Source organism: Massilia oculi (genome assembly GCF_017582745.1).
Taxonomy (GTDB): domain Bacteria; phylum Pseudomonadota; class Gammaproteobacteria; order Burkholderiales; family Burkholderiaceae_D; genus Telluria; species Telluria oculi_A.
In genome coordinates this window covers 115,343-170,628 of record NZ_JAFVIM010000011.1, presented here as the reverse complement: position 1 = coordinate 170,628, position 55,286 = coordinate 115,343, and the positions used below count along the sequence as shown (strand labels likewise).

Genomic DNA, 55,286 nt, shown 5'->3' with positions numbered 1-55,286 from the left:
GCTGATGCATGGCGACTGCAAGGTGTCGACCAAGAACCTGGCGCGCGCCATCCCCTGCAAGTCGGTCGAGCCATGCAAACCGGACGTCGCCCAGCGCCACTCAGGGTATCTGGTCGGCGGCACTTCTCCCTTCGGCATCCGCAAGGCGATGCCGGTCTACGTCGAGGAAAGCATCCTGGCGCTGGACAAGATCTACATCAATGGCGGCCGCCGCGGCTACCTGGTCGGCATCGATCCGAAGGTGCTGGTCGACGTGCTGAAGGCGCGCCCGGTGCAGTGCGCCCTGGCCGAGTAACTTTATCCTTCGCGATCCGATGGTGTATATTCACGACCGATTTCCGGTAATGACACCATCCGGAACCCACTGAGAGACCAGATGAACACCCTGATTGCCACCATTGCCGCCTATTTGATCGGCTCGATTTCCTTCGCGGTCGTGATGAGCCGCGTCTTCGGCCTGTCCGACCCGCGCACCTATGGCTCCAAGAATCCCGGCGCCACCAATGTGCTGCGCAGCGGCAGCAAGAAGGCCGCGATCGCCACCCTGGTCGGCGACGCCGCCAAGGGCTGGCTGGCGGTGTGGCTGACGGTGCGGTTCGGCCCCGACTTTGGCCTGGATGACACCGGCATCGCCCTGGTCGCGATCGCCGTCTTCATCGGCCACCTGTGGCCGGTGTTCTTCCGCTTCGTGGGCGGCAAGGGCGTGGCCACCGCGCTGGGCGTCCTGATCGGCATCAATCCATGGCTCGGCCTGGCGACCCTGGCCACCTGGCTGATCGTCGCCTACGCCTTCCGCTATTCCTCGCTGGCGGCCCTGGTCGCCTCGATCTTCGCGCCGTTCTACTACGGCCTGCTGTTCGGCGTCGACGCGATCCTGTTCGCCGTGTTCGTGATGAGCGCGCTGCTGCTGTGGCGTCACAGCAGCAATATCGGCAACCTGATCGCCGGCAAGGAATCGAAGATCGGCAGCAAGTCGGCCGGCGCCAAGAAAGCAAAATAAGGCCGGCGCGCGCCGGATTTTCTTGCAGGCGTTACCATTCGTCTCGAACAGCGGCGCATCCGTGCCGCGCCGGACAGAAAGGTGGTAAGCCGTGAGCAAGCAACTCAGGATCGATTTTGTGTCGGACGTCTCGTGCCCATGGTGCGCGATCGGCCTGAAATCGCTGGAACAGGCCCTGTTGAAGGTCGGCGACGAGGTGCGCGTCGACCTGCATTTCCAGCCCTTCGAACTGAACCCCGACATGGGCCCGGACGGCCAGGACATCGTCGAACACGTGACGCAGAAATATGGCGCCACGGCCGAGCAGCAAGCCGCCACCCGCGAGACGATCCGCGAACGCGGCGCCGCCGTCGGTTTTACCTTCGACATGGAGCGGCGCGGCCGCATCTACAACACCTTCGACGCCCACCGCCTGCTGGCCTGGGCCGAGGACGAGGGCAAGCAGCGCCAGCTCAAGACCGCGCTGCTGGAAGCCTATTTCACCCGCTGCGAAGACCCGAGCAACCACGAGGTGCTGCTGCGCACGGCCGAAAGCGTCGGCCTGGACCGTGAAACGGCGGAGCATATCCTGAAGTCCGACGAGTATGCGAACGACGTGCGCGCGCGCGAACAATTCTTCCAGCGCGCCGGCGTCAAGTCGGTGCCGGCGATCATCATCAACCAGCGCCATCTGATTTCCGGCGGCCAGCCGCCGGAAGTGTTCGAGCGGGCGTTGCGCGAGATTCCGGGGCTCGAACCGGAAGCCAACCCTACGTGAGTTCCAGCACCACCGGCTGATGATCCGACGCCGCCGTCTCCGACTGCACGTCGAGCGAGCTCAAGCGCGAGGCCAGGTCGTCGGTCACGAAGAAATAGTCGTAGCACTCAGGCCGCTCGGGCCACGGGAAACCGTGCAGCCCGGTGGTCGGTGCGCGCGCCATGTCGCCGTGCACCGCGCGCCAGGCGTCCACCAGCGGCAGCGCGCCGGATTCCGGCGCCGCCAGCAGCGCCTGGTAGTCCGGCGCATCCGGCGCGAAATTGAAATCGCCGCAAAGAATCGCCGAACCGGGCCGGAAGCCCAGCTGGAACGGCGCATCGAGGTTCGGATCGGGCTGGAACAGGCGCGAGCGGGCGCAGGCTTCGGCATGCAGCTCGCGGATGCGCGCCACTTGCGCCATGCGTTGCGGCGGCGAATAGTATTCCAGGTGGGTGGTCAAGAGGCGCAGCTTGCCGGTCGGGGCATCGACCACGGTTTCGAGCAGGCCACGCGGCATGCCGGCGGGATGTTCCGGATCGGCCGGCCAGGGCAACAGGTGGCGGTGCACCTGCGAGATACGGTATTTCGAGAGGATCAGGTTGCCGAACAGGCGCGGGACATTGTTCTTGTAGATTTCACTCGGGGCGTGCTCCATCGCGTGGTAGCCGCCGAATGCGCCGCTGAGCTGCTTGAACTGGTTGGCGCTGGCGCTGCCCTCGAGCTCGGGGTGGTTGGCGGCCACCTCCTGCAGGCAGATCACATCGGGGTTCAGCCGGCGCAGCACGTCGATGACCGCATGGATGCGAATTCGACCGTCCTTGCCACAGCCCCAACGAATATTCCAGCTTACTACACGCATTGTTCACCTCCGTAAATCTTGATCGACGGATATTGCCACCGTTTGGCGAGCAACGGTCACACGGTAGGATCGATGTCAGGCTGGCAAGTTCAATGGCGAATTCGAGCGCTTTCCTTGTAATTCATGCAGCTTCCAGCTCGTCCAGCGGCCAGCGCGGGCGCACCGTGAAGGCATAGTCGCGCTGGGCCAGCGCCGGGTTGCGCTCGAGGCGCATGGCGCCGGCGAAGGCGATCATGGCGCCGTTATCGGTGCAGAATTCCAGCTCCGGGTAATAGACCTTGAACTTGCGTTTAGCGGCCGCTGCGTTCAGCGATTCGCGCAATTGCTTGTTGGCGCCGACGCCACCCGCGATCACCAGGCGCTTCAGGCCCGTGTGCTTCATCGCATTGACGCATTTCGCGGTGAGCACGTCGACGATCGCATCGACGAAGCCGCGCGCGATGTTCGCCTTGTCCTGCTCGCAGATATTGGCAACGACCTTTTCTTCGTGGTTCTTGACCACGGTGAGCACCGCCGTCTTCAGGCCCGAGAAGCTGAAGTTGAAATCCTTGCTATGAAGCATAGGGCGCGGCAAGGTATAGGCGCTCGGATCGCCGAATTCCGCCAGGCGGGAAATCGCCGGTCCGCCCGGATAACCCAGGCCCAGCAGCTTGGCCGATTTGTCGAAGGCTTCGCCGGCCGCGTCGTCCAGGGTCTCGCCCAGCAGGGTATAGCTGCCGACGCCGTCGACCCGCATCAGCTGGGTATGCCCGCCCGAGACCAGCAGGGCGAGGAAGGGGAATTCCGGGCGCTCCGATGCGAGCAGCGGCGACAGCAGGTGGCCTTCGAGGTGGTGCACGCCGAGCACGGGTTTATCGAGCGCCAGCGCCAGGCTGCAGGCGACCGAAGAGCCGACCAGCAGCGCGCCGGCCAGGCCCGGGCCTTGCGTGTAGGCAATGGCGTCGATGTTCGATGCCGGCAAGTCGGCGCGCTTCAGGACTTCGTCCAGCAGCGGAATCGCGCGCCGGATGTGGTCGCGCGAAGCGAGTTCCGGCACCACGCCGCCATACTCCTCGTGCATGGCGACCTGCGAGTGCAGGGCGTGGGACAGCAGGCCGCGCTCGGTGTCATACAGAGCAAAGCCGGTTTCATCGCAGGAGGATTCGACGCCGAGAACGATCATGGGAAGAGCAGTGTGAATTAGGCAGAACCGTCGATTTTACCGTACGGTTCGTTCCAATTCACGGACGCTGCAATAACTCCTTGTGCGCCTGGCGCAACATGCTCTCGGTCTCCTCCCAGCCGATGCAGCCATCGGTCACCGAGCAGCCATAGGTCAGCTGCGACAGGTCGGCTGGAATCGCCTGGTTGCCGCTGACGATATTCGACTCGATCATCACGCCCACCAGCGATTTGTTGCCATGACGAATCTGCTGGATCACGTCCGACATGACGAGCGGCTGCAGTTCCGGCTTCTTGTAGCTGTTCGCATGCGAGCAGTCGACCACCAGATTGGCCGGCAGCTTGGCCTTGGTCAGTGCCTGCTCGGCAATGGCCACCGACACCGAATCGTAGTTCGGCCGGCCGCCGCCGCCGCGCAGCACCACGTGGCCGTAGGCATTACCGCTGGTGCGCACGATCGCGACTTTCCCCTCGCCATTGATGCCCAGGAAGGCATGCGGATTGGCCGAGGACAGCACCGCATTGATCGCGATGCTGACGTCGCCGTCGGTGCCGTTCTTGAAGCCCACTGGCGTGGACAGGCCGGACGACATCTCGCGGTGGGTCTGCGATTCGGTGGTGCGCGCGCCGATCGCGGTCCAGGCGATCAGGTCGCCCAGGTATTGCGGGGAAATCGGGTCCAGCGCCTCGGTCGCGGTCGGCAAGCCCAGCTCGCAGACGTCGAGCAGGAAGCGGCGCGCGCGTTCCATGCCGACGTCGACGCGGAACGAGTCGTCCATGAACGGATCGTTGATATAGCCCTTCCAGCCGGTGGTGGTGCGCGGCTTCTCGAAATACACGCGCATCACCAGCACCATGGTGTTGCTGACTTCGTCCTGCAGCGCCTTCAGGCGGCGCGCATAGTCGAGGCCGGCCTCCGGATCGTGGATCGAGCAGGGGCCGACCACGACGAACAGGCGCTTGTCCTTGCGGTCGAGGATGTTGCGCAGCGTCTCGCGACCACCCATGACGGTCGCATAGGCGCGCTCGCTCAGCGGCAGGGTCGCATGGAGCTCGACCGGCGTGGGCATGCGGGTGAACGAGCTGACGTTGGTGTTTTCGATTTGAGGCGTGCTGGTCATGGTGCTGTCTGGTTTTTTTCAGGTGGATCGGCCAGTGTAGACGGAAATTGCTGCACGTGCACAAGCGATATCGCAAAATAATGTTGTGCCGCTCCCTGTGCTGCCGGCCAATCCCGTTCCCGTGTATCCTTTTGCCATGACTACCGACACGAATGACATCGAGCGCTTTGTCGCGGCCCCCTTCATCAAGGAAATCGGCCGTGGCGTCAAAGGCGCGCGCAGCATGACGCGCGAGGATGCGCGCGCGCTCTACGCGGCCATGCTGGAAGGCCGGGTCTCGGACCTGGAACTGGGCGCCATCCTGCTCGCCATGCGCATCAAGGGCGAGTCGGTGGACGAGCTCGGCGGCTTCATGGACGCCGCCGCAGCCTCGTTCGCGCCACTGCCCACGCCGCGCGGCGAATTCGCCCCGGTCCTGATCCCGACCTATAACGGCGCGCGCAAGCTGGCCAACCTGACGCCGCTGCTGGCCCTGCTGCTGGCGCGCGAGGGCGTGCCGACCCTGGTGCACGGCGTGCGCACCGACCCCGGCCGCGTGACCACCGCCGAGATCCTGCACGAACTGGGCATCGCCGAGGCAACCACCACGGCCGAGATGCAGAACGAGTTCGCCCACCTGCGTCCGGCCTTCATGCCGATCGAGCACCTTGCCGCGCGACTGGCGCATATGCTGTCGCTGCGCCGTGTGCTGGGCGTGCGCAATTCGACCCACACCCTGGTCAAGATCCTGCAGCCTTTCGATGGCCCGGCGCTGCGCCTGGTGTCGTACACCCATCCCGAGTACCTGGAAACCCTGGGCGGCTTCTTCGAGGGCGTGGACAGCGAGCAGCAAGGCGACGCCTTCCTGATGCGCGGCACCGAGGGCGAGACCGTGGCCCACCCGCACCGCGCCCAGCGCATCGACTGGTTCCATGCCGGCCAGCGTGCGCTGCTGGTCGAGCGCGATGCGCCGACCGACGAATTGTCCGAGGTGCCCGATGGCCGTGACGCGGCCACCACCGCGGCCTGGATCGGCGCCGCGCTGCGCGGAGAAGTGCCGGTGCCGGCTTCGATCGCGACCCAGGTAGCGTACTGCGTGGAAGTGTCGCGCAAGATTCGCGCGCGCACCCAGCCGCTGGCTTAGTTGCTCACTTAGCTGCTGACCGGGACCCGCCGCTGGCATTACAATGGCGGGTTCGACGGACGGCGGGAAGCGGCAAGCATGGCAAAACAATACGATGTGGCAGTGATCGGCGCGGGCGCGGCCGGGATGATGTGCGCGGCCGTGGCCGCCCAGAACGGCAAGCGCGTGGTGCTGATCGACCATGCCGCCAAACTCGCCGAGAAGATCCGCATCTCCGGCGGCGGCCGCTGCAACTTCACCAATATCAATGCCGGCCCGCAAAACTACCTGTCGCAGAATCCGCACTTCTGCAAGAGTGCGCTGTCGCGCTACACGGCCCAGGATTTCCTGGCGCTGGTGAAGAAATACCGCATCAGCCACCATGAAAAGCACAAAGGTCAATTGTTCTGCAACGATTCGGCCGAGCAGATCATCGCCATGCTGCGCGCCGAGTGCGAGCTGGGTGGCGTGGAATGGCGCATGCCATGCAAGGTGGCCGGCGTGCAGAAGCTGGAGACCGGCTTTTCCATCGACACCGACGGCGGCGAACTGCTGGTCGACAATGTCGTGGTCGCCACCGGCGGCCTGTCGATCCCGAAGATCGGCGCGACCGACCTCGGCTACCGCATCGCCAGACAATTCGACCTGAAACTGGTGGAAACCCGCCCCGGCCTGGTGCCGCTGACCTTCGACGGCCCCAGCTGGGAGCCCTTCGTGCCGCTGGCCGGCATCGCCCTCGAGGTCGAGGTGAGCACGGGCAGCGCAAAAGGGAAGGGGAGCTTGCGCGGTCATTTCCGCGAAGACTTGCTGTTCACGCACCGCGGCCTGTCCGGCCCGGCGATCCTGCAGATTTCGAGCTATTGGCAGCCGGGCACGCCGATCGTGCTCGACCTCCTGCCCGAGATGGACGTGGCGGAGACCCTGATCGGCCTGAAGAAGACCGAGAAAAAGCAGCTGGGCAATGTGCTGGCCCAATGGCTGCCGGCGCGCCTGGCCGACGGCTTGCTGACTGCCAATGGTTTCGATCCAGCCGCGCGCCTGCCCGACATGGCCGACGCGAAATTGCGCAAGCTGGGTGACGCGATCAACCGCTGGTCCATCGTGCCGACCGGCTCGGAAGGGTATCGCAAGGCCGAGGTGACTCTGGGCGGCGTCGATACCAGGGAACTGTCGCAGCAGACGATGATGGCCAATAAAGTGCCGGGTTTGTACTTCATCGGCGAGACGGTCGACGTCACCGGCTGGCTGGGCGGCTACAACTTCCAGTGGGCCTGGGCGTCGGGCGTGGCGGCCGGTCTGGCGCTGGCTGGATGCTGAACTGTCCGATGTGTCAATTGTGGCACACCCTCATTGGTGGTGTGATAAACGCTTCCAATGATTGCAAAACGGTGCTAGAATTTCGTTCTTATCTAAATCCAACGGTTTGATTTTTACATGACCACTATCCGCCTTAAAGAAAACGAGCCGTTCGAAGTCGCAATGCGTCGCTTCAAACGCACCATCGAAAAAACTGGTCTGCTGACCGAACTGCGCGCACGCGAGTTCTACGAAAAGCCAACCGCAGAGCGCAAGCGCAAGCTGGCAGCTGCCGTGAAGCGCCACTACAAGCGCATCCGCAGCCAGCAACTGCCGAAGAAACTGTACTAATTACAGCTCAGCCGGCCAAGACCCGGTGACGGCGATGTCTGTCCCGGCGAGTCGCTGATGTCCGCAAACCCGCTTCGGTTTCGCCGCAGCGGGTTTTGTCGTTTGTGCCACGCCACAGGCGGTCTCGTCAGTGGCCGGACCCAGTCAATACCACCGAATACGGAGATTCCATGAGCTTGAAAGAACAACTGACCGAAGATATGAAAGCCGCGATGCGCGCCAAGGAAAGCGGCCGCCTGGCCGCCGTGCGCCTGATCATCGCCGAAGTCAAGCGCAAGGAACTCGACGAGCAGACCCAGCTGGACGACACCCAGGTGCTGGCCGTGATCGAAAAGATGATCAAGCAGCGCAAGGATTCGATCACCCAGTTCGAAGCCGGCGGCCGCGCTGACCTGGCCGACGTCGAGAAGGCCGAGATGGCCATCCTGTCGACCTATATGCCTGCCGGCCTGTCCGACGAGGAAATCGCCGCCGAAGTCGCCGCCGCCGTGGCCGCCACCGGCGCCAGCGGTCCGCAAGACATGGGCAAGCTGATGGGCGTGCTCAAGCCGAAGCTGGCGGGCCGTGCCGACATGACCGTCGTCTCGGGCCTGGTCAAGAAGGCCCTGGCCGGCGCTTGATTGCTGCATAAGCCACATGATGTCCCGGCACGTTGCCGTGCAGGGACATCATCTTGTTGCATATCAATTTGCAGCAAGCGCTGCGGTATAGTCTGATTTAGACAAACACTGTGTAACGCCAAGTGATTCCGCAAACTTTCATCACCGATTTGCTCAACCGTGTCGACATCGTCGACATCGTCGGCCGCTACGTCCAGCTCAAGAAGGGCGGGGCCAATTTCATGGGCCTGTGCCCATTCCACAACGAAAAATCCCCAAGCTTCACGGTCAGCCCGACCAAGCAGTTCTATCACTGCTTCGGCTGCGGCGCCCACGGCACCGCGATCGGCTTCCTGATCGAGTACTCGGGCATGGGCTTCGTCGATGCCGTCAAGGACCTGGCCCAGAACGTGGGCATGATCGTGCCCGACGCCGACGACCGCATCCCGCCGGCCCAGCGCGCCGCCCAGCAGGCGCAGACGCTGGCCATGACCGATGCGCTGACCCAGGCCTGCAATTTTTATCGCGCCCAGTTGCGCGAAGCGCCCAACGCGATCGCCTACCTCAAGAACCGGGGCCTGACGGGCGAAGTGGCGGCCCGCTTCGGCATGGGCTACGCGCCATCCGGCTGGGACGGCCTGCGCTCGATCTTCCCCGACTACGATGCCCACGTGCTGGTCGAGTCCGGCCTGGTGATCGACAAGGTCGACGAGCAGGGCAACCACCAGCGCCGCTACGACCGCTTCCGCGAGCGCGTGATGTTCCCGATCCGCAATACCAAGGGCCAGGTGATCGGCTTCGGCGGCCGGGTGCTCGACGGCGGCGAACCGAAATACCTGAACTCGCCTGAAACGCCGCTGTTCCAGAAGGGACTGGAACTCTATGGCCTGTTCGAGGCGCGCCAGGCGATCCGCGACGCCGGCTACGTGCTGGTGACCGAGGGCTATATGGACGTCGTCGCGCTGGCCCAGCTCGGCTTCCCGCAAGCGGTCGCCACCCTCGGCACCGCCTGCACCACGACCCACGTGCAAAAACTGTTGCGCCAGACCGACGACGTGATCTTCAGCTTTGACGGCGACAAGGCCGGCCGCCGCGCCGCGCGCCGCGCGCTGGAGGCCTGCCTGCCGCAGGTGAGCGACGACAAGACGATCAAGTTCCTGTTCTTGCCGCAGGAACACGACCCGGACAGCTTCGTGCGCGAACGCGGGGCCGAAGCCTTCGAGCAAGAGATTGCCGACGCGATGCCGCTGTCGCAATTCCTGCTGCGCGAAGTGACGCAGGAACATGACCTCGACACGCCGGAAGGGCGCGCCCATGCCCAGTTCGAGGCCAAGCCGCTGCTGCAGGCGATGACGCCGTCGAGCCTGCGCCTGCAGATCGTGCGCGGCCTGGCCAGCATGACGCAATCGACGCCGGCGGAGATCGAAAGCCTGTTCGAGTTGTCCAAGCCGGTAGCGACCGCGCGCCGCGCGCCGCCGCGCCAGGGGCGGCCCGAGCCGGTGGGGCTCGAGCTCAAGATGCTGCGCATCCTGGTTGCGCACCCGCACCTGGCCCTGCAGCTCGACGAGCAGGCGCTGCAGGCCTTCGATTATTTTGGAGAGGAAAGCTCCGATCGCCTGCGCCACCTGGTCGAGACCGCGCAGGCGCTGGGTGAACACGGCACCTTCGCGGCCCTGTCCCAGCAGCTGAGGGAAGTGACGAACGAATACGATGCGATGATCGCCGAAATCGCCGCGGAACCGGAAAATGAGGTCGATGGAGACCGCATTGTTCTGTTAAGTTCTGTGCGACAGATCAAGGTGGATCGTCTAAAACAGGAGCTTAACCAGTTGTTTTCTTCGGGATTGACCCCAGATCAGGTAAGTGCTCGCTACCGCGAGATTGTTGCTCAGCAGGACCTTCTGGCCCGCGAGGCCGCTGCCGAGATGGCACCCCGATGATCACCTGGCTCCGCCCTGGACGCCCAGGCGCTCGCAACTGGAAAAAGGTGGGGTGCGTGCTATAATAAAACGCTAACTATTGCAACTGTTGAAACCATTTTCGGTTCAATTGGACGCGTGGTGTTTCAGTTAGCGAGGCCCATGGATTTGTGCCTGCAGGATGATGTAAGGTAACAAAACTTTATTTTTAACCATCGTAAAGTTAGTCGTTGTGACATCGAAAGCGCCTGTGCCAACCAAGAAACCCGAAACCAAAGTGGCTGCGAAAACCACGAGAGCGTCTGCCGCCAAGGCGGACAATTCGCAAGACAAGGCCGAGGTTCGTACGGCGAACCCAGCGCCTGTCAGTCAGACGACCGATGCGGCTACCCTGGCCGCGATCGACACGTCGGGCTACGTCCTGCCTTCCGTCAAGGTACCGGGACGCCGTGGCCGCAAGCCGAAGGAATTTACCCCCGAGAACGACGAGATCGCGGCGCTGAACGCGGTCGAGCGCGCTGAGCTGAAGGCGGCGGACAAGGTCAAGGCCAAGGACCGCAAAGCTAAGGAAAAAGCGCTGCTGAAAGATGCGTTCTCGTCCGATACCGAGGCCAGCGAGGAAGAACTCGAGCTGCGCCGCAACAAGCTCAAGGCCCTGATCAAGTCGGGCAAGGAGCGCGGCTTCCTCACGTATTCCGAGATCAACGACCATCTGCCCGAGAATATCGTCGATCCGGAAGCGATCGAAGGCATCATCGGCACCTTCAACGACATGGGCATCGCCGTGTACGAACACGCGCCCGATGCCGAGACGCTGTTGTTGTCCGATAACGTGCCTAACGTCACGAGCGACGACGAAGCCGAGGCTGCCGCCGAGGCCGCGCTGTCGACGGTCGACTCCGACTTCGGCCGCACCACCGACCCGGTCCGCATGTATATGCGCGAGATGGGTTCGGTCGAGCTGCTGACGCGCGAAGGCGAGATCGAGATCGCGAAACGCATCGAGGACGGCCTGAAGGACATGATCCAGGCGATTTCTGCTTGCCCAGTAACCATTGCCGAGATCATCGACGCCGCCAACAAGATCGAGCGCGACGAGATCAAGATCGACGAGATCGTCGACGGCATGGTCGACCCGGAAGAAGGCGAAGACGTTTCGCCGAGCGCGGTCGCCCCGACCTCGACCGATTCCGACGACGACGAGGAAGACGAAGAGGACGCCGAAGAAGAGGAAGAGGAAGAAGAAGCCTCGACCGGCACCGGCGCCGCCGCGGGCTACTCGGCCGAGCAGCTCGAAGCGCTCAAGCAGGCCGCCCTCGGCAAGTTCGACGAGATCGGCCAGCAATTCGACAAGATGCGCAAGGCCTTCGAGAAGGACGGCTACAACTCGAAAGCCTACGTCAAGGCGCAAGAAGCGATCTCGAACGAGCTGCTGGGCATCCGCTTCACGGCCAAGGTCGTCGAGAAGCTGTGCGACACCTTGCGCGGCCAGGTCGACGAAGTGCGCCACATCGAGAAGCAGATCCTCGACGTCGCGGTCAACCGCTGCGGCATGCCGCGCGCCCACTTCATCAAGGTCTTCCCGGGCAATGAAACGAACCTGGAATGGGTCGACGGCGAAGTCAACGCCGGCCACGCCTATAGCGCCATCCTGGGCCGTAATATCCCGACGATCAAGGAACTGCAGCAACGCCTGATCGACCTGCAAGCGCGCGTCGTGCTGCCGCTGCCAGACCTGCGCAACATCAACCGTCAAATGGCGGCCGGTGAAATGAAGGCCCGCAAGGCCAAGCGCGAAATGACCGAGGCCAACTTGCGTCTGGTAATTTCGATCGCCAAGAAGTACACCAACCGCGGCCTGCAATTCCTCGACCTGATCCAGGAGGGAAATATCGGCCTGATGAAGGCGGTGGACAAGTTCGAATACCGTCGCGGCTATAAATTCTCGACGTATGCGACGTGGTGGATTCGCCAGGCGATTACCCGCTCGATCGCGGACCAGGCGCGCACGATCCGTATTCCGGTGCACATGATCGAAACGATCAACAAGATGAACCGGATCTCGCGCCAGATCCTGCAAGAAACCGGCGCCGAACCGGATCCGGCAACGCTCGCGATCAAGATGGAAATGCCGGAAGATAAGATTCGCAAGATCATGAAGATTGCAAAAGAGCCAATCTCCATGGAAACGCCGATCGGTGACGACGACGATTCGCATCTGGGCGATTTTATCGAGGACAACAACACCCTGGCGCCGTCGGATGCGGCCCTGCACGCCTCGATGCGCGGTGTGGTGAAGGACGTGCTCGACTCGCTGACGCCACGCGAAGCCAAGGTGCTGCGCATGCGCTTCGGTATCGAGATGTCGACCGACCACACGCTGGAAGAAGTGGGCAAGCAGTTCGACGTGACCCGCGAGCGGATTCGCCAGATCGAGGCGAAGGCGCTGCGCAAGCTGCGTCACCCATCGCGTTCGGACAAGCTGAAGAGCTTCCTCGAAGGCAGCAGCTGATTGGTCGTGCAGGCTTGACTTACCTGCAGTAAAGGCAATATGCTCTCGCCACTTCGTTCATCCGGTGTCCAGCCGGTGAGCAGGTGGCGAGTTCGCTTTCCACCGTACCAGTTTCTGGGCCTCTAGCTCATGCTTGGTTAGAGCAGCGGACTCATAATCCGTTGGTGCCGTGTTCGACTCACGGGAGGCCTACCAATAAAATCAAGGACTTGTACCTGATTTGCGTGAGAATCCTAGTTCCGCAAATAAGTCCAAGTTCCGCAAAACACTTATTGTCGATGTGTCGGTTAGGAATATTTCTTAGCTAAGTAGATGGCGCAGCGTTAACCTTGGTCATCCTGTGTTGATTCTGTATCTCGTAACAGTTAGGCAACTTTATGGCAAAATCATCATCGTCCCTTGCTGACATTCTTTTCCCTGGCTCATATGAACAGCAAGAATTTGCCGAGGGAATTCTTAGCATTCCGCCAGAGCAACGGAAGTTGCACACGGAGACGTACGATTTTACGGTTGATACGGTAGTTGAGCGGCTCCAAGATCACACAATTTTTATTCCAGAATTTCAGCGTAAGTATGTTTGGAAAGATGCACAGGCATCTCGTTTAATTGAATCACTGATTATCCAGTGCCCGATTCCTGTGATCTACTTAAATCAGGAGCATGACGAGAGACTCGCGGTGATTGATGGTAACCAGCGTCTGACATCAATTTCAAGATATTTGAACAATGAATTCCCGCTGAAAGGGTTGACAGCCTATCCTGAGCTGGAAGGCTTGCGGTTCCATCAATTGGACCTGCGATTTCAGCGACATATCCGAAACAGGACGCTTAGGTGTATTGTTATTCTAAAGGATACTCATCCTCAAGTTAAATTTGATGTTTTTGAAAGGTTAAATACCGGGGCAGTAAAGCTTACGCCGCAGGAATTGAGGCATGGTATCTATTTTGGCGATCTTATAACCCTCGCTACTGAAGTCGCAGAGGAAACGAAGTTCGCGCAAACCCTAGATATTAAAGACGATAAACGGATGAAGGCAGAGGAGTTGATACTCCGTTTTTGGGCGCTATCCAACAAATACGACGTGTACCGCAAGCCATTGGCAGGGTTTATTAATTCCTATGCCGAAGAGAATCGCCATCTTGATGATTCTCAAAAATACAACCTACGCCATTCGTTTGTTTCAACATTGGCGCAGGTTCGATATATCTTTGAAGATCTTGCCTTTAAAATTTATGACGAAAATGGTTTCGTCGATAGTAAGTTTAATTCGGCATTGTTTGATGCTGAAATGTTGGCGGCATATCAAGTCGTTGCTGATTCTAAAGCAAAATTCAGGGATGGTGAGTTTATTGTTCCTGGGCTGGTATCACTGTTAAAGTCTAGTGAAAGCTTCCGTAAATCTATCAGCATCGCAACGAGTGACGAAAACCAGCTAAAAATCCGGGTCAATGCGATGAAAACGCTATTCACCGCGTAGTATGTCATATAGCATTAGTAAACAGCGCATCTCTCTAGAGCAACAGTTGGATTTGATCAAGGCGAATGTAGCCCTTGCTGATGATTCCAGCGTTTCTGTCGTTTTGCGTGACTATGCAATTGCCGCGGCTATATTCTTAGCGCATGCGGAGTTCGAGAATTACTTCGTATATGTTTTGTCTGATTTGGCTGGGACTTACACATCCGCTGCAGGTGACGCAACTAAGCTCCCATCTAGGCTGAGAGCACACCTAATTACAACTAGGCTTAACTTGGAAGGACTTGCTCCAAAGTTAGTTTCCAGGTCCAGAGATCAAGAGGTATTTTCAATAATTGAGCGATGGTTCACTGCAGCTGATAACAAGCTAATAGCCGGGACCGCGCCACTTCCAGTTATAAGTGGGGGCGACATTTTCGGCGATTCTACTTATCCATCAATCAAAAATATTGAAAAGATTTTAAAGCGCCTAGGGGTTGGCGACCCTAAGGGTGAGCTGAATCGCATCGGTGGCGGTAAGGATATTGTAGGATTGTTAGAGTCGATTTCAAGCCTGCGCACAGCACTTGCACATAGCGCTACATTGCCAGGCGTAAATGTTTCGGATGTTCATCAACGTATCGACGGGTTAAAAGAGTTTGTTTTAGCTTTCGACAAAATCGTTTTTAATCAAGTCTTAACGAGTTTGAGCGTTTCTGATTGGCAGGCACATATGTGCTAACTGGACCTGTTGAATTAGAACTTTGTAGGCTTGACTAGCTTTCCTTTTCGATGTCGTACGTACTGCTTCGTCATGGTAGGAGAAGTATGGCCCAGCTGGTTTTGCGCTGCTTCCATGCCGTGCAGCTCTTCTTTATCAGTCCCGGCTTTCGCACGCAAATCACGGAATTGGAAGTTCCATATTTCGGTTCGAAGCTCAGGATTTTTTGCCGCCGCTAATTTACGGGCTTTGTCGAATGCCCCGCGAAACTGATTATAGTTTTTGGGAATCAGCTTAAGGCTTGTTACTTTTTCTGTAGCATTTCGAACTAAAATTCGGTCGATCACTGTCTCAAGCTGCCCTTCGATTGCAACACGTAGCTTTGCGCCTGTCTTGTTCTGCTGCACCCATACTGCGCCCTCTTTAACGTCCGACCGGCTGACCTTCAGCGAATCAGCTGGCCGCTGGCCAACCAAGTACGCGAGGTCGAGCAGATCCTGCAGCCAATCGACTGCCGCTGACCGCACCGCGTTATAGACGTGATCTTCAATGTAGGCATCACGCCCGACCTCCCGGTGCCCTTTGACGCCAGCACAGGGGTTTGGGAGCTTGGTAAGACCCTTCTCGCGGGCATGATTCCATATGTGCGAGAACAGAGCCTTTTCGCGGTTCGCTCGGACATGGCCAGCGTTGGTCGATACGGGCAACGGTTCCTTACCGTCAGCGACCCGCCTGACGTTCTCGGCTTTCTTTCTCTCGATGGTCCATTGAACGCGCCAGTCAAGGAATTGTCGAATATGGATTGGCTCGATATCGTCCAGTGCGGTCGGCGGGTCATCGAAAAACTTGTAGAGCACCTCGAGCTCTTCGAGGTTATCTCTCTGGGTGCGAACCGCCTTAGTTGGAAGGACGTTACGAATGTATCGCTCGGCTGCGCGCTTGAACGTAATGGTCTTTCCTGCGGAAGGGTTGCTGTTCAGCTCTGCCCACTGGCGCACCGCCTCGGTGTAGTCCTGGCCGACCGGCTTCTCGCGGCGCTTGCCGCCCTCAACCACCTCGACGTAGTAGTACGTTCCCGACGGGCGGTGTCGCGCACGCATGCCCGAGGGGAGATTGAAATTTTTGGTCGGCGTCCTGCCCATGTCACGCTGCACTTAGTACTCGAGGAACCCACGGCTTTTTTGGCTCTGCAGCAGCGGGAGCCGGCGTGCGTCCCTCCACCGCGGTACGGGCCACTATAGCCCATCCAGTTGCATTTACAAAAAAAGGAACCCCCATTCGCCGGAGCGCTTCAATTTGCGGGTTTCGCTGTGCGCGACCAGTGAGCAGTCGCACATCGTCTCTGGATAGAAAGGTAGCACTCATTTGTTAAATTCCTTCCACCGAAGAATCGAGTGGTGGTGGTTGCACGTGGACATACGTCTTTATCTGAATTTCCTTGCTGTCGAAGCCTCCAACCTTGCCGGCCAGGTAGACGGTCATCGAGATGCGGCCGCCGTCGCGGTTGGCGGTCAGGCAGCTGATGAACTGGTTCAGGCCTTCATGCACCACGGGACGAGCGCAGTGCATGGACTTAAGCAGCAGCAGGTGATGTCTGTAGGCATTCGGGTCGTTTGGCTCGTCCTGCGTGCCTTGTATGGGGCCGGTCATGCTGCCTCCCGTTTGCTGTCCGAGCCGTCGAGCCAGTACTGGAAAATGACCAGGCCGTCTTCGCTGGAGACGCTTTGGTTTCCGATGGTCTTTGACAGCACCCTCATGCCCGCGGGGCCTGTGGAGTGGTCGGTCACCGGTCGGGCGATCTGATCGAACTTCGCGCGATCGCCGACAATCACATACACCACGTTGCCGCCTGGTGCTGGCCCAACGTAATCGCTTGCAAGCATGCTCACGCTGCCTCCCTGTCGAGGATTGGCGTTTCGGTCGAGGGCGGGGTGTCCTCGTTGAACGCTCCCATGTCGAGGCCGTGCATTAGGTAGTCGCGAAATGCGTCGACGCCGCCGTCGGCGATCTCGTGCACGACAGCCCGATAGAAGGCGCGCTGGCGTGCTGGCGGCACCTCGATGACCATGAACCTGCGGTTGCCGATGTCCGCCGGCAGAAAGTCGGGGCTGCTGGTGACGTAGATGAAGTTGAGCCGGCTCGGGACCACGCTCGGCGCCTGTCCTTCGCGCTCGACCACAAAGGATCCGGCCGTCATTGCTTCCTCTATTCGCGCGATGTGCGGTCGCGCGAACTCCCCGTCGATCAATGCCAGGCTTACGCCGTCGACCCATCCGTCGAACCTGCTGTGCAATCCGCGCGGCCGGATCTTAGCGGCTGCTGTGCCGTACAGCTCGGCCACCACGAAGTTCAGGAACAGGGATTTGCCGGAGCCCTCGCTACCATTGAAAACCAGCGCGGTGGACATCTTGGCGCCTGGATTGCGCAGCGGGTAAGCCAGCCAGCGCAGGACCCAGAGCCGGAGGTCGTGGTCAAGGTCGCACAGGTGCGCCAGGAGGGTCATGATGTTGCCGCAGTGGCCCGGCCGCGCCTCGTTCGCTGCGGCTGGCGGCTGCGCTGCGCCGGTCGCTTTCGGCGACGTGGCGGTGGAGAAGGCCGCGATCGCGCGGAGCATCTTCGTGATCGTCTTCATACAGGTTCCTCGAGTAGGATGTTGAATGGGTAGGTCGGGTGCTGCTTGAGCCACGGCGCCATGCTGTCGGCCAGCTCGGTCAGTGCAGCGGTATTGGCCTGCAGGGCAGTGCGGACCTGTTCGTAGAACGTCGCCTTCCCGGGGCGGCGCCAATGCGCCCCCCCAAAACACCAAGTCATCGACGAGCGCCGTCCGCTCGTGGAGCAGGGCCGCGACGATCGCGCTGATGGATGCTTGGCTCAAGCTCATTACGCCGCCTCGGCCGTCTTGCTCGACGCCGTCTTGCTTGCAGCTGTCTTCTTCGGGGCAGGCTTAGACGCCGTCTTCGTGGCTGCGGCAGTCGGCTTTGCCTTCCCGGTGGCTTTGGCTGGGGTGGCCTTCTTCGGAGCCTTCTTCTCGGGCGCTGCTGGCGAAGGTGCTGCGGACATCGCTTCGAGCAACTGTTCGGCCAGCTGCTCACCATCGGCGTGCTCAGCGGCGGCCGGCTGATCTTGAAGCTGATTGGCGTCGTGGACCAGGTCCGCGGCTGCCGGCGGCGCCTCGTCCTGCGGCTGGTCGCTACCCTCAGCGAAGCCTGCAGTTGTCGGGGTTGCCTTGTCCTGTGCCTGGCCGGTGACGTTGGCCACGTCGACTGCTGCTGGCGTCGTCTCAACCTGATGCTGGCTGACGGCATCGATCTGATCAGCCACTGCCGGCGCCGCCTCGTCCTGTCCAGCTGCGACAGGCGGGTTGGTTTCCAGCTGCTCGAGCCGCTTGCCACTTTCAATCCAATCGCTGACCCACTTCGGCTGGCGGCCGCGGCCAGTCCATGTCTGCGTCGCATCGTTGGGGTTGCGATAGCGAACAGCAGGGGCTGTGATCGGCGAGAAGATCTCGCCACGCGCCGCTTCGATATCGATGCCTTCATGCCGTGCCATCGCGAGGATCGGCCCGAACTCGTTGTCGTCCTCGTCGCCATGCCACCAGGTGGCATCAAGGCGGCTACCAAGCATCAGGTCGAGCAAGAGCAGCTGCAGAGCGTTAGCGTCTGCACGATTAATGAAGTCGTCCAAGTCTGTCCGCACATCGAAGTCGTAGATGTCGTGCGTGGACGAATCCAGGCCGTGCTCGTCATGCACCGCGCGCACATATTCGCGCAACGAAGGCAGGCTCAGACCCGAAGCGCTCGCCCGTCCGCGCAGTTGCTTGTAAAGGGCAATGCGGAATGCGCTTTCCTTTTCAGACTCGGCGCGCCGGGCCTGGTGTTCCGCTTCTTCCTTTTCTCGCTTGATCTGTGCGGCTGTCTTGGGCGGTGCCAGTTCGGGGTTTTCTGCGAGGATGCGCATGCGTTCGGCGTGAGCCTCGACCGTCTCGCAAACACCTGCTGCCTCGAGCGCCTGCTGTACGTCGACGCGTCGATAGAATGGCTTAAGGTCGCCGTTACCAGTCTTTCCATAAGCAGCAACTTGAGGAAGCGTCTCCTCGTTCAAATGGTCGCGGAGATAGCCGGCATTGCCGGTGGTCGGGGCATTTCGCTGGAAGTAGCTCAGGTGGACATCAACGTGCACCAGTTCCGAGTCGCGGCTCCACGCGCTACTGTGCATCGCGTGGTAGTCGGTGGCCTCGTGCACCGGGATACCCCTCTTATTGGCAGTAGTGATCAGCGCGTTGTGGTGTGCCGCCTTCTTCTCGGCGAAGCAGTCGGGGTCCGTACACACGTCTGCACTGACTCCCTCAAATATCTCTGGCTGATTGCCGGCGCGCTTTGGGCACTTCGTACAGGCGCCGGCTGCGGCGAGCAATTTCGCGTCCGTCAGTGAAAATATCGCTGTGCCAAGGTCCAGCATGTAGCGCTGCTGGACCCACGTTGCCGCCTGGCGGTACGACATCGGCTCGCTGCCATATTGTGGATTGAGGACTTCCTTGGCGGCCTTGGCCTGCAGCGCCGAGGTCGGAATGCGTGCGATCAGCAGCGCCGTCGAAGCCGGGAGCTTGTTGTCCAGGAATAGCTCGCGGACCTCGAGGCCTAGAGCGCACAGTTTCAACCGGCCATAGATGTACGACCGGCTTTTCTTCACCTCGTCGACGAGCTGGTCCGCCGTGAAGCCGTGTTGCAGCATAAGCAGCTGGTAGCCCTCGGCTTCTTCCATCGGGTGCGGATCCTCGCGCTGCAGGTTCTCGAGGATACGAATCTTCGCGGCGTCCAGGTCGCTGAGCTGCCGGCACAGGGCTGGAATGGTGGCCTTGCCGGCGATCTTCGACGCACGGAACCGCCGCTCCCCCGCAACGATCTCGAACGGTTCTGGCGACTCTGCAGTCGGGGTGACCGGACGGATCAGGATTGCCTGGGCAACGCCCATGGTCTTGATGCTGGCTGCCAGCTCCTGCAGCGCCTGCTCGTTGAAGCGCTTGCGGTTGTCCGGCGAGGGCCGCAATTTGTTCAGCTCGAATTGGCCGTAATAGCCGTCGGTCAGGGCGTGTTTTGCTTGGGCGTCGGCAGTGGCAAGTTCGTGTGCTGACAGTGGGGGCGGAAGGTTCATGCATGCTCCAGTCTGGAAGGTGGGGTTTTGTTGGCGGTGCCGGCTTTTGTGGCGGCTGGGGTGTAGAAAGCGAGATCGAAACGGACGTGTTTGATCTGGATGCGAACGATCCACGCGACCAGGCCACGTTTCGGCTGGTGTGGGGATCGGGTTGGTTCAGAGACTTGATAGCCGCGCGAGCGCATCAACTGCAGAACGCTGGGCAGGTGCATATGCACCCCGTCCTCGGACACATCAGCCGGAGTGCAGACGTGTGCACTGCAGAAGCGATTCAGCGCGTCTCGATCGTTCGCCTCATGCAAAGCCTGGCTGAGCTCTCCAGTCCCGACAGCCGCGCGTGGTGCAGTAGCGGCGATCATGCGCGCACCACCGAGATCGGACGTGGCTGCTCGAAGCGACTTGCAGCTTCCAACCATGCCTCGTAGCTCGAGGATGAGTTGAAAAAGAAAGTGAGCGGGCCGTTTTCGGTTGTTACGGTGACGCGGAATAGGATCATCTTTTCCTCGGAAATAACGACTCACGGTGGAGCCCATTCCGCGACTTTAGCCTAAAGCTAAATCAACCGCAACAATAATTTTAGCCTAAGGCTAACTGTAGCTTTAGCATAGACGTAAAAAAACCCGCATAAGCGGGCTTTGTTATTAGGAAGGTATGATCAGTCGTCGTCTTGTGGCAGATCTAGACGGACACCGTAGTCACCACGGTCACCGGGACCACGGTCCCATCCACCGCGAATGATGGCGGCGCACTTAAACGTCTCGTGTACGCTAAGCTGCCCATAGCGAACTAGTCGGCGGAAATCACGCGCCGCCTGACGAGGCAAGTGCCCTACGTGGAGCCCGTCGATTTCGACTCGTATAGCTTTGTTATCGTGAGGGTTGTCATCATCCAGGACGAGATGCGCGTCGGCTTGAAGGTCAATGCCTTCTTCGCTCCGTGGGCCGCAGATCTTTACGAGATTCTCGCGGTAGAAACTCTCGCCAGCTACGTTGATCCTGAAGTGTCCTGGGCCAGTAATTCGCGGGATGGTGTCAGTCATTTGTTATTTGAGTTAAGGGCGGCGAAGCTTCTTTCTGTGTTCCGTTACAACACCGATTACAGCCAGTGGCTCGGTGTCGCTCCGTAATGTAGGGTAGTCGTCATTTAGGGGAACAAGCTCGAAAATCAAGTTCCCAGTTGCATCTATCCCGCGAGGGCGATACTTCTTGAATGTGGCCTGTTCGCTACCGTTGCGAGCTACGACATAATCACCAGGATTCGGCGAGATTTCAGGGTCGACCATGATCCGATCTCCTGGGCGAAAATCAGGCATCATCGAGAGTCCTTCGACGTCGAGGGCGAAGGCCCACTCCGACAAATCCTGATCTGTATATTCGTACGCGTACCCGGCACCTGGAGGATACGGGTTCTCCATATCTCTCAGCGCTCCCGCTTGAATAGACGAAATCACCGGAATGGGGCGTAGGCCGCTGCTGGCCGCAGGCTTTACGTTCTCATCGAAAGGTTGTGCGCTTCCTTCGTTGCCGGTGTGTGGCTGATCCAACCAGCCAGCAGGCTTTCCTGCTGCCAGCTCAATGCGTCTTGCCGAGCTCGAGCGCATGCCGCGGGGCTTACCAGTAGCAGAGTGCGTAGATCCGTTCATCCACTGGCTGTACTGCGAAGCGCTGCAACCTATCCGCGCGGCTACAGCGGCAACGCCACCGAATTCGTCCGCCAGCAATCGCAGATTTTCTTTGTGGATCGTTTCTAGTGTTTTCATCTATCCATTATTTAGCAATTGGCTAATGGAGTAAATTCGCCTATGGCTAACATTCTTCTTGCGTTTTCTTTAGCCTTAGGCTAATCTGACGAAATGAACCTCTCCCAATACCTCATCCAAGAGCGTGGCCGTCAAGCTTCGTTGGCCCGCGCGATCGGTGCACACGCGCCTGACATTAGCCGTTGGGCTGACGGTACGAGACCCATTCCCATAATCCACGCAGCAGCGATCGAATCTGCTACCGGGGGATTGGTAACTCGTCAGGAGATGTTCCCAGACGACTGGGCGCGCATCTGGCCCGAATTGGCAGCTGCCTGTATCGAAGGCAACCCAGCATAAGAAAACTTACCCGATGTAAAGCGGCGTGGTCGCTCGATCAAGCACGCCCCTGTAGTTGCTGCGAGGAAATAAAAGCGGCAGATAAGTATCCATGTTGCAAGAATAGGTTGGCGCGAGGTCGGCGGCAACCACAGCGAAAGAGAGGCAGTTGTGAACTTAAGGCAATCTTACCTGTCGATGATCAAGGCGTTTCCCGGTGGCTGGGACGCTATGGCCGGCGCTCTCGGCATGAGCCGTGACGCGCTCGAGAACCGCGTGTACGAGCGCAAGGGGCAAGGCGTCACGGTCGAAACCGCGCTGCAGATCCAGGCGTTCTCGCAGACCACCCACTTTGCCGAAGCGGTCGCAACCGCGAGCGGCGGCACGTTCCTCAAGCTGCCTGACGATCTTGACGAAGGTAACGAGCTGCTGATGTCCAAGTTCCAAACGCTCTACGCGCGACTGGGAGAGTTTTCCAAGGACTTTACCGCGGCGACGGCGGACGACCTGATCGACCGTCGTGAGCAGGCCATCCTCGAGCACGACGCCGCCGAGCTGCACAAGGTCGTCGCTGAACTCCTCGCGCTTACCTTGCGCATCTATGCACCGCAGGGCGGCAGGGAGGCGGAATGACTCTGCATCGTCTGCCGCGCGCAGGCAGCCGCGCACATTCGGTCTTGCTTCACCTGGTGCGCTGTGGCGGGACGTCGACGCCGACAGCGCTGCTTCGCGCAATAGCTTATCCGCGTGCGCGCGCGGAGTTCGACGTGGCCGTCATCGGACTGCTGGAGCGCCAGGGCCTGGTGGTCAGGAGTAACGAGACGGTACTGCTGACGGTCTGGGGCAGCCAGCTTGTAGAGCCAGAGCCGGCGCCAGCAGCCGAGGTCGCGGTAGTGACGCCCGGCCGCTACGCGCCGCCGATGCGGCCGCTGTCCCTCAAGAATCGCCCACGCCTGGTGTCGATGCGGCCAGGTTCGCTCGCGTATCGAGACATCCCCTCGCGCATGGCGAATGAACTCGTCGATCACGTAGAGAAGGCGACTGCGTGACCGGCCAAGATTTTATTGCTGTTGGGCGCGCAGCGCTCAACCAAATTGAAACACTCCTCGCCGAATGGTTCCCGAACGGCGTGCGGGAAGGCCACGAGTTCTGCATTGGATCGCGCGACGGTGAGGCTGGCCAGTCGCTGCGCATTCGTCTCACCGGCGACAAGGCCGGGGTCTGGTCTGACTTCTCCGACGGCGAAGCCGGCGGCGATCTGATCTCGCTCTACGCCTTCGTCAACAGCCTCTCTCCCGGCCGCGCTTGCGCGGCCCTGGCCGAGCGCCTTGGTATTCCGCTGACCCCGCGCGATAAACCGAGTGGTAACGGAAGCGCACCGATCATCTTGAAGCCGAAACAGTCCCCTAATCGCACGCCTGCGCAAGCCGGCAAAGGGGTAGAAGCACCTGCCGAGAAAAAATCGCGGACGCCATGGGAGCCGATGCTGCCGGTCCCGCAGGAGGCTGGACCGCCACCGAAAGCCCACGTGGTCCGTGGCCGGCCCGAAGCATCCTGGGAATACCGCGACGTCGATGGCCAGCTGCTCGGCGTGATCTACCGGTTCCTGCGTTCCGACGGGGGCAAGGAAGTGCTGCCCTGCGTTTATGCGCGTAACGCCGACTCCGGACGGAAGGAATGGCGATGGATGGCTTTCCCTGAGCCGAGGCCGCTCTACTTGCGTGGGCCAAACCGGCCCGAACTGCCGGTGCTGGTCCTCGAAGGCGAGAAGTGCGTCGATAAGGCTGTTGGACTGCCGGCCGTGCATGAGAACTTCGAGGTACTGACGTGGTCCGGCGGTGGCAAGGCTGTCAAGAAAACTGATTGGTCCGCGATCCGCGGCCGCAACGTGATTCTGTGGGCTGACGCTGACGCCAAGGTCTACAAGGATGGCCACGAATACGCCGGCCAGATCATGCCTGAATGTGAGCAGCCGGGCATGGTCGCCATGGTCCAGGTCGCGGCGATCCTGCAGGCGCAGGACTGCAGCGTGTTCTTCATCGATATTCCTGCACCTGGCGATGTGGCCGATGGCTGGGACATTGCCGACCTGATCGATGGCGGCGCCACCGAGGAGCAGGTCGTCGCCTGGCTCACTAGGCTGCGCGCCGATCAGGCGGTCGAGGATGACGACGAACTGGTGCAGGAGCCGTCTGCTGACGATGTGCCAGCATGGGTAGCCGAGCAACTAGACGCGGCGCCGGCAGGTGCTTCCACCCCACTGCCGGCTGGCGCGAGCGTGTCGAAGAAGCAGCTTCGCCAGATGCTGATCCAGACGGCGAACGGCGGCGTGAAGGGGTGCCGTGAGAACGTCTACATGGTGATGGAGAACGACCCGCGCCTGATTGGCCTGGTTGGGCTGGACATGTTCTCCGGCTTGCAGATGAAGCGTCGCCCGACGCCATGGCCGAGTGAGCCAGGCGAATGGACCGAGTCCGATGACTTCCGCCTGGGCATGTACATGGCCGAGCATCACAGCCTCGTCCTGGCGTCGATCGGCGACATCGAGCGTGGCGTCGCCCAGGCCGCACGCGAGCATTCGTTCAATCCGGTGGTGGACTACTTCGACCGTTGCGCATCCATGTGGGACGGGCAGTCGCGGGTAGCGACGGCCTTCACAAAATACTGGGGTGCCGCCGATTCGGAGTACCTGCGACTGGTGGCCACGATGTTCTTCATCGGGATCGTTGTCCGGGGCTACCGGCCGGGCGTGAAGAACGATCACGCGCCAGTGTTCGAAGGTGGACAGGGCCGCGGCAAGTCGACTGCGCTCAAGGTGCTGGGCGGTGACTGGTTCGCCGACACACCCTTCCGGATGGGAGAGAAGGACGGCTACTTGTCGATCCAGGGGGTGCTGCTGTATGAGGTCGCCGAGCTCGAGCAGTTCAACCGCTCCGAGGTTACGGCCATCAAGGCCTTCATGTCCAGCACCGTCGACCGCTTCCGCGAGCCATATGGTCGCCGCATGAAGAACATGCCGCGCCGGTGCGCCTTCGCCGCGACGACGAACGAGGACGCGTACTTCAAGGACTCAACCGGGAACCGGCGCTTCTGGCCGGTCGAGACGGGGCGCCTGGACATTGACGCGCTCATCGCCGATCGCGACCAGCTGTTCGGCGAGGCGATCGCGCTGATGAATGCCGGCGTCCAGTGGTGGCCAACCTACGAGCAGCAGCAGCGCCTGATCAGCCCGATGCAGGAAAGCCGCGAGATCCCGGACCCATGGCATGGTCGTGTGTACGAGTACCTGGAAGGGATGGACACCGAAGGCAAGCCGACGATGGTTGGCAAGGTCACGCGCATCACCGCGCGCGAGCTGCTGACCAGGGCGCTGCACTTCGAGCTGTCGAAGATGGGGCCAGCGCGGGCAGAGACGATGCGTATCGGCGCGATCATGCGCAAGCTGGGGTGGAGCAAGGAGCGGAGTACGGAAGGCGCACGCGAGTATTTCTATGAGCGGCCGAAGGCAGCTCCAGCAGGGGCCGAGGTGGGAAATGGCCTGCCAGGTTAAACACGCAGCCGTGGTCATGACGGCGACTCACCAGGGATCGCGGGCGCATCGTGCGCAGGCGGAAAAGGTGCTGTCGTCGCTGCTCAAGGTAGCGATTCTCCCCCAAGGACGGACAGCCGTCCAACCTCGCTTTTTTGAGGTTAGACGGCTGAAACCCGCATGGATAGTGGGTTTCCCAACCTCCCAACCTCGCCAACCGACACGCGCCCCCGCGCACACCCGCGTATACGTGCGCGACGGGTCGATGCGGCTCTTGCCCCTTTTGGCAAAACTCAGAAAGAGGTTAGGTAGGTTAGGAGGTTGGCAAACACAGCATCCATGCCGGTTCCAGCCGTCCAACCTTTCCGCCAACCCTTCAGCGGTTGGACGGATCGAAAGTAGGTCGAGCAGTGGATACGGGCAGTTCGGATATTGGGCAGGCCGATGTTGAAGGACAGGCAGGGAGCAACCCGGCAAGGACCGGGCAGGGCAGTGACGATGAATGTGAGAACAGCAAAGGGGCAGGACATGGAAGGGGTGCAGATGCAACACAAGGCGAATGAATGGATCGAAGTGGCTGCGGCTGCGGAGGGGGCGGGTGAGATGGTCTTAGACGGCGGTCGCGCAGGCGGCGCGGATGTCGAGCGGGACAGCCCGTTCCGGAAGGTGATGAAGACTTGGGCGCGCTGGATGACGCTGGCTGATCAGCAGCACTCGAATGGGTGGGCGAACCCGCAGGACGTGAAGGAATTCATGGCATGCGGTTCGGCGGTGGAGATCATGATCGACAACCTGCCTCGCATCCAGTGGTGGGCGGTGCGCAAGGCGTTCGGAATCGCAACGGTGTGGCGATTCCCCGAGCACTCCTACGAGCACGCTTTGGAGGAGGCCGAGCGCACGCTGTCCAGGGCAATGCAACGCAATATTGCCACGAGACGATATTTCCATTAGGATATGCGTGCTAGATGCCGATATTGCGTCTAACACACGAGCAGAGCCCGCCCCGAAAGGTCGCGGGCTTTTTTGTTTTCAGCACGACAGCCGTCATCTGGCAAACCGTCGGAGCCCATGATAGTGGCTCCAATCCCGAACCTCAAGCGAACGCTGGACGCCGAATCGGCGCAGGTTGTGGATGACGCTCGCCATCGACCGCTGCGTCTTGTGCAGACGTCTACACGAAGGAAGAACGATGGCAGTCGACGTGCGCGATGCGATCAGGCAGCTCACTACCGGAATCCTGGTGGAGGAAAAGCAGGTGAAGTTCGCCACGCGTGTAGCCCTGACCCGGACGGCCAAGAGAGTCGAGGCCGCAGAGCAGCATGAAATGCGGGACAGCTTCGACCGGCCCACGCCGTTCACGATGTCGGGCCTTTTCGTGCGGCCGGCGACAGCATCGAACCTGACCGCCGAGGTCAAGCTCAAGGACTTCGCCAGCAAGAGCAGCACGCCGGCAGCGAAATACCTGGAGGCGCAGATCAAAGGTGGCACTCGCGGGCAGAAGCGCTTCGAGCGCGCGCTGGAATCGATCGGCGCCCTGCCGCCTGGCTACCGTGTCGTCCCTGGCGAGGGGGCAGAACTGGACGCCTACGGCAACATGAACCGCGGCCAGATCGTCCAGATCCTCGCGTACCTCAGGGCGTTCCCGGAAGCTGGGTACAAGGCGAACATGAGCGACAAGCGGCGAGAGGCGCTGCAGCGCGGCAGCAGGACGCGCCAGGGCGTTTCCTACTTCGTCGGGCGGCCTGGTGATCGCCTTCCACTGGGCGTCTATCAGCGCGTCCACTTCGCGCGCGGCACGGCGATCAGGGCGGTGATGATCTTCGTGCGCAACGCCGTTTACCAGAAGACATTCGACTTCGGCTACGTGGCCACGTCGACGATCGAACAGCACTTCGCCGGCGAGTTCTCCCGCGCGCTGGCCGAGGCGCGGGCGACGCAGCGCTGACCTTTTGCGATTTCTAAGGTACTCCCGGGAGGGGGCCCTTCAAGGGTAATTCGAACCCCGAGTTTTCTCTAGTCAAAGACCCGTCCTAAGGGGGTTGTATTGTCCACCATTGATCTTTCCATGCCGATGACGCAGGCAGCATTCGGTGCGCTCGTCGGTGTCAGCCAGCAGGCCATCGGCAACCTGGTCGGCAGGGGCATCCTCGACAAGGGCATGGATGCTGAGCAGCTGCTGCTGGCGTACTGCTCGCACCTGCGCGAGCAAGCGGCCGGCCGCGCCGCCAACGGTGAACTGGATCTGGCGACCGAGCGCGCAGGCCTGGCGAAGGCGCAGCGCGAGAAGATCGAAATGCAGAACGCCGTCACGCGCGGCGAGTTGGCGCCCGTCGCGCTGATCGAGGAAGTTCTGTCCAAGGCCGGCGGCCGGATCGCCGGCATCCTTGAGGCGATCCCCGGCGCCGTGAAGCGCCGGGTGCCCAGCCTGACCGGCGACGAGATCAAGAACATCGGGGCCGAGATCGCGCGCGTGCGTAACGTGGTCGCTGGCATGTCGCTGGAGGATCTGCGCGAGCCGGACGAAGAGGATGAGGACGGCGAGGGCGAGGAGCTCGAGCCATGAGCAGCATGCACGAGGTGCTGAACTGGCAGTCGCCCGAGCTGGCCAAGACCGTCTCGCGTGGCCTCGGTACGTTCGGCGTGCCGCCGCCGATGACGCTCGAGGAGTGGGCAGCGGAGCACTTCTACCTGTCGGCGGAATCTTCGTACGTCGAACAGGCCTGGCGGCCCTGGCCCTTCCAGCGCGCGATCCTGGCGTGCATCAGCAACGACGATATCCGCGCGATCGACTTCAAGAAGTCGGCGCGGGTCGGCTACACGAAGATGCTGCTGGCGGCCGTCGGCTACTTCGCCGAGCACAAGCGGCGCAACCAGGCACTCTGGCAGCCAACCGATGGTGACAGCGACGAGTTCGTCAAGACCGAGCTCGACACGATGCTGCGCGACGTGAAGGTCATGCGCAAGGCGATGCCGGCGCACGTGTCCAGGCACAAGGACAACACGCTCGCGCAGAAGAAGTTCCTGGGCTGCCTGCTTCACACGCGTGGCGGGACGGCTGCGCGCGCGTACCGTCGGATCTCGGTGGACGTCGCGTTGCTGGACGAGCTGGATGCTTTCGACCGCGACATCGAGAAGGAAGGTTCGCCCGACGTGCTGGCGGCCAAGCGCGTCGAAGGCGCCACCTTCCCGAAGCTCATTACCGGCTCGACGCCGAAGCTGCAGGGCTTCTCGCTCATCGACGACCGCTACCGGGCGGCGGACGTACGGCTGAAGTACGCGATCCCCTGTCCGGAATGTGGCGAGTTCCATGCGCTCACCTGGGGCAAGAAGGACGAGCAGCACGGCTTCAAGTGGGTGAACGGGGATCCGGAAACGGTGCGTCACCTGTGCCCGCACTGCCACTGCCTGATAACCCAGGCGCAGTACCTGGCGGTGGCCGACCAGGGCCGTTGGCAGAACGACGACGGCAGCATCACGGTGGACGCCGCCGGCGTGTTCCGCAATGCGGCCGGCGAGGAGATCCCGGCGCTCGAGCACATCGCCTTCCACGTCTGGACGGCGTACAGCCCACTCGTGACCTGGTCGCGGCTGGTCGAGGAGTTCCTGGAAGCCTATGAGGCGGCCCAGGGCGGCGACATCACCAAGCTCAAGGCGTTCACCAACACGACCCTGGGCGAGGTCTGGGCGCTGGAGCAGGAGAAGAGCGACGCCGACCAACTCAAGGAGCGTGCCGAGCCCTACAAGCTCGGCACGGTGCCGATGGGGTGCGTGCGGCTGCTGGCCGGCTGCGACACCCAGGACAACCGGATCGAGGTCACGGTACGCGGATATGGCCGCGGTTGCGAGACCTGGAAGATCGACCACCGCATCTTGTACGGAAACCCGAGCGAGGATCAGGTGTGGCAGGACGTCGCCGAGTACCTGTTCGAGACCGAGTTCGCCCATGCGAGCGGGAAGCAGCTGCGCATCTACGCGGCCGCGATCGACACCGGTGGCCACCATACCCAGGCGGTGTACGCGTTCGTGCACGCGCAGAGTGCGCTGGGCCGGAAGGTGTTTGCCGTGAAGGGGCGCTCGGGCCGGGAGAAGCACATCAAGGACGGCGTCTCGAAGGTCGACATCGACTGGCGCGGCAAGACAAAGAAGCGCGGCCTGTTCCTGTGGCAGGTCGGCACCAACCTGGCCAAGGACCTGATCTACGGCCGTCTGCAGATAACGAAGCCGGGGCCCGGCTACATGCATTTTTCGAAGGAGTCGACGGATGAATACTTTGCGCAGATGGCAGGCGAAGCACGAGTGGAGCGGGCTACCGCCGGCGGAAAGGAATCGCGCTGGACGGCGCTGCGCAAGCGAGTGGAAGCGTGGGACTGCACGGTCTACGCGGTCTGGCTCGAAACGCACTTGGAGCTGGCCAAGAAGCCGGCCAAGTGGTGGGACGCCCTCGAGGCCGAAGTCCAGCCAGCGATCGGGGACCTCTTCAGCCTGTCGGCTGCAGCGGCGCCCGAACCGGTGAGGCCTGCGCCGCAGGCGCAACAACAGAAACCACCAGCACCGGCCAAGCCGCCGGCGCCGGTTCAGAGCAGGAGCGCGGGCAGCCGATTCGCGTCCGATGATTGGTCCAGTAGGGGATTTAGCTAATGCAAAACGAACACGACATTGTTGGCGCTTTCGTCAGCCTGGTGGGCTCGACGCTCGGGCTCACGGTGTTCACGCCAGAGAAGCAGCGCCTCGTCGATACCATGCTGCGGACACAATGGGGCGGACAGGAGGTCTACGTAAAGAAGCATAACGTAGACCCTGAGGCGAGGGCGCTGGAGATCAAGGCCAAGTACAACGGACGAAACCGGAAGGAGTTGATGCTCGAGTACAACATTAGCCGCTCCCAGTTTTATAGATTTATCAAGGGGGGCTAATTGCGACCTTATGAAGTCAGCGCAGCGGAGGATGCTTCATAAAGCAGATCCACTCGACGCATCCCAAAACTTCGTAAATCCAACGGTCTCGAAAGGGACCGGGAATCCGTCGAATTCAATAAAGACATATTTCTGTTCGTGAAATTTGCTTATCAGGAATTCTTTGGCTTTCGGGGACTTTACTAAATAAACCTGTCTATAGCCGGTAACTTTCCCAGACGGGTTGGCGCAGGCATAATAGGTCACGACTTTTTGTCCACTTATTTTGATGATCCGTTCAGTCAATTTTGTTGGGTCGGTTAAAGTGCATTCTGAAAAAATTAAGAAATTTAACTCCGCACCGTTTTGTTGCATCTGGATTTTTGCTTGATACAAAGTCGGCTGTTTATCGTCTTTATTCTTTTTGATTCCAGTGATTGCTGATCCATTCCCTACATCGTCAAATGAGAGCGGCGATGCTTGAGCCTCCTCACCATATCGCGCTTTCAATGAGCTTAGAAAGTGAGCTGCTTCGCTAGGAGTAGGATCTGCCTTACTTGAATCTTGTGCGAAACTCGTCGCGTGGAGAAGGAGTAAAGTAGAAATAAGAACTGCGGACGGTAATAAACGCATTTTTATTAGTTAGATTAATGAGTTATAAATTATTGTTCGGGGCATGCCTAAGACCGAGTATAAGCGTGAAGATGGTTGAAAGCAATTTAGGTTAACTTATTGACACTTCATTGTCGAGGCTGTTGTCTCATTTCTCCCTAGAAATGAGACAACGGACATCGTAGTGTTGGGCACTCAATGCAAGGAGCGTCCAATGACTATCGCAGCAACCATGCTTGCCGAATATATGAAGGCCGAACTGGCCGTCTTGGCTGGCAAGACCATCACTTTCCAAGGCCGTTCGATGGGCATGGAAAACCTCCAGGAGATCCGTGCCGGCCGCCAAGAATGGGAAGCGCGCATCGCCCAGGACGCGCGCAAGGCCAGTGGTCAGCCGTCGATCGGTGGCATGTCGTTCTCCGTCGCCAGCTTTGGAGACCGGTAACGATGAAGGTCGACACGAAGGTCCAGCTCAACTTTGTTGACCGAGCGATCGCTTTCCTTTCGCCGGTCGCCGGTGCTCGCCGCCTCGCAGCCCGCAGTGTGCTGAACCAGTACGAGGCGGCCAAGCCATCACGCCTGCGCAAGGGCCGCAAGGCCAATGGCTCGCCAAATGCTGGCTCGCAGATGGGCGCGGTTGGCTTGCGCGGCTTGGCCCGCCACCTCGAGGCGAATCACGACATCGCTCGCGGAGCGTTGCGCACCCTGGTGAACAATGTGGTCGGCCCGAGCGGGATCGGTATCGAACCGCAGCCGCGTCGGCGTGACGGCACCATCCATGTCGAATACGCGGCCGCGCTGCGCACGGCTTACCGCAACTGGGCGCAAACCCCTGAAGTAACGCAGCGGCACCACTGGAGCAAGGTTCAGCGCCTGGTGGCGAAGACTTGGCTGCGCGATGGCGAGTGTTTCTCGCAACGTCTCATCGGTGCTGTGCCGCTGCTGGATCATGGCACTAAGGTGCCGTACTCGCTCGAGCTGATCGAGCCCGATCTGATTCCGTTCGACTATCACGACCAGGCGCGCGGGATCCAGCAGGGTATCGAACGTAACACTTGGGGCAAGCCAACCGGCTATTGGGCGTACAAGGCCTTCCCCGGTGGCGATAGCTGGACCAAGGGAAGCTACGAACTCAAGCGCATTGAGGCCGGCCGCATGCACCACATCGCCTCGCTAGACCGCATCGGCCAGATGCGGGGCGTGTCCGAGTTCGCCAGCGTCATTGGCCGCCTTGAGGACATCAAGGACTATGAGGAATCCGAGCGCATAGCGGCCAAGGTGGCGGCGTCCCTGACTGCGTACGTCAAGAAGGGCTCTCCAGAACAGTACCCTGAGGGACCGGACGGTCCGAATGGACAACCTCGGGAGCTGCACTTCTCGCCAGGCATGATCATCGACAACCTCGGCGTCGGCGAGGAGATCGGCATGATCGACTCCAACCGTCCAAACCCCAACCTGGTCACCTTCCGGCAGGGCCAGCTCCGTGCGGTGGCGGCCGGCCTGGGCGGCAGCTACTCGAGCATCGCCCGTGACTACAGCGGCACTTATTCCTCCCAGCGGCAGGAGCTGGTTGAGCAGTGGATCCACTACGCCGTGCTGTGCGACGAATTCGTGGGCCAGTTCGTCCAACCGACGTGGAACGACTTCGTGCTGGCTGCTCGCCTCTCGGGCGTGGTGCCGATGCCCCATGACGTCGATCCTGAGACCGCCGACGATGCCCTGTTCGTAGGCCAGTCGATGCCCTGGATCGATCCGCTCAAGGAAGCCATGGCCTGGCAAGCACTCGTGGAAGCTGGCTTCGCCAGTGAGGTCGAGGTCATGCGTAAGCGCGGCGTCAACCCACGCGATGTGCTCGAGCAGATCATGGCGCACCGCACGGAGTGCGCGGAGAAGGGACTGGTGTTCAAGTCGAACTACGCCAACCAGAACAAGGCCACGCCGCCAGCACCTCCGCCACCCGAAGCTCCCGACAAGGAAGAGTAATCGTCAGTTTCCAGGCCACCACTAGGTGGCCTTTTTTTCGTCCCTGCTCATAAAAAAAATCGTCTCATTTCTCCCTAGAAATGGGACTGCTGGAACAACAAACTGACGACTTCAAAACGATGCATTGGACAAGGAATACGGACGATGGCTACAGCCGATCAGAACCAGCCGCCGAAGTGGTACACCATCCGCCCCAGCGCGCGCGCAAGCGCAGCCGGCGGTGTGCAGGTCGCCAGTGCGGAGATCCTCATCTACGGCGATATCGGCGAGAGCTGGTACGGCGACACTATTGCGGCGGCGTCGTTCGTGCGTGAAGTCATGGCCCTCGACGTCGAGCAGCTCACCGTGCGCATCAACAGCTACGGCGGCTCGGTAACCGACGGCATCGCGATCCACAACGCACTCAAGCGTCACAAAGCAACCGTCACGACCGTCGTCGACGGCATCGCCGCTTCGATCGCCAGCCTGATCGCGATGGCCGGCGACACCGTCGAGATGGCGGAGAACGCGCAGATCATGATCCACGCACCGTGGGGCTGGAACTCCGGCAACAGCGCTGCCATGCGCGAGTACGCCGATATGCTCGACAGCTGGGCCGACGCGATGTCGACCACCTACGCGTCGAAGACCGGCGGCGACAAGGCAGAGATGCTGGCCCTGCTCACCGACGGCAAGGATCACTGGTACACCGCCGAGCAAGCACTGGCGGCGAAGTTCGTGGACGTCGTCGTCGCCGGCCTGCCGGTCGCCGCGAGCGCCCAGCTCAAGGATTCTATTAAGGCGCGGTACGCCTCGTTCCCGCAGCCGACCACCCCGGCGGCATCTGCCGCGCCTCAACCCCAATCGAAGGAGAGCAACACCATGGCAGGAGCCAACACCCCAGCGGGCGCCGACCCGTCCCTGGACGCCATCCAGGCAGCAGCACAGGCGGCACTGGCCGCCGACAAGACCCGCCGCGCAGGTATCGCTGCCGCGTTCGCGTCGTTCGCCAATATCGAAGGCGTTCCTGCGCTGCAGGCAGCCTGCGCCGACGACCAGGGTTGCACCCTCGAGCAGGCGAATACCAAGCTCTTGGCCCACCTGGGTAAAGGCTCGGCACCGGTCGCCGGCAGCTATATCGTCACCCTGGAAGACGAGCGCGACAAGTTCCGTGCTGGCGCCCAAGCCTCGATCCTGGCGCGCGGCAACCTGGACAAGGACGACAAAGCCAACAACTACCGCGGCTTCTCGCTGATGGACCTCGCACGCGAATGCCTGGCCCACGCCGGCGTCAACGCACGCGGCATGGGCAAGATGGACGTGGTTGCAGCCGCGTTCACCCAGACCGGTTCGGACTTCCCACTGTTGCTGGCAAATGTCGCCGACAAGGCCATGATGAAGGGCTACGAAGAAGCGGAAGAAACGTTCCAGCTGTGGACCTCGATCGGCACCCTGGGCGACTTCAAGCCGGGCAAGCGTGTCGACCTGAACACCTTCCCGTCGCTGGACAGGATCCAGGACGGCGGCGAGTACCACTACGCCGAGGTCGGCGAACGTGGTGAAACCGTCCAGCTGGCGACCTACGGCAAGATGTTTTCGCTGACCCGCCAGACCATCATCAACGACGACCTGGACGCATTCACCAAGATCCCGCGTCGCATGGGCCGCGCCGCAATCCGCACGATCGGTGACCTGGTGTACGCGATCCTGATGGACAACCCGCTGATGGCTGATGGCAAGGAACTGTTCCACGAAGACCACGCCAACATCCTGGCCGCAGCAGGCATCAACACGGCCTCCGTCAATGCCATGCGTGCCCGTATGCGTACGCAAACCGACGGCACTGCGCGCGCGCTGAATATCCGTCTGGCCAAGCTGCTGGTGCCAGTGGCCCTGGAAGGCACCGCATTGGTGGTCAAGGACAGCGAATACGAAGTCGGCGCGGGCGCCAAGAACAACACCGTGCCGAACTCGGCACGCGGCACGTTCGAAGTCATCAGCGATGCTCGCCTGGACGCTGATCCATCGACCTGGTACGGCGCCGCTGACCAGAACGTCCATGACACGGTTGAAGTGCAATACCTCGACGGCAACCAGGCGCCGACTCTGGAGCAGCAAGACGGCTGGACCCGCGACGGCGTCGAGTTCAAGGTGCGCATGGATGCAGGCGTCAAGGCCCTCGACTTCCGCACGCTGGCCGTCAACCAGGGCGAATAGTCCTGACCATCTAACGACGGCGCCGCCCGCGCGGCGCCTCCTGAACTGAAAAGGAGCCAGCAGTGGCAAAGAACTATGTGCAAGAGGGCGACGTGCTTGACTACAAAGCCGGCGCGACCGGAGTTGTCTCGGGGCTGATGGTCGCGATGGGCAAGCGGGTCGGTATCGCCTTGCGCGATATCGCACCCCACGAAACCGGTTCGGTCGCAGTGACCGGTGTCTGGAACGTCGCAAAGCTGCCGACCGACGTAGTGGTGCAGGGCGATGTCCTGTACTGGGACGCCGACGACTTCCGCCTGACCATCACCGAGGGCACCAACACGGCGGCTGGCTACGCGGCCGCGTCGGCTGGCAATGGCGCCGCTACCGTCCCCATCAAGATCAACGCCTGATGTTCGACCAGCTCGAAGCCCGGCTGAACCGACTGGCGATGGAGCGCCTGTCGAATGCCATCGCGCGCATTCCTGGCGTCGAGGGTGACATCCCCGTCATCTTCGACGCCGAGTACAGGAATGGCATGGTCGGCATGGGCATGGGGGCTGCGGCGCCGCAGATGGTCATCGCCAACGACCGCGTGCCTGCTGACTTCGACGAGATGCGCGTCACCGTCAACGGTGCAGCCTGGAAGGTGGCCGACTGCCAGGCCGACAGCTACCTTCCGACCGGTCTGAGCCTGGTCTTCCTGGAGAAAGCATGACGACCCAACACATGGCGATCGTGCAGGCGATCGCACAGCGCCTACAGGAAGACCCTGCACTCGTCGTCGATCGTGTCTACGTCAACCGTCGGCGACCGCTGGGCAATGACAAGAACCGGGCCATCGTGGTCCGCCTCGGCCGCTCGCTGTCGCAGGAGGTGAAGCAGCTGGGCGGCCGTACGACCTGGGACACGCTGCTGGAGATCGAGTGCTACGGCCGCGACGGCGCTGAAGACGTGCCCGGCACGGTCGCCGACCAAGTGCTCGAGGCGGTCTTCGACAACCTCGATGGCGGCTCAGGTCTCGGCTACGGCGTGATGGACATTGGGCCTCTGCCGGGCGACACCCTGGCCTGGGACTTCGAGGAGCTGGACAACAGCGTGGCGTGCGTCAGCGCGCGCTTCGTAGTGAAACACCAAACCAACGGGAGAACCCTGAAGATATGAAAGACCTGAAAACCGCCGGCGCCAGTACGCCGGACCTGGTCAAGCCTGAGGAAGTGCAGACGTCTGCACTGGCGCCTGTGCCGCAGCAAGACCCTGCGGTGGGCGGTAGCTACGTCCGCAATGTTGGCACCGGCGAGATTCGCAAGCTCGAGCCAGTCCGTGAACCGAAAGAACAGGAGTAATACATGGCTGTGGAAACCCAACGCCTGATCCGCAAGACCACGATCCTCGCGAAGCTCGAAGAGGAGTACGGCGTCGACTCGATCCCAGAAGGTGCAGCCAACGCGCTCGTGATCAGCAATGTCTCGATCAACGCGCTGAACGCCGAGTGGATCAGGCGCGACATCATTCGCGAATACCTGGGCGCGTCGGAAGAGCTGCCAGGCGCGTCGTACGTCGAATGCGGATTCGACATCGAGCTGGTCGGCGCCGGCACGGCGGGCAAGGCGCCGGCATGGGGACCGCTCATGCGCTCGATCGGCTTTGCCGAGATCATCACGGCCGGCATTCGCGTCGACTATGTCCCGATCTCCGGCGGCTTCGAGTCGTCGTCGATCTATTACTTCGACGACGGCGTGCTGCACAAGCTCCTGGGCGTGCGTGGCACCGCTTCGCTGAACCTGACTGTCGGCGAAAAGCCAGTGATCAGCTTCAAGCTCATCGGTGTCGATGGCGGCATCGCCGCACTGAACAATCCGTCCACGACCTTGACCGCCTGGCGCGTGCCGCAGATCGTCACCGACGACAACTCGGGAAACATCACGATTGGCGCCACCCACGGCATCGCCACCGCGCCGGCCTTCGTTGGCGGCCTCGAGTATCCGAGCCAGGGCCTGACCATCGACCTGGGTGTCACTGCGACCTTCCAGAAGATCCTGGGCGGGAAGTCGGTCGCCATCACCGATCGCGAGGTTACCGGCGCCGTCAAGCTCAAGCAGACCGCCGCCCAAGAGGTGTCCTTCATGGGCATGGTCAAGAGCGCCACGAAGTCGACGCTCGGTCTGATCCACGGCACCGTCCCGAACGACAAGGTTGCCGTGTTCCTGCCGGCGGCACAGTTCAAAGAGCCGACCAAGGAAGAGCTGAACGGCGAGCGCCTGATTGGCTACAACCTGCGCGCCACGCCCGTCGCCGGCAACGACGAAATCCGCATCATCACCAGCTTTGCATAACCACGCGGGCCTCGCGGCCCGCATCGACACAGGAAAAATCATGAGCAAGCGCTTTACCACCGTTATCAGCCCAACCGTCCTCGTCACCGTCAAGGGCGCCACCAAGGATGGCAAGGGTCAGCCCGTGCCGTTCAAGTTCACGCTGACCTGCTCGCGTCTGCAAGCAGACGATCTCAAGCAGCGCATCAGCAGCGGTGAATTCGACATGAAGGACGTGCTGCGTGAGGTCACCAGCGATTGGAGTGGCCAGCGCCTGGTCAACGACGAGGAGACCGGCCAGCCGGCCGACTTCTGTCCTGAGGCATTCGATGCGCTGCTGAATATCCCCGGTATGGCCTTGGTGTGCTTCAACGCCTTCGCCAAGGAGACGAGCGCCGAAGCAAAAAACTAGCGCAGGTCGCGCGCTACGCGGCCCTAGGGTGGATCGTCGATGAAGACCAGGAGGAGCTGGACGACGAAGCTGTCAGCGAGGCCGCGGCGGCATTTGGCCTGGCGCCGGTCTATGAGCGGCAGCGGGCCGAACCTCTCTACCTTTGGCCGGAATGCGTCAAGGCCTGGAACTTCTTCCAGGCCGTGTCGACCCAGTGGGTCGTCGGGCCAGGCGGCGCCGTCGGCCTGAATTACCAGAGCGTCCTTGTCGTGCGTGATGCCTGGAAGATCAAGCGCAAGGACTGGCCTAAGTTGTTTTCGGAAGTGCAGGCGATGGAGCGCGCGACCTTGTCAGGATGGAGTGAACGAAAGAAGTGAGCGAATCTCGAGTAATCATCACAGCCGTTGCCGATCGCGCAATTTCCGAGTTTCGCCGGTTCCGCGAGCAGGCGACCGGCGCCTTGGAAACGGTGTCGCAAGCTGGTGGCGTCATCGGCGGCGTACTTGGTGCGGTCGGTGCCTCGCTGTCCGTCGCGGCTTTCACCGGCTGGATCAAAGGTGCGATCGACGCCACTGACGCAGCGAGCGACCTGTCACAACGGATCGGCGTTGCGGTCGGAGACCTGGCCGGCCTCGAGCTGGCCTTCCAGATGGGCGGCATGGAAGCGAGCGCCCTCGAAGGGGCGATGACGAAGTTGTCCAAGCAGATCGTCGATAACGGTGACGCGTTCGCGAAGCTCGGCATTAGCTCGAAGAATCTGGACGGTTCGTTCAAGAGTAACAAGGACATGCTGTATGAGCTGGCGGACGAGTTCGCCGGCATGGAGGAGGGCGTCCAGAAGGTGGCCCTCGCGCAAGAGATCTTTGGCAAATCAGGGGCGGCCATGCTCCCGCTACTCAACGGCGGCGCCGAAGGCTTGCGCGAGATGGACGCGATGGCGCGCCAGCTCGGCCTGTCGCTGGATGAAGAGGCGGTCGAGCAGGCCGGCGCCTTCAACGATACCTTGGACCTGCTGATGCTCGGCACCCAGGGCGTGGCACGAGGTGTGGCCGCAGAGTTGCTGCCGACGCTGAGCACCCTTGCCGGCCAATTTCTCAAAACCGCAACGCAGGGCGATACCCTCAAGAACACCGCGCAGTTCCTGGCATCGGGACTCAAACTGCTCTACACAGTCGGACTTGGCATCGTCGAGGTGTTCTCGACGGTAGGCAAGACCCTTGGTGCGGCGGCCGCCCAGCTGGTCGCGTTGGTCCAAGGCGAGTTCAAACTAGCGGCAGAAATTGGGCGCCAGTGGCAGGCCGACATCGGGGAGAGCTGGTCGGACACTGCGCGTTCGATCGCAGCCGCCTGGGGCGCCAGCGGTGACGCATCCGTGGAAGAAATGGCAGCCATCGTGCGCCACGGAACGGTCGTGGGCAAGAGCGCTGCCGAGATCGCTGCTGAGACGAAGAAACTGAACCAGGAGCAACAGGCTCAAGCCAAGCTGCTGGCCGAGTTGTCAGGCCTGAGCGGTACCTTTTCCCAAGAATGGGAGGCGCTCAGCAAGGCGTATGCGAACGGCGCTATCTCGGTCGACCAGCTGACGAAGGCGCAGGCCGACTTGCTTGCCAAGCAGCCAGCGATCAAGGCTGCAAACGATGCGGCTGCGAAGGCTGCTGCAGACGAGAAAAAGCTGCTGGACGAAGCCACTGCTGCGGTTGACCGCGACATCGATGGAATCGTCAAGCAGACCGAAGCCCTGGAACTAAAGATCCGCACCTACGGCATGCTGCCGGAGGCGATCACCGATGTTCAGATCGCCGAGCTCGAGGCAGCGAAGCAGTCGCTCGTCTTGTCGGACGCTGGCGTCGCCGACATCCAGCGAAGGATCGACGCCCTGAAAGGCCTGCGCAATGCCCAGGCCGCAGCGACCGTCCATGATGCGGAGATCGAGGCAGTCAAGAAGCTGGCCGACGAGGGCAAGCGCATGTCCGAGACGATCGAGTCGTCTTTGACCGATGCGCTGCTGCGCGGCTTCGAGAACGGCAAAGGCTTCGCCGAGAACCTGGTCGACACGCTGAAAAATATGTTCAACACCCTGGTGCTTCGTCCCGTGATCCAGGGCGTGCTGCAGCCCGTCTCGGGGACCTTGAACGGGCTCGGGCAGGGCGTGCTCAACCAGTTCGGCCTCGGCGCCGTTCCAGGTGCGAGCGGTGCTGGAGGAGCCGGTGTCGGTAGCGCGATCAGCTCGGTCAAGGGGATCTACGACGCGATGCAGGGTGGCTTCGCCGCTCTTGGCGACACCGTCGCCGGCTTCGCACAGAACATCATGAGCTCGATGGGCTACACGCCCCTGGCATCGCAAGGGTTGGCGACCGCGTCTGGCCAGGCGCTGACCCCACTGGCCAATGGCCTGGGAGCAGCCGCGGGCATCGCCGGCGGCGTGTTCGGCGGGGTGATGGGCGGTCGGGCACTGTCGAACGGCTATTCGGCGTTTGGCGGCTCGGGAAATTCAACGGTCAACGCCGGCACCGCGATTGGCGCTGCTGTCGGCACGATTGTTGGCCCACTCGGGACAGCCCTTGGCTCGCTGGTCGGTGGCCTGCTGGGCGGCGCCGTGAACCGCTTGTTCGGCCATAAGCCGAAGGAAGTCGTGGGCAGCAACCTCGCCGGTACCTTGGGGGAGGGTGGCTTCGACGGCAAGGTTATCCAGCAGTGGAAGCAGAAGGGCGGCTGGTTCCGGAGCGACAAGTCCGGCTTCGATCGCGTGGACGTGGCGCCAGAAATGGATCAGGCGCTGTCCGATGCCTATGGCGTCATGAAGGTGTCCACGAAGGCCTTCGCCGAAGCGCTTGGCGTGGACGCGTCGAGCATCGCCCGTCGAACCGACGCGATCAATATCGCGATCGGGAAGACCGATGCCGAGACGCAGGCCAATATCATCGCCTACTTCGAAGGGCTCGCGAACACCATGGCCACCGACCTGGTGCCGGAGCTGGTGAATCTCCAGCAGAAAGGCGAGTCCGCATCGGCCGCGCTGCAGCGCCTGGCAACGGGGTACGCCGTGGTCGACGACGCGCTAGCCTCTATCGGGGTCACGTTCGGTGCGGTTGGCGTCTCATCGCTGGCTGCTCGCGAACGACTCCTCCAGGCAGCCGGCGGACTGGATGCGTTCGCGTCTGGCGTCCAATTCTTCCAGCAAAACTTCCTGTCCGAGGCCGAGCGTAACGCGCCGGTGCTGAAGGCGGTAACGGAGCAGATGGCGGCCCTTGGCCTGGCCAGCGTCGATACCCGCGACGAGTTCAAGCAGGTCGTGCTGGACCTGATCAACAGCGGTGCCCTGGCCAGCGAAGAAGGCGCGAAGCGGTATGCAGCGTTGATGGCGATCCAGGCAGACTTCGCCAAGGTGTATCCGGCCACCGAAGCCGCTGCACAGCAAGCTGCGGCACAGGCTGCGGCCGTGCTCGAGCAGCGTAAGCAGCTGCAGGCTGAGTACGACGCGCTGACGCTGACGTCGGCGCAGCAGGAGCAAGTGGCGCTTGAGCAGCAGCGGGCTGCGCTGGATGAGAGTGTACGGGCGCTCTTCGACCAAGTGCAGGCTCTCAAGGCGCAGAAGGCGGCGGTGGAAGATGCGAACGCTGCAGCGGCGGCGCTGCTGGGCGAGGTCGATAAAGCATTCCTCACGCTGCAGCGTGTCGCGTCACGTGAGAAGGCCGCGCTGCAGGCAAGCGTCGACGTCCATGCTGCGGCGGTGAATCGGCTGCAGGGATTGGCGCAGCTTCTCAATGGCACGCTCAACAGTATGACGTCGCCGGAGCAGCAGCTGGCCCAGCGTGCAGCCGCACAGGCACAGATCCGCGCGGCGCTGGTAAAGGCGCAGACCGGCGGCGCCCTGCCGGATGCGGAAAGCCTGCGCGATGCTTTGAGCGCCGTGACCCGCGATGCGTCGGACCAGTTCAGTTCGTACAACGATTATCTGTTGGACCTGTACCAGACGCAGAGCGACATTGCTGCCTTGGCCGGCATCACGGACAAGGCGCTGACGGTTGAAGAGCGGTCGCTACGGGCGCTCGAGGATCAGATAGCTCGCCTGGATCGGATCGTGGAAAACGGGCAGGAGCAGATCGACGCATTGAATGGCCAGGCCACTGGACTGCTGACGTTGTCGCAAGCGATGGATGCGCTCGCGGCCGCCATCGGAGCGGCCAAAGCCAATCCGATCATCAGCGGCACGTCGGCAATCTCCAGTGCGTACCAGCAGGCGCTGGGGAGGACTCCAGACGCCGGCGGCCTGGCTTACTGGCAGGATCGCGTGGCCAACGGCGCTTCGCAGAATGCGGTGGTGGACTCGATCGTGAATTCGCCTGAGGCGAAGATCAAGAAGCTTTATGGCGATGTGCTTGGTCGGACTGCGGATGCCGCAGGGCTGGACTACTGGATGGAACGCCTGAAGGGCGGCATCAGTCTGGATGCGATCCGGGACACGTTCCAGAACAGCGACGAAGCGAAAAAGTTGCGCGGTGTGCCTGGCTTCGCCACAGGCGGCGATCACGCGGGCGGCTGGCGCATCGTTGGCGAGGATGGCCCCGAGCTTGAGGCGACCGGGCCGTCACGCATCTTCAATGCGAACCAGACGAAGGACATGTTCTCGCGACTGGCGAGCCCGGCGGACAACGGTGTGGTACTGGCGCGGGCCGTGAGCAGCTTGAGCTTCGAAGTTGCCCAACTGCGTGCCGAGAACACGCTCCTGCGTGAGGAGTTGAACGCTGGCCTTGGTGCCATTGCTATTAACACCTTGAACACAGCCGATCACTTGGATGCGGCCACTAGAGGCGAAGTGCCATTCGCGACGAAGATTGTGAAAGAGGAAGCATGATTATTGTCGAACCAATAACGATAGGCGATGTAGCTTGCACGCGCGCGTCCCCCAAGTGGGTGTATGACCGGACCGGCACGCTGGTCGAGGTGCCGGCAAATACCTTGGCGGTCACCTATGACCCTTCCGACCTGAGCAAGGCGCCATTCGCCGTGGTAGACCTCGAGCCGGAGACGAACCACATCCGCAACAACACGATGCAGGGGGCGGTCTCGGGCTCACCGGGTACAAAGCCTAATTTTTGGGGGTTCCTTGACGGCGTGGACGGGGCAGTACTAGGGATCACCGCGAACATCGTCGACCTGCCCATCGAGAACGGATTGCAGTGTATCGATATCCGATATCAGGGCACCGCATCGGCTAACGGCTCGCTGTATATACGGTTTGAATCTAATGAAATTGTTGCCGCTGTACCGGGGCAAAAATGGGTTGCTGGCTTTTTTTATCGGATGCGCCCATCTGCAAGTTTGCCGAATTCGATACGGTCCTTTATCACCGAACGATCCGCGGTGCCGGCGCATATCCAGCAATCTAGCGGCGAAGCGCTGCCCATTTCTGGGCAACCCCTCACGCAGTACGAGCATGAGTTGACCATCACCAATGCGAACACCGCGTTCATCCACTCGGGGGTGACGATGTCATTTTCGGCGGGGCGATCGTACGACTTCACTGTCCGCATCGGCTTGCCGCACTTGTGCCGCGATAAGCTGCCTCGCTTCCCGATCAAGACCAGCAACAGCGCTGTAACCCGCGCTGCTGATGTGATCGGTGCTGGTGCTGGCCTGGTGTATTCGAACGTGCCGATTGCTGAGGCCGCCTATGACCCCAAGGTGACTTATGCAAAAGATGCGCGTGTCTACGACCCAATCACCTACGAGGCATTCCAGTCACTGGTTGCTGGCAACGTAGGTAAAGCGCTGGGCGATACCTCTGTTTGGTCGCCGCGCGGTGCAATAAACCGCCGGGCCATGTTCGACGACTACAACAACACGCAGACCGTTATGCCCGATGAAATCCTGGTCGTGCTGACACCGGAGATGGTGGCGCAGGGACTCTACCTTGGCAACCTGGATATACATGAGCTGAGGCTCAGCATGGTCGACGCGCTCGATGGTGTCGTTCGCAGCGAAGTCATCAGCCTGATCGAGTCAAACTCTCAGTCGAGCTACTTCAGCTGGATGTTCAAACGCGTCAAGCGCAGGACCTATTTTTTTGTGCTGGACTTGCCGGTCTATGCCAATGCACTGGTCACGATTTCACTCCAGAAGATTGGGGCGGAGGCGAAGGCAGGTATGTGTGTAATCGGGCCGGTAGAGGAATTCGGCCCGAGCCTTCTAGGTTTGTCGACCGAAGGAAAGGATTTCTCTAGCACCACGTTCAATTTCGACGGCACCAGCAAGACAACGATCCGACCCTACGCCAAGCGAATGTCGTGCGACGTGGTCGTGCCTAATGACGAGATCACTTACGTACAAGAGCGCCTCTTCGAGCTGCGTCAACGCCCGCTTGTATGGGTCGGTGGGCCGTACGGGGCAACAGCGGTGTTTGGTCGATATGGAAGCTTTAAAAACGTTATTGAGTATCAAATGCAATCGAAAATGAATCTGATGATCGAAGGGGCTGTATAAATGATCGAAACTTTTTTAGACGAGTCGAAGCTGCCGTATAGGACCTTGGAGCAGAAGGTCTTCGACGCTTCAGTTGACTATGTCTTCCGAAATTTTCCCAAATGGGGAAGGGAAGTCAATGCAACGTTGGCTGCGCTCAACGCCTTAGCCGCTGGCGGCGTCTACGCATTCCCATATGTCTTCGACAGCTCGACTGTCGACGCGGACCCGGGCGTCGGCAAGCTGCGCCTGAGCAGCGCTACCCAGAATGCAGCGACCGTCATGCGCATGGATCTGCAAACCTTCGGCGGCACCGATATGACCAACGTGCTGGCAGACCTGCGCGCGGCCACGAGCGCTGTGAAAGGATCGGTCCGTGTCGTGAAGATGACCGACCCGAGCAAGTGGTTGATCTTCGACGTGACCGCGGTGGCGATTCCGACGGGCTACCGCAATCTCACCATGACCTGGCGCGCGACGGGCGGCGGGCTGGCTAGCCCCTTCACCAACGGCGATGCGCTGATGGTCTTCATCGACCGAAATGGCGACTCGGGTACCGTGCCGGGGGCGACCGAGCTCTTAGCCACTGTTCCAGTCCCGGCAGGCGTCAGCGCGGTCAACGCGCTGAATGTGTTCGATGCCGACCACGACTGGTACTTCGCTCATTTTACGGGGATCACGCAAAGCGGGCAGTCGCAAGTTTTTCTAAGGCTGGCCGTCGGTGGCGCACTAGTGTCGACAACTGCGTATCAATATGCTAACGCAGGTAACAACGCTACAACGCAGCAGGACGCATTCATAGTTGGCGCGACCAACGAAGCCGCGGCCACCAAGCGATCGGGGGTTTTGCAGATCGGCGGCGTCAACTCCGCGGAACCAAAAGCGATCACTTGGGATGGGGCGGCTCAACTAGGCGGGACAATGTACGCCGCGGCAACGCGTGGGATGTTTCTACCCACCAGCGTCGTAACCGGCTTCGGTGTTTTCCTTCAGACGCAGGGCATCACTTTCACTGGCGGAACGATCCGCGTTTATGGAGTGCGTAAAGCATGAGCATTCAAGTAGCAGATTTCGTAAATGGCCAGGTCGTCGTTCGCGACGAGACTGCGGAAGAGGGAGCGGCGCGCATACCAGATATCGCAGCGCTCCGAGCTGAGAAGAATGCGGAGATCGATACATGGCGCTCGGCCGCCAATGCATCGACATTCCCGCACGCGGGCAAGCAGATCGCTTGCGACGCGCTGTCCCGGTCCGATCTCGACGGCGTCGCGCACCACATCGCACTGTTCGGCGCCTTTCCCGAAGGATTCCCTGGCGGCTGGAAAGCGACGGACAAAACGATGCTGCCGCTGGTTGACGTCGATGCCTTCTGTGCCATGTATTCCTCAATGACCGCTCAGGGCACCGAGAACTTCAATCACTCGCAGGAACTGAAGGCGGCGCTAGCAGCAGCCAGCACGCCGGAGGAGATCGCAGCAATCCAATGGTCGTCGCCGGCGCTTCCCGACGAGGAGGGCTCGTAGATGGCGGCTGGAGTTATCACGGTAAGGTTCACCACCAAGTGGCCATGGAACCCCGCGAGCCTGCTGATAGCGCGCTGCTCCGGCTCCCGCTTCTTTAGCCACGTGGTCGCGATCGCCGGCGCCCGGGCCTATGAGGCCTCCATGACCCACGGCTGCAGGGCGACGACGGTCGACCAGGTGATGAAGGGCGTAGTTCGGTACCAGGACATGACGGTATGGGTCCCGGACCTCGAGCAGGCAATCGCATTCGGCGAAGAGCAGGATGGCCGCGGCTACGACTTCTGGGGTGCCCTGGGCATTCCGTTCCTCGCGTCGGACGATTGGAACGACACGTCAACCTGGTGGTGCAGCGAGCTGGTGTTCGCGCTGCTGATGGCCGGCGGTGCAGTCCTGCTCGATCCGGCCGAAGCGCATCGGGTCACGCCGAACGACCTGTTCCAGTGCTTCCATCCGAAGCTGCAGCGCGTCGACCTCCGCAGCAGCGACGCGTGAAATAGTCCCATTTCTCCCTAGAAATGGGACCGCTAGAGCGAGAGACTGTGCGCACCCGGTAATCCGAAGTGCGCATGAATTGGACACCATGCCGGGCGACTTCTAACCACGAAAGAACCCGAATGAGTGAACCGATTTCCGGCGCGGCCGCCGGCGCAGCAAGCATGAAAATCATCGGCGGCCTGGTCGGCATGGGCATCGGCGCCGGACTTGCGTCCTTCGTCGTGATGGCCATGACGCCGCCCGGCAGCAAGAAAGAGTGGCGCGTGGCGTTGGCGTGCACAGTCGTCGGCTCGATCGCCGGCGGCGCCGCGCTCATCAAGTACCTTGGCATCGAGCACTGGTCGGATGACCTGCTGGGCCAGATCGCCCAAGGCGGTTTCATGTTCACGTGCGGCCTGCCGGCGTGGGTCATCGTTCGCGCACTGTTCAAGTTCATCGAGAAGCGCCGCGATGCCGACCTGGCTGACCTAGTCAAGGACGTGCGGGAGATCATCTGATGCCGCCCACCGCCTTCATCGCCTTGCTGCTGCCGGCCGCCCAACGTGCCCACCGAGAACACGGCATTCCGGCCTCGTTCACCATCGCCCAAGCGGCCCTCGAATCCGGCTGGGGTTCGCGCGCCCCTGGCAACAACCTGTTTGGCATCAAGGCCGACCGCTCTTGGAAAGGCAAGACCGTCGACGTACCGACCCATGAATACGTGGGCGGCCAGCGCGTCAACCTGGTCGCCAAGTTCCGCGCCTATCCCAGCGTGGACGAATGCATCGCTGACCGCGCGCGCTTCTTCAAAATGAACCCGCGCTACGCGGCTTGCTTCGATGAGACCACTGGCGAAGGCTGGGCTCGTGCCGCAGCAGCAGCCGGCTACGCGACAGATCCGAATTACGCGAAGATTCTTATCGCGGTCATGAATGGCCGGAGTCTCCAGCGTTTCGACAGCCAGGAAGCAGCAGCATGATCGTTGACCAGTTAAAGGTCGCTGCCGTTGGAGCGGCCTTGCTTGGCGCGGTAACGATCGCTGGCCTGTCTGGTTACCACTTCGGCGCCGACGATGTCCGGCTCGAATGGGAACTCGACAAGGCAGAACGTGCGGACGCGGCCATGCACGACGTGCGGATCGCGGTGGCCCATAACGAAGCCGAGCGACAGCGGGACATCGTGTCCACCCGAGCCACCCTGGCCACTTACCAAAGGAATCTCAATGAAGCTGAAAAGCGTATCGCTGCTGAGCGCGCTGCTGCCGATCGTCTGCGGCTGCGCATCGCAGTCCCTGCCCGCGTGTGTGCCACTGCCGGCGGCGCCGAAGCCTCAGGTCCCGTCGTCCCTCATGACGCCGGAGCGACCGAATACGTCGAGCTACCAAAGCCGACTGAGCAGCATCTTCGAGACCTCGCCCGCGATGCAGACCTCGAAACCGAGCGTCTCCGAGAAAAAGTAAGCGCGCTGCAGGATTGGGCGCTCAGGCATGGCTTCTACGAAGTAGGGGCCATCGCCCCGTAGTAAAGACAGAGCGCCGGCGCGAGTTGCGCTAACAACCTGCGTCGGCCTCGATCCACTGTTCTCGCCAGTGAACCAAGCAAGGCTCTGCCACCTTCCGGAAGGCGGCGCGAGTTTAGCACAATCGCAACTGTAAGGTTTACTAATGGCAACTCCCATCATTCCATGGATCGGCGGCAAACGACGCCTGGCCGACCATATCATTCCCCAGTTCCCGGCGCACGAGTGCTACGTCGAGGTCTTCGCCGGCGGGGCGGCGCTCTACTTCATGAGGCCGCCGGCGAAGGTTGAGGTCATCAACGACATCAACGGTGAACTAGTCAGGTTGTATCGCGTCGTGCAGCATCACCTCGAGGAGTTCGTGAGGCACTTCAAGTGGGTGCTGGCCAGTCGTGAGGTGTTCAAGTGGCATCAGGAGACGCCCCCAGACACGCTCACCGACATCCAGCGTGCGGTGAGGTTCTTCTACCTGCAGCATCATGCGTTTGGCGGCAAGGTCCAAGGGCAGACCTGGGGCACGGCGACGACCACGCCGCCGATCAACCTGTTGCGGATCGAAGAGAACTTATCCGCGGCCCATCTGCGGCTGTCGGGCGCCTACATCGAGAACATGGATTGGCACAAGCTGATGGAGCGGTACGACCGCCCCCATACGCTCTTCTACCTTGATCCGCCGTATTGGGAGACGGAAGGCTACGGTGTCGATTTCGGGCTCGAGGAGTACCAGAAGATGGCGGCCCTAATGAAGCGCCTGAAGGGGAAGGCGATCGTGAGCCTGAATGATCATCCTGAGATCCGTCGTGTGTTCGCGGACTTCCAGATGGACACAGTGCCGATTAACTATACGGTTGGCGGCGGCAAGGGCGTAGAGCGCGCTGAGGTCATCATCTACAGCTGGGACCGTGCGGCGGAGCCAGCCGGCCTGTTCTAAAGCGCCGGTGTCGTCCTAGTTCGTGCAGACGTCTGCACAAAAGATAAGGGCCAGCTGTGCTGGCCCTTCCATCGTCCGACTTAAGCTGCTGCGCGTTGATTTTCGCGTTCTTCGGTCATCTCGTTCAGCTTCGATCGGAACTGGAGAGGCGCGGAGATGTTGGGGATAGGTGCCTGTGGGCCGCCGGCGCCAGAGACAACAATGCTGCCGAAGTTCAGCAAGCGGCCCATGATTGACTGGTCGACCTGGACGCTTTCAACCTTACTGTTTTTGAGCTCGACCGTCTTGCGACTGATCAGGCCAAATTTTGCGATCACGCGCTTGTTGGTAATGACCAACTCGGTGGTGAGGACGTTGATCACGGCCACCACAAGGAAAACGATGCCGAGTCCCATCATGATCGTCCCCAGTCCGAGAAGAATGAGCAGCCATTGCGAAGCCCAAGAAACCTTTGCTTCGTAGACCACTTGTTCGTCAGATGCCAAGTTGCGGTTAACGTACGATCCCATTTCAATTCCCTAGTAGTTGCAATAGAGAAAATCATACATCATTAACCAAATGCAACAATGGGATTTACTGGTTCATGCCAATTGCATAGCGTCATTGCAACGACAGGGAACATTGAATTGCTGAGATATGGAGGGCGATGACGTGACGCATGCTTGATCAGCGCACCGAGGCTTGAGTGCTTAGAGCAGCTGTTGAAGCAGCCCCTCGGCGAGGACCGTCCTCGATGAGGACCCGCTGTACGAGCTGGGGCGAGATACCTTGGCCAAGCAATGACATGACACCGGCCGCAGGGCCAAACACGGCGGCGATGTTTACCGCTAGGTCAACTTGCACGGCCGTCAAGCGATCAGTTCGTTTGTCCATTACACGACCGTATCAGGTTGCCGGGCGACCAGCTTTGATCCTGCTCAACAGTGCTACACTCGCGCGATGCATGCGAAAGTTAAACGATTGCGAGAACGTGGCAAGCGCCTGTCGGACCAACAGATCGCTGCGGCGCTGCCCGTCGAGGGTGAGCTGCGGGTTTATGGGATGGGTGGCGCCATCGAAGCCACCGTCACCGACCCTGCAAGTCAGGTGGGTGGCCCGCTAATTCCCATACTCCACGAGGCCAAGCTGACTACGATGCATGGTACTAGCATGCTGCTCAAGGGTGAAGAAAGGCCGGTTGCAGACAAGGGCCAGTCCTACGTCCAGGAATGGTCGGTGCGGTTCGGCGAATAGCCAGCTCGAGGGAACGGGCAGTCGAAATTCGTTCCGCAAAAGGCTAAGTGAACTCTAGAAAGCCCCGGAAAAATCGAACGGTTACGGCATAGTTGCGGAACAAGAAACGAGCTAAGTATCTGATTTCAATAGAATTCGCAGGTGACTCATAATCCGTTGGTGCCGTGTTCGACTCACGGGAGGCCTACCAGTAAAAAAGGCTTGCGCGAACTTTCCGCGTAAGCCTTTTTTGTTTCCGGACCAGTGCCGGTCTCGTCAAAGCGGCAGCTCGAATTCGTTATGCAGGTCAGGGACGCCGACCCATCACGAAGGTCGCTATCTGCCCCACCTCCACTTCAACATCGACATACCCCCGCGCACGCAGCAACGCCTCGAGCTGCGCGGATTGCGTGACTTCGCCTCCACTACGCAGCGTGCGCAGCGACGACATCATTGCCATGAACGGATCGTCCGGCCTGGTATAAAGCGGCGCAATCAGCCAGCCCCCGCTGCACGAAGCGGCCGCGATCCGGTCGATCGCCTGCTCGAGCACTGGCAGTTTCATGAACATGGTGGGAAGCCACGCCAGCGTGTAGCGTGGACCAGGATCGAGCGCAGTCACGTCGAGACGGCACAGCCGGATGCGCCCGGCATGTGCGCTGGCGGCCACGTTCCCGGCGGCGAGACGCAATGCGGGCTCCCAGATGTCGATCGCGTCGATATCGAGGTCAGGACACGTCTGCGCGGCCCGCAGCGCAACGCCGCCGACCCCGGTGCCGACATCGAGAAACACGCCATCCAGCGCCGCCTGCAAGGAAGGCCGTGTGCTGGCAAGGCCAAGGATGCGGTCGAATGCATTGCTGGAGGCACGCCCCATCGCCTGGAGGAGGTCGGGGTCTTCGACTTGCCACGAAGCCGTGCGATCGGGCTCCCTGAACAATTCGCTGCTTTCCACGAACGCCATCTCGATCTCGACAAGCAGCGGCGCGATTTCCGCGTGGTCGAGGTCCGTCAAGGCATCTCCCAACGCCAGGCGCACACCGTCGCTGATCTGCTCCTCGATGGCGGTATCGACGCCGGCGCCGGAACGCAGCTTGAGCGCCGCGCCGATCACCGCCAGCATTCGGGCGGCGCGAGCAAGTTCGTGGATGCGGTGAGAAATGGATCCTGACACGTAATACTCCCTCAATCGAGTTGGGGCTGCGAAGACACGCAACGTCACAACCAGATACGCAGGCATGCCGCCACTGGATGCGCCACGCGACGCCATTGCCGAAGACGTAACAGTCAATTGCGTCGGGCGCCGATTCTCCTCCCAGCCCGGCCGCGCCACACTGCTAGCGTTACCTGTCACGGGTAACCCCGTCAGCGCCGTTCCCGATAATGAACCTGAAAGAGGATGATCATGACCGCTCTTCGTTTCCATCGCATGGGCCTCGCGCTCACCGCCTGCGCGACGCTGCTTGCCGCGCTGATCCAGCCGGCGCATGGCGCCGCGCCGGCGCCGGCGAACCCGGCGTCCCGGGCCGCCGCCACCGTCAGCTACCACAAGGTCGACGTCGACGGCGTCAAGGTCTTCTACCGCGAAGCCGGCCCGAAGAACGCCCCGGCCATCCTGCTGCTGCATGGTTTTCCGACCTCGTCCCACATGTTCCGCGAGCTGATCCCGAAGCTGTCCGACCGCTACCGCGTGATCGCGCCCGACTATCCTGGCTACGGCCAGAGCGACCAGCCGCCGATGGACCGCTACACCTACAGCTTCGACAACCTGGCCGCGACGATCGACAAGTTCACCGCCAAGGTCGGCCTGACCCGCTACGCTATGTACTTGATGGACTATGGCGCGCCGATCGGCTATCGGCTGGCGGCGGCCCATCCCGAACGGATCAGCGCCATCGTGGTCCAGAACGGCAACGCCTATGACGAGGGCCTGGACAACCCGTTCTGGGTGCCGGCCAAGGCTTACTGGAAGGACAAGAGCGAAGCCAACGCGGCCAAGCTGCGGCCCCTGTTCGAGTTCGACGCCACGCGCTGGCAGTATTCCGAAGGCTACCGCGACCCCGCCCGCCACGTCAGCCCCGATTCCGCCGTGATCGACCAGGCGTACATGGACCGCCCGGGCAACAAGGCGATCCAGCTCGAGATGTTCTACAGCTACGGCACCAACCCGCCGCTGTATCCGGGCTGGCAGGCCTACTTCCGCAAGCACCAGCCGCCAATGCTGATTGTCTGGGGCAAGAACGACAAGATCTTTCCGGCCGAAGGCGCCAGCCCCTATCTGCGCGACCTGCCCAAGGCCGAGCTGCACCTGCTTGACACCGGCCACTTCGCGCTGGAAGAAGACGGCGAGCAGATCGCACGCCTGATGCGCGACTTCCTTGGGCGCACGGTCAAGCGCTGAGCCGGGGAGAGGTCGAGGTCGCACTGATGCATAATGACGCCCATCGACCACCCGTCCCGAGAAGGCGCGCATGACCGGCAACGCCAGAGCAGAGCAGCAAATCACCGTCAACGACATCGAGGTCGGCATGCGCGTCTACGAAGCGCTGGCGCACCACGCAAGGACGGGGCAGGGCGCGCCGATCGGCTACAAGGACTTGCTGACCCTGGCGCGCTCGCTGCACCCGAAGGACGCGGTGCTCGGCCGGGCGGTCCCGATCGGCATCGGCATGAAGCTGCGCTTCGTCGATGCTTTCTGCGCCGCCCATGCCTGGCCCAGGCTGTCGAGTCTCGCGGTGGGCCAGGACAGCATGCTGCCGGCCAGGGGATACGATGGCGACTGGGAAGCCGACCGGCGCGCCGCCGCCGCATTCGACTGGTCGGGCGCCGATGCGCACCTGCCGGCGTTCGCCAGCGCGCAGCGGGCCGCCGTGCCGGCCCGCCTGAAGCCGCGCAAGGAGCGCCCGGCCGATGTGTCCTGGTATGCCTACTTCTGCTCGCACCGCAAGGAGTGCGAGTGGATCGGGCAGGAAGACAAGCACGAGATCATCAACCTGATCATGGCCGGCCTGGATCCGGAAACCGCGCTTGGGCGGGTCAAGGCGGCCAGGGCCGAAGCGGCCGGCCCCACCGAAGCGGTATGAGTCACTGGGGCACGGGTTTCGCCAGCTCTTGGCCGCGGTTGTTGATGGACAGCGCGCCATTGGGCACGCCGCCATCGCGCGGGCGCGCGCGGCCTGCTGTCACGCAAGGATCAAGGGCGGCGTTCCGGTGCAGGTTGAACGGCTGTGCCGTCCACGCGTCCAACCCTGGCCTGACCCGGCCATGCCAGCTCGAAACAGGTGCCGCCGCCAACCGCGTGGCAGCGCGCCTCGCCCCCATGCGCCAGCGCGATCGCCCTGACCACGGCCAGTCCCAGTCCACTGCCCGACCCACCCTGCAGGCGCGCCGCATCGCCGCGCTGGAAAGCATCGAACAGCTTCGCCGCAAAGCATGGGTCGATCCCCGGTCCGCTATCCGTCACGGTGAGCCGGCATTCGCCGCCGCTACAGGCAAGCCCGATCTCGAGCCAGCCCGGCGCCGCATGGCAGCGCGCGTTTTCCAGTAGCGCCAGCAGCGCCTGGCGCATGCGCGCCGGATCGCACTTCACCAGGTCCTCGTTCAGCCGCAGCGCGGGCAGCAGGCCTTTCGCACGCAGCTCCGGTTCGGTCAGGGCCAGCACGTCGCGGATCCCTGCCGCCAGGTCGCAGCGTTCCATCTGCAGGGTCAGGTGGCCGCTGTCGGCCAGGCCCACCACCCGCAAATCCTCGATCAACCGTCCCAGGTTCTCCACCTGCGCCAGCAGGTTGCGAAACAGCTTCTCATCCGGCATGAACACGCCTTCGGCCAGTCCCTGGATACGGCCGCGCAGGATGGTGATCGGGGTGCGCAGTTCGTGCGCGATGGCGGCGTTCCAGAACACCTGCTCTTTCGCCATGCGCTCGAGCCGCTCGGCCATGACGTTGAAGTCTTCCACCAGCAGCGAGGCTTCGCCCAGGGAGCGGTCGTCGCTTGTCGCGCGTGCCGTTAAATCACCATTCGACACCCGGCGCAAGCTGCTGGCGACCGAGGTCAATGGCGCCAGGATGCGGCGCGACAGCTTGGCGGCGGCAAAGATCGCGAGCGCTACCGCACTCAGGGTCGACAGCACGATCCAGCCCCATTCGGGGCCCGAGGGCATCCAGGCGCCGGCTGGGGCCAAATGGCCGGGAGCGTAGGCGAACATCACGAAATAGAACACATAGGAGCCGACCGTGATCGCGACCACCACGCTCAGCACCAGCAGCGTCATGGTGACCACGATCTGGCGGCTCAGGCCATGGACGGGTTTCACGTCTTGCCGCCGAACTTGTAGCCGACGCCGCGGATCCCGCGCGGCACGTCGGTCACGCCTGCTTCTTCCAGCTTGCGGCGCAGCTTGCTCACATGGCTGTCGACCGTGCGTTCCAGCGTGTCGCCCTCGGGCAGGCAGTGGGTGAGCAGGTCCATGCGGCTGAACACCTGGCGCGGCGAGCGCGCCAGATACGCCAGCAGCTTGAATTCGGTCAGGGTCAGCGCCAACGCCGGTCCACGTGCGCTCGCCAGCGTAACCTCGTGCTTGTCCAGGTCGATGACGAGGTCGTCGACGCGGATCACGGATGCCCCATTGCCCACCGCATGGGCCAGCGTGCGGCGCAGCACCGCCTGGGCGCGCGCCACCACCTCGGCCGGGTTGAAGGGCTTGACCACGTAGTCGTCGGCGCCGATGCGCAGGCCGGTGAGCTTGTCGACGTCCTGGTCCATCGCGGTCACCATGATCACCGGCGTGCCGCCGCGGCGGCGGATCTCGGACAGCACCATCCAGCCGTCGAGGCCGGGCATCTGCACGTCGAGCAGCACCAGGTCGGGCCGCGCCGACAGGTGCAGCGCGAGGGCCTGGTGGCCGTCCTGCGCGCGCAGCGTGCGAAAGCCGCCGCGCGAGAAATAGGCGGTGAGGATGACCGCGATCTCGTCGTCGTCCTCGGCGATCAGCACCAGGGCCGCTCCAGCGCCCGATTGCGCGGTCATCTCCATCGAATCTCCATACAAGGGCAACCGAATGCCAACGTGCACACCGCACAATCGCCGTTTGCCCGACCCGCTACTCTACCCATGCCCCAGTTTTTCATCAACCGCCCCGTGTTCGCCTGGGTGATCGCCCTGTTCATCGTGCTGCTGGGCGTGATCGCCATCCCGCAGCTGCCGGTGGAGCG

The 55,286-nt window shown here is 61.5% G+C and carries 61 protein-coding genes and 1 tRNA gene (2 of these 62 running past the window's edge); 44 read left to right on the top strand and 18 right to left on the bottom strand.

Translation table 11 applies throughout. The features are described 5' to 3' along the window. From ybaK to J3U95_RS14785, 3 genes are all read left to right on the top strand, one after another. A protein-coding gene (gene ybaK / locus J3U95_RS14795; protein WP_208279319.1) for a Cys-tRNA(Pro) deacylase crosses the window boundary here: on the top strand, nt 1-295 show its 3' portion. It extends 197 nt beyond the left edge of the window; 295 of the gene's 492 nt are visible here — the last part of the coding sequence; its start codon lies off the left edge, out of view; its stop codon occupies nt 293-295. Between the two features lie 81 nt (nt 296-376). Next, on the top strand, nt 377-1,000 hold the full coding sequence (gene plsY, locus J3U95_RS14790) for a glycerol-3-phosphate 1-O-acyltransferase PlsY (RefSeq protein ID WP_208279318.1): 624 nt from the start codon (nt 377-379) through the stop codon (nt 998-1,000). Nucleotides 1,001-1,091: 91 nt separating this feature from the next. Further along, entirely contained in the window at nt 1,092-1,757 is a 666-nt protein-coding gene (locus J3U95_RS14785) for a DsbA family oxidoreductase (protein WP_208279317.1), read from the top strand. On the opposite strand, the gene J3U95_RS14780 is transcribed toward J3U95_RS14785, so the two are convergent. The 3 genes from J3U95_RS14780 to J3U95_RS14770 form a co-directional block, all read right to left on the bottom strand. Then, nucleotides 1,750-2,595 carry an endonuclease/exonuclease/phosphatase family protein gene (locus J3U95_RS14780; protein WP_208279316.1) on the bottom strand — a complete coding sequence of 282 codons (846 nt, stop codon included), beginning with the start codon at nt 2,593-2,595 and terminating at the stop codon, nt 1,750-1,752. The two genes, J3U95_RS14785 and J3U95_RS14780, sit on opposite strands and share 8 nt — an antisense overlap. 121 nt (nt 2,596-2,716) lie before the next feature. Then, nucleotides 2,717-3,757: a tRNA (adenosine(37)-N6)-threonylcarbamoyltransferase complex transferase subunit TsaD gene (gene tsaD, locus J3U95_RS14775; protein WP_208279315.1), complete on the bottom strand. Its 1,041-nt coding sequence runs from the start codon at nt 3,755-3,757 to the stop codon at nt 2,717-2,719. Between the two features lie 58 nt (nt 3,758-3,815). After that, a complete protein-coding gene (locus J3U95_RS14770) occupies nt 3,816-4,877 on the bottom strand; it encodes a 3-deoxy-7-phosphoheptulonate synthase (RefSeq protein ID WP_208279314.1) in 1,062 nt (353 codons plus the stop codon). A gap of 136 nt (nt 4,878-5,013) precedes the next feature. On the opposite strand from J3U95_RS14770, the gene ybiB reads away from it, so the two are divergent. From ybiB to J3U95_RS14725, 9 genes are all read left to right on the top strand, one after another. After that, a complete protein-coding gene (gene ybiB / locus J3U95_RS14765) occupies nt 5,014-6,000 on the top strand; it encodes a DNA-binding protein YbiB (RefSeq protein WP_208279313.1) in 987 nt (328 codons plus the stop codon). A gap of 78 nt (nt 6,001-6,078) precedes the next feature. Continuing rightward, entirely contained in the window at nt 6,079-7,296 is a 1,218-nt protein-coding gene (locus J3U95_RS14760) for a BaiN/RdsA family NAD(P)/FAD-dependent oxidoreductase (protein ID WP_208279312.1), read from the top strand. Between the two features lie 117 nt (nt 7,297-7,413). Further along, a complete protein-coding gene (rpsU, locus tag J3U95_RS14755) occupies nt 7,414-7,626 on the top strand; it encodes a 30S ribosomal protein S21 (protein WP_005665410.1) in 213 nt (70 codons plus the stop codon). 170 nt (nt 7,627-7,796) lie between these two features. Further along, nucleotides 7,797-8,246 (top strand): GatB/YqeY domain-containing protein, encoded by a 450-nt coding sequence (locus tag J3U95_RS14750; protein ID WP_005665412.1) that lies wholly within the window; start codon nt 7,797-7,799, stop codon nt 8,244-8,246. 122 nt (nt 8,247-8,368) lie between these two features. Beyond that, entirely contained in the window at nt 8,369-10,165 is a 1,797-nt protein-coding gene (gene dnaG / locus J3U95_RS14745) for a DNA primase (protein WP_208279311.1), read from the top strand. Nucleotides 10,166-10,394: 229 nt separating this feature from the next. Next, nucleotides 10,395-12,656, top strand: coding sequence for an RNA polymerase sigma factor RpoD (rpoD, locus tag J3U95_RS14740; RefSeq protein WP_208279310.1), 2,262 nt, complete (start codon nt 10,395-10,397; stop codon nt 12,654-12,656). Nucleotides 12,657-12,772: 116 nt separating this feature from the next. Beyond that, a tRNA-Ile gene (locus J3U95_RS14735) sits at nt 12,773-12,851 on the top strand. 182 nt (nt 12,852-13,033) lie between these two features. After that, on the top strand, nt 13,034-14,134 hold the full coding sequence (locus J3U95_RS14730) for a DUF262 domain-containing protein (RefSeq protein WP_208279309.1): 1,101 nt from the start codon (nt 13,034-13,036) through the stop codon (nt 14,132-14,134). Nucleotides 14,135-14,180: 46 nt separating this feature from the next. Continuing rightward, nucleotides 14,181-14,852, top strand: a complete 672-nt coding sequence (locus tag J3U95_RS14725; RefSeq protein WP_208279308.1) for a HEPN domain-containing protein — start codon at nt 14,181-14,183, stop codon at nt 14,850-14,852. A 14-nt stretch (nt 14,853-14,866) separates the two neighbouring features. On the opposite strand, the gene J3U95_RS14720 is transcribed toward J3U95_RS14725, so the two are convergent. From J3U95_RS14720 to J3U95_RS14675, 10 genes are all read right to left on the bottom strand, one after another. Next, nucleotides 14,867-15,985 (bottom strand): tyrosine-type recombinase/integrase, encoded by a 1,119-nt coding sequence (locus tag J3U95_RS14720; RefSeq protein WP_370662074.1) that lies wholly within the window; start codon nt 15,983-15,985, stop codon nt 14,867-14,869. Further along, entirely contained in the window at nt 15,975-16,196 is a 222-nt protein-coding gene (locus tag J3U95_RS14715) for a DUF4224 domain-containing protein (protein ID WP_208279307.1), read from the bottom strand. Before J3U95_RS14715 ends, J3U95_RS14720 begins: the two co-directional genes overlap by 11 nt. 3 nt (nt 16,197-16,199) lie before the next feature. Then, entirely contained in the window at nt 16,200-16,481 is a 282-nt protein-coding gene (locus tag J3U95_RS14710) for a hypothetical protein (RefSeq protein WP_208279306.1), read from the bottom strand. Next, nucleotides 16,478-16,720, bottom strand: a complete 243-nt coding sequence (locus J3U95_RS14705) for a hypothetical protein (protein ID WP_208279305.1) — start codon at nt 16,718-16,720, stop codon at nt 16,478-16,480. The genes J3U95_RS14710 and J3U95_RS14705 overlap by 4 nt, the downstream gene beginning before the upstream one ends. Next, nucleotides 16,717-17,463, bottom strand: a complete 747-nt coding sequence (locus J3U95_RS14700; protein ID WP_208279304.1) for a primase-helicase family protein — start codon at nt 17,461-17,463, stop codon at nt 16,717-16,719. The genes J3U95_RS14705 and J3U95_RS14700 overlap by 4 nt, the downstream gene beginning before the upstream one ends. Next, a complete protein-coding gene (locus J3U95_RS14695; protein ID WP_208279303.1) occupies nt 17,460-17,642 on the bottom strand; it encodes a hypothetical protein in 183 nt (60 codons plus the stop codon). The genes J3U95_RS14700 and J3U95_RS14695 overlap by 4 nt, the downstream gene beginning before the upstream one ends. A 69-nt stretch (nt 17,643-17,711) precedes the next feature. Next, nucleotides 17,712-19,982 carry a ParB/RepB/Spo0J family partition protein gene (locus J3U95_RS14690; protein WP_208279302.1) on the bottom strand — a complete coding sequence of 757 codons (2,271 nt, stop codon included), beginning with the start codon at nt 19,980-19,982 and terminating at the stop codon, nt 17,712-17,714. Continuing rightward, nucleotides 19,979-20,341 (bottom strand): hypothetical protein, encoded by a 363-nt coding sequence (locus tag J3U95_RS14685; RefSeq protein WP_208279301.1) that lies wholly within the window; start codon nt 20,339-20,341, stop codon nt 19,979-19,981. Before J3U95_RS14685 ends, J3U95_RS14690 begins: the two co-directional genes overlap by 4 nt. A gap of 296 nt (nt 20,342-20,637) precedes the next feature. Beyond that, nucleotides 20,638-21,021 (bottom strand): HIRAN domain-containing protein, encoded by a 384-nt coding sequence (locus J3U95_RS28745; protein ID WP_208279300.1) that lies wholly within the window; start codon nt 21,019-21,021, stop codon nt 20,638-20,640. Between the two features lie 12 nt (nt 21,022-21,033). Further along, the gene (locus tag J3U95_RS14675; RefSeq protein WP_229519846.1) at nt 21,034-21,741 is read right to left on the bottom strand and encodes a LexA family protein; all 708 of its coding nucleotides are present in this window, start codon (nt 21,739-21,741) and stop codon (nt 21,034-21,036) included. A gap of 93 nt (nt 21,742-21,834) precedes the next feature. Here J3U95_RS14675 and J3U95_RS14670 point away from each other — a divergent pair, with 93 nt between their 5' ends. The 9 genes from J3U95_RS14670 (at nt 21,835) to J3U95_RS14630 (ending at nt 30,501) form a co-directional block, all read left to right on the top strand. Then, nucleotides 21,835-22,080 (top strand): transcriptional regulator, encoded by a 246-nt coding sequence (locus J3U95_RS14670; protein WP_208279299.1) that lies wholly within the window; start codon nt 21,835-21,837, stop codon nt 22,078-22,080. Between the two features lie 150 nt (nt 22,081-22,230). Beyond that, nucleotides 22,231-22,692, top strand: a complete 462-nt coding sequence (locus J3U95_RS14665; protein WP_314436999.1) for a YmfL family putative regulatory protein — start codon at nt 22,231-22,233, stop codon at nt 22,690-22,692. Then, nucleotides 22,689-23,108 (top strand): hypothetical protein, encoded by a 420-nt coding sequence (locus J3U95_RS14660; protein WP_208279297.1) that lies wholly within the window; start codon nt 22,689-22,691, stop codon nt 23,106-23,108. Before J3U95_RS14665 ends, J3U95_RS14660 begins: the two co-directional genes overlap by 4 nt. After that, nucleotides 23,105-25,609 (top strand): VapE domain-containing protein, encoded by a 2,505-nt coding sequence (locus J3U95_RS28640; protein ID WP_208279296.1) that lies wholly within the window; start codon nt 23,105-23,107, stop codon nt 25,607-25,609. Before J3U95_RS14660 ends, J3U95_RS28640 begins: the two co-directional genes overlap by 4 nt. 507 nt (nt 25,610-26,116) lie before the next feature. Then, nucleotides 26,117-26,539 (top strand): hypothetical protein, encoded by a 423-nt coding sequence (locus J3U95_RS14650; protein ID WP_208279295.1) that lies wholly within the window; start codon nt 26,117-26,119, stop codon nt 26,537-26,539. 238 nt (nt 26,540-26,777) lie between these two features. After that, nucleotides 26,778-27,533: a hypothetical protein gene (locus J3U95_RS14645; protein WP_208279294.1), complete on the top strand. Its 756-nt coding sequence runs from the start codon at nt 26,778-26,780 to the stop codon at nt 27,531-27,533. 99 nt (nt 27,534-27,632) lie between these two features. After that, complete coding sequence (locus tag J3U95_RS14640; protein WP_229519845.1) at nt 27,633-28,151, top strand: terminase small subunit; 519 nt, start codon at nt 27,633-27,635, stop codon at nt 28,149-28,151. After that, complete coding sequence (locus J3U95_RS14635) at nt 28,148-30,226, top strand: phage terminase large subunit family protein (RefSeq protein ID WP_229519844.1); 2,079 nt, start codon at nt 28,148-28,150, stop codon at nt 30,224-30,226. The genes J3U95_RS14640 and J3U95_RS14635 overlap by 4 nt, the downstream gene beginning before the upstream one ends. Then, nucleotides 30,226-30,501 carry a Mor transcription activator family protein gene (locus J3U95_RS14630; protein WP_208279293.1) on the top strand — a complete coding sequence of 92 codons (276 nt, stop codon included), beginning with the start codon at nt 30,226-30,228 and terminating at the stop codon, nt 30,499-30,501. Before J3U95_RS14635 ends, J3U95_RS14630 begins: the two co-directional genes overlap by 1 nt. A 36-nt stretch (nt 30,502-30,537) precedes the next feature. On the opposite strand, the gene J3U95_RS14625 is transcribed toward J3U95_RS14630, so the two are convergent. Continuing rightward, nucleotides 30,538-31,113 carry a hypothetical protein gene (locus J3U95_RS14625; RefSeq protein ID WP_208279292.1) on the bottom strand — a complete coding sequence of 192 codons (576 nt, stop codon included), beginning with the start codon at nt 31,111-31,113 and terminating at the stop codon, nt 30,538-30,540. Nucleotides 31,114-31,306: 193 nt separating this feature from the next. Between J3U95_RS14625 and J3U95_RS14620 the strand changes: the two genes are divergently transcribed. The 19 genes from J3U95_RS14620 to J3U95_RS14530 all read left to right on the top strand — a co-directional run bounded on the left by J3U95_RS14620 (nt 31,307) and on the right by J3U95_RS14530 (nt 48,864). Continuing rightward, a complete protein-coding gene (locus J3U95_RS14620) occupies nt 31,307-31,537 on the top strand; it encodes a DUF6148 family protein (protein WP_229519843.1) in 231 nt (76 codons plus the stop codon). A gap of 2 nt (nt 31,538-31,539) precedes the next feature. Next, complete coding sequence (locus tag J3U95_RS14615; RefSeq protein ID WP_208279291.1) at nt 31,540-33,075, top strand: phage portal protein; 1,536 nt, start codon at nt 31,540-31,542, stop codon at nt 33,073-33,075. Between the two features lie 144 nt (nt 33,076-33,219). After that, nucleotides 33,220-35,271 (top strand): ClpP-like prohead protease/major capsid protein fusion protein, encoded by a 2,052-nt coding sequence (locus J3U95_RS14610; RefSeq protein WP_208279290.1) that lies wholly within the window; start codon nt 33,220-33,222, stop codon nt 35,269-35,271. A 62-nt stretch (nt 35,272-35,333) separates the two neighbouring features. Continuing rightward, nucleotides 35,334-35,663: a DUF2190 family protein gene (locus J3U95_RS14605; RefSeq protein ID WP_208279289.1), complete on the top strand. Its 330-nt coding sequence runs from the start codon at nt 35,334-35,336 to the stop codon at nt 35,661-35,663. Further along, nucleotides 35,663-35,968, top strand: coding sequence for a head-tail joining protein (locus J3U95_RS14600; RefSeq protein ID WP_208279288.1), 306 nt, complete (start codon nt 35,663-35,665; stop codon nt 35,966-35,968). Before J3U95_RS14605 ends, J3U95_RS14600 begins: the two co-directional genes overlap by 1 nt. Beyond that, nucleotides 35,965-36,414 carry a hypothetical protein gene (locus tag J3U95_RS14595; protein ID WP_208279287.1) on the top strand — a complete coding sequence of 150 codons (450 nt, stop codon included), beginning with the start codon at nt 35,965-35,967 and terminating at the stop codon, nt 36,412-36,414. Before J3U95_RS14600 ends, J3U95_RS14595 begins: the two co-directional genes overlap by 4 nt. Next, on the top strand, nt 36,411-36,596 hold the full coding sequence (locus tag J3U95_RS14590) for a hypothetical protein (RefSeq protein ID WP_208279286.1): 186 nt from the start codon (nt 36,411-36,413) through the stop codon (nt 36,594-36,596). Before J3U95_RS14595 ends, J3U95_RS14590 begins: the two co-directional genes overlap by 4 nt. Before the next feature lie 3 nt (nt 36,597-36,599). Next, nucleotides 36,600-37,586: a phage tail tube protein gene (locus J3U95_RS14585; RefSeq protein ID WP_208279285.1), complete on the top strand. Its 987-nt coding sequence runs from the start codon at nt 36,600-36,602 to the stop codon at nt 37,584-37,586. 40 nt (nt 37,587-37,626) lie between these two features. After that, nucleotides 37,627-37,977, top strand: coding sequence for a hypothetical protein (locus J3U95_RS14580; RefSeq protein ID WP_208279284.1), 351 nt, complete (start codon nt 37,627-37,629; stop codon nt 37,975-37,977). Continuing rightward, nucleotides 37,929-38,333, top strand: a complete 405-nt coding sequence (locus J3U95_RS28365; RefSeq protein ID WP_208279283.1) for a DUF1799 domain-containing protein — start codon at nt 37,929-37,931, stop codon at nt 38,331-38,333. Before J3U95_RS14580 ends, J3U95_RS28365 begins: the two co-directional genes overlap by 49 nt. Next, nucleotides 38,330-42,811: a DUF4214 domain-containing protein gene (locus J3U95_RS28635; protein ID WP_208279282.1), complete on the top strand. Its 4,482-nt coding sequence runs from the start codon at nt 38,330-38,332 to the stop codon at nt 42,809-42,811. The genes J3U95_RS28365 and J3U95_RS28635 overlap by 4 nt, the downstream gene beginning before the upstream one ends. Continuing rightward, on the top strand, nt 42,808-44,439 hold the full coding sequence (locus tag J3U95_RS14565) for a hypothetical protein (RefSeq protein WP_208279281.1): 1,632 nt from the start codon (nt 42,808-42,810) through the stop codon (nt 44,437-44,439). Before J3U95_RS28635 ends, J3U95_RS14565 begins: the two co-directional genes overlap by 4 nt. Beyond that, a complete protein-coding gene (locus J3U95_RS14560) occupies nt 44,440-45,471 on the top strand; it encodes a hypothetical protein (RefSeq protein ID WP_208279280.1) in 1,032 nt (343 codons plus the stop codon). Further along, on the top strand, nt 45,468-45,941 hold the full coding sequence (locus J3U95_RS14555) for a DUF4376 domain-containing protein (RefSeq protein WP_208279279.1): 474 nt from the start codon (nt 45,468-45,470) through the stop codon (nt 45,939-45,941). The genes J3U95_RS14560 and J3U95_RS14555 overlap by 4 nt, the downstream gene beginning before the upstream one ends. Next, nucleotides 45,942-46,433, top strand: a complete 492-nt coding sequence (locus J3U95_RS14550; protein WP_208279278.1) for a hypothetical protein — start codon at nt 45,942-45,944, stop codon at nt 46,431-46,433. A gap of 122 nt (nt 46,434-46,555) precedes the next feature. After that, nucleotides 46,556-46,933, top strand: a complete 378-nt coding sequence (locus tag J3U95_RS14545) for a hypothetical protein (RefSeq protein WP_109344667.1) — start codon at nt 46,556-46,558, stop codon at nt 46,931-46,933. Further along, on the top strand, nt 46,933-47,394 hold the full coding sequence (locus J3U95_RS14540; protein WP_208279277.1) for a glycoside hydrolase family 73 protein: 462 nt from the start codon (nt 46,933-46,935) through the stop codon (nt 47,392-47,394). Before J3U95_RS14545 ends, J3U95_RS14540 begins: the two co-directional genes overlap by 1 nt. After that, on the top strand, nt 47,391-47,936 hold the full coding sequence (locus J3U95_RS14535) for a hypothetical protein (RefSeq protein ID WP_208279276.1): 546 nt from the start codon (nt 47,391-47,393) through the stop codon (nt 47,934-47,936). Before J3U95_RS14540 ends, J3U95_RS14535 begins: the two co-directional genes overlap by 4 nt. Before the next feature lie 142 nt (nt 47,937-48,078). Then, on the top strand, nt 48,079-48,864 hold the full coding sequence (locus J3U95_RS14530) for a DNA adenine methylase (protein ID WP_208279275.1): 786 nt from the start codon (nt 48,079-48,081) through the stop codon (nt 48,862-48,864). Between the two features lie 80 nt (nt 48,865-48,944). On the opposite strand, the gene J3U95_RS14525 is transcribed toward J3U95_RS14530, so the two are convergent. Next, a complete protein-coding gene (locus J3U95_RS14525; protein WP_208279274.1) occupies nt 48,945-49,373 on the bottom strand; it encodes a PH domain-containing protein in 429 nt (142 codons plus the stop codon). A 328-nt stretch (nt 49,374-49,701) separates the two neighbouring features. On the opposite strand from J3U95_RS14525, the gene J3U95_RS14520 reads away from it, so the two are divergent. Beyond that, nucleotides 49,702-50,097: a hypothetical protein gene (locus tag J3U95_RS14520; protein ID WP_208279273.1), complete on the top strand. Its 396-nt coding sequence runs from the start codon at nt 49,702-49,704 to the stop codon at nt 50,095-50,097. A gap of 286 nt (nt 50,098-50,383) precedes the next feature. Here the strand turns inward: J3U95_RS14520 and J3U95_RS14515 are convergent, their stop codons facing one another. Beyond that, the gene (locus J3U95_RS14515; protein WP_208279272.1) at nt 50,384-51,250 is read right to left on the bottom strand and encodes an SAM-dependent methyltransferase; all 867 of its coding nucleotides are present in this window, start codon (nt 51,248-51,250) and stop codon (nt 50,384-50,386) included. A 231-nt stretch (nt 51,251-51,481) separates the two neighbouring features. On the opposite strand from J3U95_RS14515, the gene J3U95_RS14510 reads away from it, so the two are divergent. Both J3U95_RS14510 and J3U95_RS14505 read left to right on the top strand, forming a co-directional pair. Beyond that, nucleotides 51,482-52,477, top strand: coding sequence for an alpha/beta fold hydrolase (locus tag J3U95_RS14510; protein WP_208279271.1), 996 nt, complete (start codon nt 51,482-51,484; stop codon nt 52,475-52,477). A 70-nt stretch (nt 52,478-52,547) separates the two neighbouring features. Further along, nucleotides 52,548-53,159, top strand: a complete 612-nt coding sequence (locus J3U95_RS14505; RefSeq protein WP_208279270.1) for a hypothetical protein — start codon at nt 52,548-52,550, stop codon at nt 53,157-53,159. Nucleotides 53,160-53,269: 110 nt separating this feature from the next. Here the strand turns inward: J3U95_RS14505 and J3U95_RS14500 are convergent, their stop codons facing one another. Continuing rightward, nucleotides 53,270-54,346: an ATP-binding protein gene (locus J3U95_RS14500; protein ID WP_208279349.1), complete on the bottom strand. Its 1,077-nt coding sequence runs from the start codon at nt 54,344-54,346 to the stop codon at nt 53,270-53,272. Between the two features lie 38 nt (nt 54,347-54,384). Continuing rightward, nucleotides 54,385-55,107 (bottom strand): response regulator, encoded by a 723-nt coding sequence (locus tag J3U95_RS14495; RefSeq protein ID WP_208279269.1) that lies wholly within the window; start codon nt 55,105-55,107, stop codon nt 54,385-54,387. 78 nt (nt 55,108-55,185) lie between these two features. Between J3U95_RS14495 and J3U95_RS14490 the strand changes: the two genes are divergently transcribed. Continuing rightward, on the top strand, nt 55,186-55,286 hold the beginning of the coding sequence (locus tag J3U95_RS14490) for a multidrug efflux RND transporter permease subunit (RefSeq protein WP_208279268.1). Its footprint extends 3,010 nt past the window's final position; 101 of the gene's 3,111 nt are visible here — the first part of the coding sequence; it begins with the start codon at nt 55,186-55,188; its stop codon lies beyond the right edge, outside the window.

Bases quoted from the DNA above. Each gene is read 5' to 3' on its own strand.
- plsY (WP_208279318.1), top strand. From the start codon at position 377: ATGAACACCCTGATTGCCACCATTGCCGCCTATTTGATCGGCTCGATT.
- J3U95_RS14780 (WP_208279316.1), bottom strand. From the start codon at position 2,595: ATGCGTGTAGTAAGCTGGAATATTCGTTGGGGCTGTGGCAAGGACGGT.
- tsaD (WP_208279315.1), bottom strand. From the start codon at position 3,757: ATGATCGTTCTCGGCGTCGAATCCTCCTGCGATGAAACCGGCTTTGCT.
- J3U95_RS14770 (WP_208279314.1), bottom strand. From the start codon at position 4,877: ATGACCAGCACGCCTCAAATCGAAAACACCAACGTCAGCTCGTTCACC.
- ybiB (WP_208279313.1), top strand. From the start codon at position 5,014: ATGACTACCGACACGAATGACATCGAGCGCTTTGTCGCGGCCCCCTTC.
- J3U95_RS14760 (WP_208279312.1), top strand. From the start codon at position 6,079: ATGGCAAAACAATACGATGTGGCAGTGATCGGCGCGGGCGCGGCCGGG.
- rpsU (WP_005665410.1), top strand. From the start codon at position 7,414: ATGACCACTATCCGCCTTAAAGAAAACGAGCCGTTCGAAGTCGCAATG.
- J3U95_RS14750 (WP_005665412.1), top strand. From the start codon at position 7,797: ATGAGCTTGAAAGAACAACTGACCGAAGATATGAAAGCCGCGATGCGC.
- J3U95_RS14730 (WP_208279309.1), top strand. From the start codon at position 13,034: ATGGCAAAATCATCATCGTCCCTTGCTGACATTCTTTTCCCTGGCTCA.
- J3U95_RS14715 (WP_208279307.1), bottom strand. From the start codon at position 16,196: ATGAGTGCTACCTTTCTATCCAGAGACGATGTGCGACTGCTCACTGGT.
- J3U95_RS14710 (WP_208279306.1), bottom strand. From the start codon at position 16,481: ATGACCGGCCCCATACAAGGCACGCAGGACGAGCCAAACGACCCGAAT.
- J3U95_RS14700 (WP_208279304.1), bottom strand. From the start codon at position 17,463: ATGAAGACGATCACGAAGATGCTCCGCGCGATCGCGGCCTTCTCCACC.
- J3U95_RS14695 (WP_208279303.1), bottom strand. From the start codon at position 17,642: ATGACTTGGTGTTTTGGGGGGGCGCATTGGCGCCGCCCCGGGAAGGCG.
- J3U95_RS14690 (WP_208279302.1), bottom strand. From the start codon at position 19,982: ATGAACCTTCCGCCCCCACTGTCAGCACACGAACTTGCCACTGCCGAC.
- J3U95_RS14685 (WP_208279301.1), bottom strand. From the start codon at position 20,341: ATGATCGCCGCTACTGCACCACGCGCGGCTGTCGGGACTGGAGAGCTC.
- J3U95_RS28745 (WP_208279300.1), bottom strand. From the start codon at position 21,021: ATGACTGACACCATCCCGCGAATTACTGGCCCAGGACACTTCAGGATC.
- J3U95_RS14675 (WP_229519846.1), bottom strand. From the start codon at position 21,741: ATGAAAACACTAGAAACGATCCACAAAGAAAATCTGCGATTGCTGGCG.
- J3U95_RS14670 (WP_208279299.1), top strand. From the start codon at position 21,835: ATGAACCTCTCCCAATACCTCATCCAAGAGCGTGGCCGTCAAGCTTCG.
- J3U95_RS14660 (WP_208279297.1), top strand. From the start codon at position 22,689: ATGACTCTGCATCGTCTGCCGCGCGCAGGCAGCCGCGCACATTCGGTC.
- J3U95_RS14650 (WP_208279295.1), top strand. From the start codon at position 26,117: ATGGAAGGGGTGCAGATGCAACACAAGGCGAATGAATGGATCGAAGTG.
- J3U95_RS14645 (WP_208279294.1), top strand. From the start codon at position 26,778: ATGGCAGTCGACGTGCGCGATGCGATCAGGCAGCTCACTACCGGAATC.
- J3U95_RS14635 (WP_229519844.1), top strand. From the start codon at position 28,148: ATGAGCAGCATGCACGAGGTGCTGAACTGGCAGTCGCCCGAGCTGGCC.
- J3U95_RS14630 (WP_208279293.1), top strand. From the start codon at position 30,226: ATGCAAAACGAACACGACATTGTTGGCGCTTTCGTCAGCCTGGTGGGC.
- J3U95_RS14625 (WP_208279292.1), bottom strand. From the start codon at position 31,113: ATGCGTTTATTACCGTCCGCAGTTCTTATTTCTACTTTACTCCTTCTC.
- J3U95_RS14620 (WP_229519843.1), top strand. From the start codon at position 31,307: ATGACTATCGCAGCAACCATGCTTGCCGAATATATGAAGGCCGAACTG.
- J3U95_RS14615 (WP_208279291.1), top strand. From the start codon at position 31,540: ATGAAGGTCGACACGAAGGTCCAGCTCAACTTTGTTGACCGAGCGATC.
- J3U95_RS14610 (WP_208279290.1), top strand. From the start codon at position 33,220: ATGGCTACAGCCGATCAGAACCAGCCGCCGAAGTGGTACACCATCCGC.
- J3U95_RS14600 (WP_208279288.1), top strand. From the start codon at position 35,663: ATGTTCGACCAGCTCGAAGCCCGGCTGAACCGACTGGCGATGGAGCGC.
- J3U95_RS14595 (WP_208279287.1), top strand. From the start codon at position 35,965: ATGACGACCCAACACATGGCGATCGTGCAGGCGATCGCACAGCGCCTA.
- J3U95_RS14590 (WP_208279286.1), top strand. From the start codon at position 36,411: ATGAAAGACCTGAAAACCGCCGGCGCCAGTACGCCGGACCTGGTCAAG.
- J3U95_RS14585 (WP_208279285.1), top strand. From the start codon at position 36,600: ATGGCTGTGGAAACCCAACGCCTGATCCGCAAGACCACGATCCTCGCG.
- J3U95_RS14580 (WP_208279284.1), top strand. From the start codon at position 37,627: ATGAGCAAGCGCTTTACCACCGTTATCAGCCCAACCGTCCTCGTCACC.
- J3U95_RS14565 (WP_208279281.1), top strand. From the start codon at position 42,808: ATGATTATTGTCGAACCAATAACGATAGGCGATGTAGCTTGCACGCGC.
- J3U95_RS14560 (WP_208279280.1), top strand. From the start codon at position 44,440: ATGATCGAAACTTTTTTAGACGAGTCGAAGCTGCCGTATAGGACCTTG.
- J3U95_RS14555 (WP_208279279.1), top strand. From the start codon at position 45,468: ATGAGCATTCAAGTAGCAGATTTCGTAAATGGCCAGGTCGTCGTTCGC.
- J3U95_RS14550 (WP_208279278.1), top strand. From the start codon at position 45,942: ATGGCGGCTGGAGTTATCACGGTAAGGTTCACCACCAAGTGGCCATGG.
- J3U95_RS14545 (WP_109344667.1), top strand. From the start codon at position 46,556: ATGAGTGAACCGATTTCCGGCGCGGCCGCCGGCGCAGCAAGCATGAAA.
- J3U95_RS14540 (WP_208279277.1), top strand. From the start codon at position 46,933: ATGCCGCCCACCGCCTTCATCGCCTTGCTGCTGCCGGCCGCCCAACGT.
- J3U95_RS14535 (WP_208279276.1), top strand. From the start codon at position 47,391: ATGATCGTTGACCAGTTAAAGGTCGCTGCCGTTGGAGCGGCCTTGCTT.
- J3U95_RS14530 (WP_208279275.1), top strand. From the start codon at position 48,079: ATGGCAACTCCCATCATTCCATGGATCGGCGGCAAACGACGCCTGGCC.
- J3U95_RS14525 (WP_208279274.1), bottom strand. From the start codon at position 49,373: ATGGGATCGTACGTTAACCGCAACTTGGCATCTGACGAACAAGTGGTC.
- J3U95_RS14510 (WP_208279271.1), top strand. From the start codon at position 51,482: ATGACCGCTCTTCGTTTCCATCGCATGGGCCTCGCGCTCACCGCCTGC.
- J3U95_RS14505 (WP_208279270.1), top strand. From the start codon at position 52,548: ATGACCGGCAACGCCAGAGCAGAGCAGCAAATCACCGTCAACGACATC.
- J3U95_RS14500 (WP_208279349.1), bottom strand. From the start codon at position 54,346: ATGACGCTGCTGGTGCTGAGCGTGGTGGTCGCGATCACGGTCGGCTCC.
- J3U95_RS14495 (WP_208279269.1), bottom strand. From the start codon at position 55,107: ATGGAGATGACCGCGCAATCGGGCGCTGGAGCGGCCCTGGTGCTGATC.